Below are 42,959 nucleotides of genomic sequence, written 5' to 3'. Positions count from 1 at the left end.
CGGTTCCGACCGGCGAGCGATCAGCTACGACCGCTTGGTCTTCACGATCGGGTGACCTGCGAAGTACGGGTCTAGGACGAGTGGAGCCCCAGTCACGACGTGGTCACGATCGCCTACTTGACAGCGCAGGCGCTCTTGCCGACCTTCGGGACCCGGCGTAGACCAAACCACAACAAGACAGCGCTCGAACGTTCGACGAGGCACGAAGAACGGGGCAGTGATGCGCAGCACGAAACGCACCATCCGGATCGCCATCGCGACGGTGGGCGCCCTCACTCTGGCGCTCACCGGCTGTGGCGGAGACGACGACAACGGCGGCGGAGGCGGCGGCACGGAAACCGGTGCCGGCTCCACCGTCCAACTTCCCAAGCTCGACGGACAGACACTTGAGGTCGCGGCCGTCTGGACCGGCCCCGAGCAGGACAACTTCACCAAGGTGCTGGACGAGTTCGAGAAGCGCACTGGCGCCAAGGTGAACTTCGTGCCCACCGGCAACAACACCTCCACCTTCCTCGGTACCAAGATCCAGGGCGGCCAGCCGCCGGACGTGGCGTTCCTGCCGCAGGTCGGCGTGCTCCACCAGTTCGCCCAGAAGGGCTGGATCAAGCCCCTGAGCGCGGACACCCAGGCCCAGCTGGACAAGAACTTCTCCACGGGCTGGAAGGAACTCGGGGCGTACGAGGGCAAGCAGTACGGCGTCTATGTGAAGGCCGCCAACAAGTCCCTCGTCTGGTACAACACCGCCGCCTTCGAGGCCGCCGGCATCACCGAGGAGCCGAAGACCTGGAAGGACTTCCTGGCCACCGCCCAGACGCTGTCCGACGCCGGTTCCCCGGCCGTCTCCATCGGCGGCGCGGACGGCTGGACGCTCACCGACTGGTTCGAGAACATCTATCTCTCGCAGGCGGGCCCGGAGAAGTACGACCAGCTCGCCAAGCACGAGATCAAGTGGACCGACCCCTCGGTCAAGGACGCCCTGGCCACGCTCGCCGAGCTGTGGGGCAAGGACGAGCTGATCGCGGGCGGCCGCTCGGGCGCGCTGCAGACGGAGTTCCCGAAGTCGGTCACCCAGACCTTCTCCGGTGACACCCCGGCCGCGATGGTCTTCGAGGGCGACTTCGTCACCGCGAACATCAACGCCGACACGGATGCCAAGGTCGGCACGGACGCCAAGGTGTTCCCCTTCCCGGCGGTCGGCGACGAGCCGCCCGTGGTCAGCGGCGGCGACGTGGCCGTGGCGCTGAAGGACGGCGAGGGCGCCCAGGCGCTGATGACGTTCCTGTCCTCGACCGACGCGGCCGAGATCTGGGCGGCGCAGGGCGGCTTCATCTCGCCCAACAAGGAGATGGACCAGGGGACCTACAAGGACGACGTCACCCGGGGCATCGCCGAGGCGCTGATCGCGGCGGGCGACGACTTCCGCTTCGACATGTCCGACCAGGCGCCGGCGGCCTTCGGCGGCACACAGGGCATCGGCGAGTGGAAGCAGCTCCAGGACTTCCTGAAGAACCCGAGCGATGTGGCGGGCGCCCAGCAAAAGCTGGAGGCGGACGCCGCCAAGGCGTACAAGACCGGCTGACGGATGTCGGCCGTCACGAACGGAGGTGCCGGCGCTCCGCCGGCACCGCGCAAGAGCGTGACGGGCACCCGGCTGTGGGTGGCGGTGCTGTTTCTGCTGCCCGCGCTGGTGCTGCTCGGCGCGCTCGTGGTCTACCCGATCGGGTACTCGGTCTGGCGCAGCCTGTACGACGCGGGCGGCGACGGCTTCGTCGGCCTGGACAACTACGTCGATGTCTTCACCGACGACTCCACGCTGACCGCCGTGCGCAACACGGCGATCTGGGTGGCGGTCGCGCCCGCGGTGGTGACGGTGCTGGGCCTGATCTTCGCCGTGCTCACCGAACGGGTGCGCTGGGGCACGGCGTTCAAGCTGATCGTCTTCATGCCGATGGCGATCTCGATGCTCGCGGCCGGCATCATCTTCCGGCTGGTGTACCAGGCGGACCCGGACCAGGGTGTGGCGAACGCGATCGTGACGTCGGTGCACGACACCTTCGCCGACTCCTCCGTCTATCCGAAGGCCCGCCCGAACGCCCAGGTCAGCGATCTGAAGGCGTCCGGCGGCGGTTCGTTCACCACGACGGGCACGGTCGAGGCGGGCACTCCGGCGCTGCTCCCCCTCGTCGGTATCGCGCCCAACAAGGTGCCGGGCTCCCCCGAGGACGCCAGGGCGGCGACCGGCGAGGGCGTCACGGGCACGGTCTGGCTGGACTTCAAGCTCGGGGGCGGCGGTGAGAAGGGCCGGGTCGACGCGGGTGAGAAGGCGCTGGAGGGCGTCAAGGTCGAGGCGGTCAAGGACGGCAAGGTGGTCGCCTCGGCGACCAGCGGCGCGGACGGCACCTTCACCCTGCCCGACTCGGCCGACGGCGCCCAACTGCGCCTGCCGGGGTCGAACTTCGCGGCGCCCTACAACGGCATCGACTGGCTGGGCCCCACCCTGGTGACACCGTCGATCATCGGGGCGTACGTCTGGATGTGGGCGGGCTTCGCGATGGTGCTGATCGCGGCCGGGCTCGCGGGAGTCGACCGCAACCTGCTGGAGGCGGCGCGGGTCGACGGCGCCAACGAGTGGCAGGTGTTCCGCAGAATCACGGTGCCGATGCTGGCACCGGTCCTGATCGTCGTCCTCATCACGCTGATGATCAACGTGATGAAGATCTTCGACCTGGTGTACATCATCGCCCCGCAGCCCACCCAGGACGAGGCCAATGTGCTGGCGCTGCAGCTGTTCCTGTCGTCCTTCGGCGGCGGGGGCAACTACGGGCTGGGCAGCGCGATCGGCATCATCCTGCTGCTGCTCGTGATCCCGGTGATGATCGTCAACATCCGCCGGCTCAGGAAGGAGCGCGAGCGGTGACCGCACTCGACACCTCCGTACGCGGCAAGCGGTCCTGGGCCTCCCGGGTGGCGAGCGGAGCGGCGGGCGGGGCGCTGCGCACCTTCCTGCTGCTGGTGGCGCTGTTCTGGCTGGTGCCCACCTTCGGACTGCTGGTGTCCTCGTTCCGCGAGCCGACCGACATCGCCTCCTCGGGCTGGTGGAAGGTCTTCACGGCACCGGCCCAGCTCACCACCGAGAGTTACAGCACCCTGCTGGAGAACGACGACATCACCAACGCCCTGTTCAACACCGTGTGGATCACCGTCCCGGCGACCCTGCTCGTGGTGATCATCGGCGCGATGGCCGGATACGCCTTCGCGTGGATGGACTTCAAGGGCCGCGACTGGTGGTTCATGGTGGTGATCGCGCTGCTGGTGGTGCCGGTGCAGGTGGCGCTGATCCCGCTGTCCGAACTCTTCGGGGAACTGGGGATCTTCGGCTCCATCACCGGTGTCGTCCTGTTCCACGTGGCGTTCGGACTGCCGTTCGCGATCTTCCTGTTGCGCAACTTCTTCGCGGAGATCCCGAAGGAGCTGCTGGAGGCCGCGCGGCTCGACGGCGCGGGCGAGGCACGGCTGTTCATGACGGTCGTACTGCCGCTCGGCGCCCCGGCCATCGCGTCGCTGGGGATCTTCCAGTTCCTGTGGGTGTGGAACGACATGCTGGTGGCGCTGGTGTTCTCGGACTCCGGCTCCCAGCCGCTGACGGTCGCGCTCCAGCAGCAGGTGCGGCAGTTCGGCAGCAATATCGAGGTGCTGGCGCCCGGCGCCTTCATCTCCATGGTGATCCCGCTGGCCGTGTTCTTCGCGTTCCAGCGGCAGTTCGTGTCCGGGGTGATGGCGGGCGCCGTGAAGTAGCCCGTACGACAAGCGGATCGAGGGGCCGACCGGACGTCACCGGTCGGCCCCTCACCGTTCACCGGCCCATCCCCCGTATGCCGTAACGCAACGTAACCCACTCACTCCGCCGGCCGTTCCCGGGCAAGGCCCGACCCGTCCCGCTGCCCGCGCCGACCCATGGATGCCCGTTGCCCAGGTTCAGTGTCATCGTCCCCGCGTACAAGGTTCAGGCGTATCTCCACGCGTGCCTGGAATCGGTGCTCTCCCAGTCGTGTCCCGACCTGGAACTGATCCCCGTCGACGACGCCTCCCCGGACGCCTGTGGCGCGATCATCGACGAGTTCGCGGCCCGCGACGCGCGCGTACGGCCGGTGCGCCTGGCCCGCAACCAGGGCCCGGGCCCCGCCCGCAACGCGGGTATGGCCGAGGCGACCGGCGACTACCTGCTGTTCCTCGACGGCGACGACACCCTGGCCCCCGGCGCCCTTGAGGCCATCGCCGACCGCCTGAAGGAGACGGGCGAGCCGGACGTCCTGGTCCATGACTACGCCCGCACCTGCTGGACCGGCGAGGCGATCCGCGACCAGGCCTTCGTCCAGCTCACCGAACAGGGCCCGGCCCCGTTCCGCCTGGAGGACCGCCCGGGCCTGCTGCGCCTGCCGATGGTGGCCTGGAACAAGGCCTACCGGCGGGAGTTCGCAGCGGGCTTCGCCTTCCCGCCCGGCCACTACGAGGACGCCCCCTGGACTTACGAGGTCCTGCTGACGGCCGAGTCGATCGCCACCCTGGACCGGGTCTGCGTGCACCACCGGCAGCGCCGCACGGCGGGCACCCGCCGCCACTTCGAGGTCTTCGAGCAGTACGACCGAGTCTTCGCGTTTCTCACCGAGCGTCCCGAACTCGCCCCCTGGCGGCCGGTGTTGTTCCGCCGCATGCTCGACACCCTGACGGCCGTCCTCGCTCGCCTCCCGCGCGGCACCCGCGCCGAGTTCCTGCGCCTGGCCCGCGCCCACTGCCGCCGCCACCGCGCCCCGGGCGCCCCCGCCTCCCCGCGCGAACGCCTGCGGCACGCCCTGGTCCGCCTGGGCCTGCACCGCACCTACCGCACCCTGCGACTGGCCGCGGCCCTGCGCCGCAAGGCCGTCAAGCTCACCGTGAAACTCGCGGGCACCCTGCGCTCGGCCGCCCTGCGCCTGCACTACCGGATCCAGCTCCGGCTGCCCCTGCGCCAGGACCGGGCCGTCTTCTGCGCGTACGGCGGTCAGGGCCACGGCTGCAACCCGGGCGCCCTGGAGCAGGCGTTCCGCACCCACGCCCCGCACATCCGCACGGCATGGATCGCGCACCCAGGGCACCACCACACGATCCCGGTCGGCACCCGCCGTATCACCCCCGGCACGGCCGCCTACTGGACGGCGCTGGCCCGCTCCAGGTACCTGATCGACAACGAGGGCCTGCGTCTGATCAAACGCCCCGGCCAGATCGTCGTCCAGACCCAGCACGGCACCCCCCTCAAGCACATGGGCCTGGATCTGCGCGAACGCCCCGCGGCGGCCGCCGACATGGACTTCGACGCCCTCCTCGACACCGTCGACACCTGGGACTACGTCGTCTCCGCCAACCGCCACTCCACCCTGACCTGGGAGCGCGTCCACCCCGGCGCCTACCGGACACTGGAGTACGGCCAGCCTCGCAACGACGTGTTCCAGCAGGCCACTTCGGCGGACGTGACGCGGCTGCGCGAGTCGCTCGGCATCCCCGAGAACGCGGTGGCGATCCTGTACGCCCCGACCCACCGCGACTATCGCCGCACCCAGCGCACCACCCTGGACCTGGACCATGTGGTGAGCCGCCTCGGCCCGCGCTTTGTGATCCTGGCCCGCGCCCACCGCCGCTGCGGCGGCCCGCTCGCCCCCGACGCCACCTCGCGCCAGGTCATCGACGTCACCGCCCAGCCGAGCGTGGAGTCCCTCTGCCTCGCCTCGGACGCGCTGCTCACCGACTACTCGTCGATCATGTTCGACTACGCCAACCTGGACCGCCCGATCGTCCTCCACGCCGACGACCAGGAGGCCTACGAGGCCGCCCGCGGCACCTACTTCGACGTGCGCGCCTTCCCTCCGGGCGCGGTCGCCCGCAGCGAGGACGAGCTGATCGACATCTTCGCCACCGGCCACTGGCGCGGCTCCCGTTCCGCCCAGCTCCGCGCGGCGTTCCGGACGCGCTTTTGCCCGTACGACGACGGCCGCGCCGCCGAGCGGGTCGTACGGCATGTGGTGTTCGGGGAGAAGGGCCTGCCGCCGGTCGTGCCGCCGGCCGAGCGGCATCCGGTGCCGTCGGCGGCGTGCCGCGCGCGCACGCCGCTCACCGTCCCCCCGCAGCAGGCGGCACCTCTGTCCCTCACCGACCGTTTCTGAACGCCGTTCTCACCCAGGGGAGTTCCCATGCCCTCCAGCCCGTCGCGGCCGACCCCGAGCCGGCCCCACACCTGGCGTCCGGCCGGCCGGCCCGGCGGCCGGGGATCCTCGTGAGGCCGCGCACCTGGGTGCTGCTCCTGGCCGCCCTCTTCGCCGTCCTGCAACTGGCGAACGTCACCGGCCGGGACACCCCCGACACCCGGAACTACCTCTCGTACGCCCTCAGCCTGCGCGGGGACAGCAAACGGGAGGCCGCCACCGCGACCATCGAGCACTACTGCGCGGGCAAGGCGTCGATCGCGCACCGCAGGCAGAACGTGGACGTGATCCGCTTCCACCGCCCCGACCCCGCCCCCGAGGTCATGGCGGCGTGCCGGGCGAAGGAGTGGCCCGAGGTCGAGGCGCGGCTGCGGGCGGGGCGGACGGCCGGTCACACCGTCCCCTTCGCCTCGGAACGCTTCATGCGGATCTTCGAGGTGCGGCCCGGCTATCCGGTCTTCCTGGTGCCGTTCGTGACGGTGCTCGGCGTGACCTGGGGGCTGTGGGCGGCCGGGGTCACGGTGGCGGTGGCGGGCGGGGTGCTGGTCTTCCTGATCCTGCGCACCCTGTCGGTACCGCTCCCCCTCGCGCTGACCGGCCAGGCGCTCTACTACGTCCTGCCGTCCGGGGCGATCGCCATGCGGCCCATGACGGAGGGCCTGCTGATGGCCCTGACGCTGGCGGCGGTGTGGGGGTGTGCGCTGGTGCTGCACGGGCGGCGGGCGGGGCTGGCGCTGATCGCGGGTGCGCTGGCCGCACTGTTCACGGTGAAGCACTCGCAGGCGCTGTTCCTGGGGGTGTGCCTGGCAGGGGCGGGCGCGCTGACCGCCGTCACGCGTCTGCGCAAGGGGCGGGCGCCGGGGCGGGACATCGCGGCGATCGCGGGGCTCGGGCTGTGCGCCGCCCTGGGGACCGTCGTCCTGGCGAAGCTGCTCGGCTACCCGTCGGCGTCCGAGAGCGTCCAGGATCTGCTGGCCGACCACTTCACCCGGCCCGACCGGGCCGACCCCTGGCCCGAGTTCCTGCAGTTGTCGTCGAACTTCTGGACGGAGTGGCTGCGGCGGCAGTTCTGGGAGCCGCTGTTCCTGGCCGCGCTGGGCGCGGGGCTGTGGGGCGCGCTGCGCAGGCCGGCCTTCGGCGCCTTCCTGATCGCGGCGGCGGGCACCGGCATCCTCACCCAGGCGGGACACCCGGACATCACCATCTGGGGCGGCCGGCTGATCGCCCTGGCCTGGCTGCTCCCGGTGATCGGCGTACCGCTGCTCCTGGAGCACCTGCTGCGCGCCCAGGTCTCCCTGCCCGCGCAGGGGCACTCCGATCGGGCTCACTCCATGAGGTGAAGCGAGGTCAAGCCGTTGACCCCAGCGGGAACATACGACAAATGCCCGAAACGCTTCCGGCCCGGTGGACCGTGCAAGGTGCGACCGCCCTCCGCGGCGGCCGCACCTGGCGCCCCACCCCGTACCAGCTCTTCGGCTTCCTCTTCTGGCTGCTGATGTCCCTGGCCTACTGGAGCCTGCCCCTGTGCTGCGAAGCGGGCCGGCACGCGGCGGTGGTGGAGCGCCTGAAGACGGACCTCCTCGACCCCCAGCACCCGACGGCCGCCCTGCCGGGCCAGGGCAGCCCGTACTACTCGCCGTACGCGGTGGCGCAGGGGCTGTTCGCCCGGCTGACGGGACTGGGCGGCTGGGAGGCACTGAAGCTCGCGGGCCCACTGAACCTGCTGGTAGTGCTGACGGGCGTGGGCCGCCTGGCGAGAGCCCTGTACCCCGAGACCTGACGCCCCGGCAAACGGTCCCCGAGGAGGCCGTGGTCGTGGCGTGGAGCCGGCGGACGGGCGAGGTTCTGGCGCGGGTTACTCGATGACGAGGTCGACGTCGATGTTGCCGCGGGTGGCGTTGGAGTAGGGGCACACCTGGTGGGCCTGCTCGACGAGCTTGCGGCCGGTCGCCTCGTCCACGGTGTCGGGGAGTTCGACGCGCAGCGTGACCTTCAGACCGAAGCCCGCGCCCTGCTTGCCTATGCCGACCTCACCGGTGACGGCGGCTTCGGTGACGTCGACCTTGGCCTGGCGGCCGACGAGGCCGAGGGCGCTGGCGAAGCAGGCGGCGTAACCGGCGGCGAAGAGCTGCTCGGGGTTGGTGCCCTGGCCGTTGCCGCCGAGCTCCACCGGCGGGGCCAGCTGGAGGTCGAGCTTGCCGTCGGAGCTGATGGCACGGCCCTCGCGGCCGTGGGTGGCGGTGGCGACGGCGGTGTAGATCGCGTCCATGGATGAACCATCCCTGTTCGAAAAGTCGGGGCTCGTTGACGGACACAAGTAGAGCACACAATTAAATTGCACACAACTAAATGGCGAGCAAGAGCTACCCTGGAGGCATGAACCGGACCGAGACACCCACCCCGCCCCAGGAGGAATGGCTCCGCCTGGACCGCCAGATCTGCTTCTCCCTGCACGCGGCCGCACGCGCCTTCAACGGCGTCTACCGCGTGATCCTCAAGGACCTCGGTCTCACCTACCCCCAGTACCTGGTGATGCTGGTGCTGTGGGAGCACGGCGACCTGCCCGTCAAGAAGCTGGGCGAACACCTGCGGCTGGACTCCGGCACGCTCTCCCCGCTGCTGAAGCGGCTTGAGACGGCCGGTCTGGTCCGCCGGGAGCGCAGCGCGCGCGACGAGCGGTCGGTGGATGTGCGGCTGACCGAGGAGGGCTCGGCGCTGCGTGAGCAGGCGCTCCAGGTGCCGCGCCGGATCGCCGCGGCGACCGGCTTCGACGTCGAGGAGATCGGCGCCCTGCGCTCCCGCCTGGACGAGCTCACCACCGCCCTCGACGCGGCGGCCCTGTCAGCGGCAGCACCGTAGTCGGGCGGCGCTCGTAGAGGCGCAGGGTCACGCCCCCGCGCACGTACTGGGCGCGCGGGACGAAGTCCTCCCATACGACCGTGATCTTGGCGCGCTCAACGGGGTTGCGCGGCCGCCAGTCCGAGCGCAGCGTGTACGGCTCGGCCACCACCCACACCCGGTCCACCTCCGCGAGCCTGCGTCGCAACTCCCCGGCGCCGGTCTCCCGGCCGTACAGCGTCCCGGAGTCCGGCCCGGGCTCCCTGAGCGCGATGTCCCGGGCCTGCCGGAACCCCTCCGGGTACGCCACCGCCGCCCGCCGGCCGATGGAGGGCACGAACAGCACGGGGTCGCCGCGGCGGATCTGTCCGGCGGCGAGGGCGGAGACGGCGGCGAGGTTGTCCGGCCGCCGGTCGGGGGCGCGGTCCTGGCGGTGCAGGGGGAGGTGGTGGAGGAAGGCGACGAGGACCGCGAGGGCGCCGGCGAGCGGGACGTACGGCATCCGGCCCACGATCCAGTCGGCGAGCCGGTCGGCGCCGGCCGCGATCAGCAGCGGCGCCCCGGCCAGCGAGTACAGCACATAGCGGTCGTCGTACATCGGCCGTACCTGCGAGACCAGCATCAGCAGGCCCGGCGGAACCGTCATCAGCGGCAGCGCCACGGCGGCCACCCCGCGGGCCGCGAGGCCCGCCAGCATCAGCACCACGCCGGTCTCGAAGACCAGCCCTTTGGGCGCGATGACGAAGCCGCGCAGCAACCGCTCCACGCTCCCCAGCCCCGGCTCCGGCAGCCACTCCACCTGCCCCGCCTGCGCCCGGGACGCCAGCACCAGCGGCAGCAGCATCAGCCCGGTGCCGACCACCGCTCCGGCCCAGCGCGCCCACACCCGCCGCCCGGCCCGTGACGCCGCCAGCGTGACGGCGTGCGCGCAGAGCATCAGCACGGCGAGCTCGTGCAGCAGGCAGGTGAGGCCGACGACACCCGTGTACGCGAGCCAGGTGCGTCCGCCGTCCATCGCCCGTACGAGCAGCAGGGTGGCGCCCGCGACTCCCGCGCCGACGAGGGCGTACGACCGCCCCTCCTGCGCGTAGTGACCGGCCAGGGGGGTGACGGCGTACAGCAGGCCCGCCCACAGCCCGACCCGGGGCCCGGCCAGCCGCATCCCGAGGGCCGCGACCAGGCCGGCCGCGGCGGCGGCCCCGCCCACCGAGGGCAGCCGGAGGACGACCTCGCCGGGGCGGAGGGCGAGGACGGTGTGCATGAGCAGGTAGTACAGGCCGTGCACGGCGTCCACGCCGTGCAGCAGCCGCCAGATCTCCGGCACCGACCGGCGGGCGACCTGGAAGGTGACTGCCTCGTCGCGCCATATGCCGCCGCGGTCGATGCCCCAGAGCCCGAGGGCCAGCATGAGGGCGGTGGGCAGGCCGACCGCCAAGGCCCGGAATCGGCCGTCCGCTTCCGTTTCCCGACTCACCACATCTCAGATCTTGTGCTATTAACCAACGATTACCGTTCATTGACGGCAAATCGGAGTGGTTATGCTCCACGCACGGGCCAACTGACGAGGGGACGGCCACACATGACCTGGCTGATCACCGGCGGTGCCGGATACATCGGGGCGCATGTCGTACGGGCGATGTCCGAGGCGGGCGAGCGGACCGTCGTCTACGACGATCTGTCCACCGGCATCTCCGAGCGTGTCCCCGATGACGTCCCGCTGGTCGTGGGCTCCACCCTGGACGCCGAGCATGTGAGCCGCGCCCTCGTGGACCACGAGATCACCGGAGTCGTGCACCTGGCGGCGAAGAAACAGGTCGGCGAGTCGGTGGAGCAGCCGCTGCGCTACTACCGGGAGAACGTGGAGGGCCTGCGCGTCCTGCTGGAGGCGGTGACCTCGGCCGGCGTTCCCTCCTTCGTGTTCTCCTCCTCGGCGGCGGTCTACGGCATGCCGGACGTGGAGCTGGTCACCGAGGAGACACCGTGCGCCCCGCTGTCCCCCTACGGCGAGACCAAGCTGGCGGGCGAGTGGCTGGTGAGGGCGACGGCGAGGGCGACGGGCCTGTCGACGGCATCGCTCCGCTACTTCAACGTGGCGGGCTCGGCGGCCCCGGAACTGGCCGACGTGGGCGTCTTCAACCTCATCCCGATGGTCTTCGAGAAGCTCACGGAGAACGAACCCCCACGCATCTTCGGCGACGACTACCCGACGCCGGACGGCACCTGCGTACGGGACTACATCCACGTGGTCGACCTGGCGGAGGCGCACGTGGCGGCGGCGCGGGCGCTTCAGTCGTCCCCGGGCAGGAACCTGACCCTGAACATCGGCCGGGGGGAAGGCGTATCGGTCCGCGAGATGATCGACCGGATCAACGCCATCACCGGCTACGACCGCCCCCCGACGACCACCCCGCGCCGCCCCGGTGACCCGGCCCGTGTGGTCGCCTCCTCCGACCGAGCGGCCACCGAGCTCGGCTGGAAGGCCAAGCACGACGTCCAGGACATGATCACGTCGGCCTGGGACGGCTGGGTGCGCCTGTATCCGGCAGCGGCGCGCGACTAGCCTGCGGGGATACTCGCTCTGCGACCGGCGCGGTCATCGGCTCAGCGGTGGGTGACGCCTTGGGGGCGCCCTTCGAGTTCGGCCCATGGAGACAGGGCGGCGTGGGAGCGGACGGCGATCTTCCATGAGCTGATCCGGGTGGCGTCAACGGGTTGTCGCCGCCGGCGCCCGTACCGCTGCCGGGGCCGGCGGGAGCGGTGTACGGCATCAGCGCCGTACCGAAACGCTGGACGGAACTGCTGCACGTACCGCTGCCGGGGTTCGGCGAACGGATGCTGGACGCGGAGGAGTTGGCGAGGCTGACCCGCGCACTGCTCACAACGCCCTCAGCGCCCCCGCCGTAGCCCGGGCCAGCGACGCCAGATACCCCTTCGGCGGCTTCGGGCTCCGGATCACCACCGCGCGCCAGTACAGCGGCCCGGAGATCAGGTCCAGCGCGAGATCGTGGTCGACCCCCTCCCGGACCTCCCCCCGCCGCTCCGCAGCCGCCACGATCCCGCTGGCGACCCCGTCCTGCCCCTCCCGCAACGCCTTCTGCATGGCCTCGGCGATCTCGGGATTACGCGCGGCCTCCGCCTGAAGGTCCGGGATGATCTGCGAAGCGACGGGGTGCCGCAGCGCCCGCGAGGTCACCTCGTACAGCAGCCGCAGATCCCCCTCCAACGACCCGGTGTCCGGCATCGGCAGCCCCTGCACGGCCAGCGCGGACACCACGTCCAGCACCAGGTGCAGCTTCGACCGCCACCGCCGGTACACCGCCGTCTTCCCGACACCCGCCCGCCGCGCGATCCCCTCGATGGACATCCGCGCGTATCCGACGGCGGCGAGCTCCTCGAACACGGCCGCCCGGATCGCTTCCGTCACGTCCGCCCGCAGCACGGCCGCCCCCGCAGGGGCCCGGCGGCGCGGACGCGGCTGGGGTCCGTCGGCGTTCGTCGTCATGCCGACCAGCATAGGGCGTTACGACGAAACGGTTGCGTTCCGACGTCAAATCGGCCTAGGCTCGCGTTGCGACGATACGGTCCCGTCCCGACGTAAGCGAACATCAGGAGTCCGGTGAGCGAACGCCGGGCGCCGGGACCGCGCACCCCCACCCCCCGAGCGAAAGCAGCGGATGTGAGCCAGGTCCTCGACACACCGCCCCCGACGACGACGGCCCCACCCGACACCGACGTCGACCCCGCGGCCCTCGCCGCCCGCCACGGCCTCTCGGTCAGTGGTGCCCGCCCCTCCCTGCCCGAGTACGTCCGCCGGCTGTGGGACCGGCGCCACTTCATCGCCGCGTTCTCCACGGCCAAGCTGACCGCCCAGTACAGCCAGGCGAAGCTCGGCCAGCTCTGGCAGGTGATGAACCCGCTGCTGAACGCGGCCGTCTACTTCCTGATCTTCGGCGTGCTGCTGGGCACCAAGGACGGTGTGCCGGACTACGTCCCGTTCCTGGTCACGGGCGTGTTCATCTGGACCTTCACCCAGAGCTCGATCCTCTCGGGCACCCGCGCGATCTCCGGCAACCTCGGCCTCGTCCGCGCCCTGCACTTCCCCCGGGCCGCGCTGCCGATCTCGTTCTGCCTCCAGCAGCTCCAGCAGCTGCTGTTCTCGATGCTCGCCCTGGTCGTCATCCTGCTCGCCTTCGGCGTGCCCGTCGCCGCCTCCTGGCTGCTCGCCGTTCCGGCCCTGGTGCTCCAGTTCACCTTCAACGCCGGCGTCTCGCTGATCATGGCCCGGGTGGGCGCGAAGACCCCCGACATCGCCCAGCTGATGCCGTTCGTGCTGCGCACCTGGATGTACACCTCGGGTGTGATGTGGAGCATCGACCGCCTGCTGGCCAAGCACGGCGACTGGCCGGCCTGGGTGGGCCCGGTGCTCCAGGCCAATCCGCCCGCCGTCTACATCGACCTGATGCGCTTCGCCCTGATCGACAGCTTCCACGGGAGCCAGCTGCCCCCGCACGTGTGGGCGCTCGCCACCGGCTGGGCGCTGCTCGCCGGGGTCGGCGGTTTCATCTACTTCTGGAAGGCTGAGGAGACGTACGGCCGTGGCTGAGCACCTGAACGACCAGACCCCCACCGTCATCGCGGACCGCGTCGACATCGTCTACCGCGTCAACGGCACCGGCGCGGGCCGCGGCTCCGCCACCGCCGCCCTCAACCGCATCCTGCGGCGCAAGCAGACCGAGAAGGCGTCCGGCGTGCGCAAGGTGCACGCCGTGAAGAAGGTGTCCTTCGTCGCCTACAAGGGCGAGGCCATCGGGCTCATCGGCACCAACGGCTCGGGCAAGTCGACCCTGCTCAAGGCGGTCGCGGGCCTGCTGCCGGTGGAGAGCGGCGCCATCTACACCGACGGCCAGCCCTCCCTGCTCGGCGTGAACGCGGCCCTGATGGGCGACCTGACCGGCGAGCGCAACGTCTACCTCGGCGGCCTCGCCATGGGCATGTCCCGCGAGCAGATCAAGGAGCGGTACCAGGAGATCGTCGACTTCTCCGGCATCAACGAGAAGGGCGACTTCATCACCCTGCCCATGCGCACCTACTCCTCCGGCATGGGCGCCCGGCTCCGCTTCTCCATCGCCGCCGCCAAGGACCATGACGTCCTGCTCATCGACGAGGCCCTCGCCACCGGCGACCGCGCCTTCCAGAGGCGCTCCGAGCAGCGCATCCGCGAACTGCGCAAGCACGCGGGCACGGTGTTCCTGGTCAGCCACAACAACAAGTCGATCCGCGACACCTGCGACCGCGTGCTGTGGCTGGAGCGCGGCGAACTGCGCATGGACGGCCCGACCGAGGACGTCCTGAAGGAGTACGAGGCCTTCACCGGCGACAAGAGGCCCAAGGCCAAGCCCAAGCCGAAGGTGACCCAGCCCGCCTAGCTCCTACGAGAGCTCCTAAGAGAACGAAGGGCACCCCGGGCCGTGCCGGCTCGGGGCGCCCTTCGCCGTCGTACCGCCTACGAATGCGTCCGCAGGAGCGTGCGCATCGTCCGCATCGCCACCGACAGGTTGGCGAGGTCGAACGTCTCCGAGCCCTGGATCTCCTCCAGGGTGGTGCGCGCCCGGCCGAGGATCGCCGCGTTCTTCTCCTCCCACGCCTTGAAGCGCTGCTCGGGGGTGGAGGAGCCGTTGCCGACCGCGAGGACGTCCGAGGTCAGCGCCGCGTGGGCGGCGTAGAGGTCCTCGCGGATGGAGGCGCGGGCCATGGACTGCCAGCGGTCGTTGCGGGGCAGCTCGATGATGCGGTCCATGAGCTGGGTGATCCGCAGCCGGTCGGCGAGGTCGTAGTAGACCTCGGCGACATCCAGCGGCTCCCTGCCCATGCGGTCGGCCACCGAGACGATGTCGAGCGCCGGGAAGGCGGAGGAGAACCCTGCCACCCGGGTGGCGAGTTCGTCCGTGACACCGGCCGCGGACAGCTCGTCGTAGATCTGCTGGTACCACTCCAGGTCCGCGCCGCGCAGCAGCTTCGGCAGCTGCTGCCAGACCTGCTCGACCCGCTCGCCGTAGAAGTCGACGGTCTCGGTGAGCTGGAGCGGCTGGGGCCGGTTGTTGAGCAGCCAGCGCGTGCCGCGCTCCACGAGCCGGCGCGAGTGCAGCCGGATCCTGGTCAGTACGGCGGCCTCGACCTGGTTGTCCAGGGCCTCGACCGCGTCCCACACGGGCGCCGAGCGGAAGATCGCGCGGGCCGCGGTCTGCGCCCGGACGATCTCCTCGAGCGAGGCCCCGGTCTCCTCGCGCAGCCGGTGCAGATACGTCGTACCACCGGTGTTGACCGTGTCGTTGACCAGCACGGTCGTGGTGATCTCACGGCGCAGCGGGTGGCTGTCGATGTGTTCGGGGAACTGCTCGCGCAGCGCGGAGGGGAAGTACGCCTCCAGCAGCCCGCGCAGATAGGGGTCGTCGGGGAGCGAGGTGTGCAGCAGCTCCTCGGCGACCGTGATCTTCGTGTACGCCAGCAGGACGGCCGTCTCCGGGCCGGTCAGACCGTCTCCCGTGCCGAGCCGTTCGCGGATCTGGCGGTCGGTGGGCAGGAACTCCAGGGCTCGGTCGAGCAGACCTGCGCGCACCAGGTGGCGCATGTAGCGCTGCTGGGCGTGGAGCATGTCCTTGGACTGGGCGAGCGCGTTGGCGATGGCCGTGTTCTGCGCGTAGTTGTTGCGCAGGACCAGCCGGCCGACCTCGTCGGTCATCTCCGCGAGCAGCTTGTTGCGCTGCTTGACGGTCATGTCGCCGTCGGTGACCAGGCTGTTGAGCAGGATCTTGATGTTCACCTCGTGGTCGGAGGTGTCCACGCCCGCGCTGTTGTCGATGGCATCGGTGTTGATCTTGCCGCCGTGCCTGGCGAACTCGATCCGGCCGAGCTGGGTCAGCCCCAGGTTGCCGCCCTCGCCGACGACCTTGACCCGCAGGTCGGCGCCGTCGACGCGGATGGCGTCATTGGCCTTGTCGCCGACGTCCGCGTTCGACTCGGTGGACGCCTTGACGTACGTACCGATGCCGCCGTTCCACAGCAGGTCCACCGGCGCCTTCAGAATCGCCTTCATCAGCTCGGCGGGCGTCATCTTGGACACCTTGCCCTCGATGCCGAGGGCCTCGCGGATGTGGGCGTTGACCGGGATCGCCTTGGCGGTACGCGGGAAGACACCGCCGCCGGCCGAGATCAGGTCGGTGTCGTACTCGGCCCAGCTGGAGCGCGGCAGCTCGAACATACGGCGGCGCTCGGCGTACGAGGTGGCCGCGTCCGGGTTCGGGTCGATGAAGATGTGCCGGTGGTCGAAGGCCGCGACCAGCCGGATGTGCTCGCTGAGCAGCATGCCGTTGCCGAACACGTCACCGGACATGTCGCCGATGCCGACGACCGTGAAGTCCTCGGTCTGGGTGTCCACGTCCAGCTCGCGGAAGTGCCGCTTGACGGACTCCCAGGCGCCGCGGGCGGTGATGCCCATGCCCTTGTGGTCGTAACCGGCCGAGCCGCCGGAGGCGAAGGCGTCACCGAGCCAGAAGTTGTACTGCTCGGCGACCTGGTTGGCGATGTCGGAGAAGGTCGCGGTGCCCTTGTCGGCGGCGACCACCAGGTAGGTGTCGTCCTCGTCGTGCCGGACGACGTCGGCGGGCGGCACGACCTCGCCGGCGACCATGTTGTCGGTGATGTCGAGCAGCGCCGAGATGAACGTCTTGTAGCTGGCGATGCCCTCGGCGAGCCACGCGTCCCGGTCCACGGACGGATCCGGCAGCTGCTTGGCGACGAATCCGCCCTTCGCGCCGACCGGCACGATGACGGTGTTCTTCACCATCTGCGCCTTCACCAGACCGAGGATCTCGGTCCGGAAGTCCTCACGCCGGTCGGACCAGCGCAGACCACCACGCGCGACCTTGCCGAACCTGAGGTGCACACCCTCGACCCGCGGCGAGTACACCCAGATCTCGTACGCCGGACGCGGCGCCGGCAGGTCCGGGATGGCCTGCGGGTCGAACTTCATGGAGACGTACTCGTGCGGGGCGCCGCCCGCGGCCTCCTGGAAGAAGTTGGTGCGCAGGGTCGCCTTGATGACGGTCAGGAAGGAGCGCAGGATGCGGTCCTCGTCGAGACTCGCCACCTGGTCCAGGGCCGCGTCGACCTCTTCGAGCAGGGCGTCCACGATCTCGTGCCCGGCGCGCTGGCGGTCCGGGGACATCCGCGCCTCGAACAGGGAGACCAGCAGCCGGGTGGTGTGGACGTTGTTGCGGAGGGTGTCCTCCATGTAGTCCTGCGAGAAGGTGGACCCGGCCTGCCGCAGGTACTTCGCGTAGGCCCTCAGGACCATGGCCTGCCGCCAGGTAAGACCGGCGCTCAGCACCAGGGCGTTGAAGCCGTCGTTCTCGGCCTGGCCGGTCCAGGTGGCCGCGAAGGCCTCCTGGACGCGCTCGCGGGCGTCGTCGCCGAGGTAGTCGACACCGCCGGTGCCGAACTGCGGCATGCGCAGGCCGAAGTCGTAGATCCAGGCGACGGAACGGTCCGAGCAGCGCAGCTCGTAGGGCCGCTCGTCGACGACCTCCACGCCGAGCCGGCTGAGCACCGGCAGGACGGCGGACAGGGAGATGGCCGCGCCCTTGCGGTAGATCTTGAAGCGGCGCTCCTCGGGGGCGGCGCCGACCGGCTCGTACAGGCTGAGCGCGAAGTTCTTCTCCTCGCCGAGCGCTTCGAGGTGGACGAGGTCGGCGACCGCGGCGCGCGGGGTGTGGTCGGCCTTGTAGCCCTCGGGGAAGGCGTTGCTGTAGCGGCGCAGCAGCTCCGCGGCCCGCTCCTCGCCGAGCTCGGCGTTCATCGCCTCGGCGAAGCCGTCGGCCCAGGAGCGCGCGGCCTCGACCAGGCGGGCCTCGATGCGCTCCTTGTCCAGGTCGCTGAGCTGCGGCAGCTCGGTGCCCGGCGGGACACGGACCACGAAGTGCAGCCGGGACAGGATCGACTCGGTGTTCCAGGCGGTGAAGTCGACGCTGATACCGCCGAGCTCCTCCTTGAGGATGTCGATGATCCGCAGCCGGACGCCGGTGGTGTAGCGGTCCCGGGGCAGGTAGACGAGGGCGGAGTAGTAGCGGCCGTACTCGTCCTGGCGCAGGTAGAGGCGCAGGCGCCGGCGCTCCTGGAGGTACAGCACGCTGGTGACGATCGACTGGAGCTCGTCGACGGGCGTCTGGAAGAGCTCGTCGCGCGGGTAGGTCTCCAGGATCTGGAGCAGGTCGCGCCCGTCGTGGCTGTTGGGCGAGAACCCGGCGCGCTTGAGGACGTCGGCGACCTTGCGGCGGATGACGGGGACGCGGCGGACGGACTCGGTGTACGCGGCGGAGGAGAAGAGGCCGAGGAAGCGTCGCTCACCGACGACATTGCCCTCGGCGTCGAACTTCTTGACGCCGATGTAGTCCAGATACGACGGCCGGTGGACGGTGGCGCGGCTGTTGGCCTTGGTGAGCACCAGCAGCTTGTGCTCGCGGGCCTTGGCGCGGGCGTCGGCGGGCAGCCGCTCGAAGGAGGGGCTGACGGGGTGGGCGTCCTCACCGGCGTGGTGCGGGTCGGAGCGCAGGATGCCGAGCCCGGTGCCGGGGACGGCGGCGAGCGAGTCGTCGTCGCGCAGCTCGTACTCGCGGTAGCCGAGGAAGGTGAAGTGGTCGGCGGCCAGCCACTGGAGCAGTTCGCGGGCCTCCTCGACCTCCGGTCCCGGCAGATCGCCGGGGACATGCTCCTCGCCGAGGCTCTCGGAGAGCCGGATCGAGGCGTCGCGCATCTTCTCCCAGTCCTCGACGGCCTCGCGGACGTCGGACAGGACGCGCAGCAGATCGGCGGTGATCTGCTTCAGGTCGGCGCGGTCGGTCTCGCGGTCGATCTCTACGTGGATCCAGGACTCGGTGTGCGCGTCGTGCGGGCGCTCACCGGCGGCCGGAGGGGTGGCGAGCACCTCGACGAGCTTGCCGGTGACATCGCGGCGGACGACGACCTGGGGGTGGATGACGACATGGATGCCGCGTCCCTGACGGGTCAGCTCGTTGGTGACCGAGTCGACCAGGAAGGGCATGTCGTCGGTGACGACCTCGACGACGGAGTGGCTGCAGGTCCAGCCGTTCTCTTCGACGGTGGGTGTGTGGACCCGCACATTGGCCGTGCCCTGCGGACGGGTCTCGGCCAGCCGGTAGTGCGAGAAGGCGGCTCCGAAGACATCGACCGGGTCGCGGTCGGTGAGGTCCTCCGGGGCGGTGTGCAGGTAGTAGCGCTGGAGGAACGAGAGCACGGTGTCCCGGTCCGGGGTGCTCTCGCCCGTGATCCCAGTCGGTAGGTGCCCCCCGACCGGGCTGTTCTCAGCTACCCGGGCGGCCCGTTCGAGCAGCTCGGCCTTTGCTTCGTCCAGCTTGGTCTGCATTGTCCTCTGGCTCCTGTCGCGCGCCGTTGCGTGACGTAGAAGGAAGTACGGTCTCGTCTCCTCCGACGTAACGTCGCGACGCGGGGTGTCCGGTCTGCTTCGACGCTATGCCGCGAGGTGAGATGAGCGGGGGGATATCAGCCAAAATCGGCGCGACCGCCGGGTGTGACACTGCTCTCCGCAGCGCCGTCACCGAGGGGTTGGGCGCCGCCGTGGGAACTCTCTCGTCCCCACCCCGCCCGCGAAGACCAGCGACCACCACCCGGCCACGGATGTCATCCGTGCTCACCGGGCGCAGGGCAGGGGCGGCAGTGCCCCCGCGAGCTATCGCGCTGATCACGCCACAAGGCTATCGCTGATTACCGGGGGCCCGTCATGAGCCGTATGTGTACAAAACCGGGGGTGGAAGTTTGACGTTCTGCACAGGGGCGGAGGTGTGGGGGGTGGCGTATTCGCGCGGTGCGGGCCCTCTTGGCAAGCCCGACCAACCGAGGCACGTTGCCAGAGAGCCCGACGAAGTCGCGGTCCACGGCCGAAAAAGGTCGCGTCCCGCGAGGTGGTGTAAGCGATCATGCGCTTCGCCTTCCGGTACCTGGCTCGCGATGATCTCTCCGTTGGCGCGGCACGCGAAGTGGCCCGGTCAGGCGCGGGGAGTGCCTCAGCCGGTCGAAGTACCCGGCGTGACCTGCGAGTTCCGGTCCGTTGATCGGCTACACCACCCGGCGGGACGCCATCCCGAAAAAGGGGAGCGCACCGACATGACAGCGAAAATCCTCATCGTCACCGGCGACGCAGCGGAGTCACTGGAGGTCCTGTACCCCTACCAGCGCCTGCGCGAGGAGGGCTACGACGTCCACATCGCCGCCCCCGCCCGCAAGAAGCTGCAGTTCGTCGTCCATGACTTCGAACCCGGTTTCGACACGTACACGGAGAAGCCCGGCTACAGCTGGCCCGCCGACCTGGCCTTCTCCGAGGTGGACCCCGGCGAGTACGCCGCCGTGGTCATCCCCGGCGGCCGGGCCCCCGAGTACCTCCGCAACGACCCGGAACTCCGCAAGATCCTGAAGTCCTTCATCGACGCCGACAAACCGATCGCCCAGATCTGCCACGGCCCCCTGCTCACGGCCGCCATCGACGGCCTACGGGGCCGCCGGGTCACGGCGTACCCCGCCCTCGAACTCGACATGCAGTCAGCCGGCGCGATCTTCCAGGACGCCGAAGCGGTGGTCGACGGCACCCTCGTCAGCTCCCGAGCCTGGCCGGACCACAGCGGCTGGATGCGGGAATTCCTGACGGTGCTGCGAGCGAAGGCTCCGGTGACGTAACGAGTCCACCGCACACCGCCGCTGCGGACAGTCGCGTCGCAGCGGCGGCCGGCCGCCTACGCCGCCAACCGCTCCGCCTCCGCGACCGCCTCGTCCAGGGTGTCCACCACCGGAACCCCCACCCCCTCCAGACTGGCCCGGCTGTGCGACCCCCCGGTGTACAACACGGCCCGCGCCCCCACATGCAGCGCCGCCACCGCGTCATCGGCCGCGTCTCCGATCACCACGGTCCGCCACGGATCCACCCCGCCCAGCGCCCCGAGATGCCGCACCATGTGCTCGGCCTTGCTCCCCCCGGAGGGCCCGGTCCGGCCGTCCACCCGTATGAAGTGCGCCTCGATCCCGAACCCCCGCACCAACGGCACCAGTTCGTCATGCCCGTACATGCTCAGGATCGACTGACTGCGCCCGGCCGCCCCCCAGTCGGCGAGCAGCTCGGTCACCCCCTCGGTCAGCCCGCACCGCACCCGGTGCTCGGTGTAGTACCGATGAAAGGTCGCGTCCATGACCTCCCACTCGGCATCGGTGGGCAACCGTCCCAGCAGCCGCTCATAGAACTTCGGCACCGGCACGCAGTACAGCGCCCGGTACTGCTCCATCGTGATCGGCTCAAGCCCCAGCTCGGCGAACGCCGCGTTCGTGGCCCCGATGATCGCGTCGTTGTCGTGGAACAGCGTCCCGTTCCAGTCCCAGACGATGTGCGCCCCTACTCGCTTCCCCATGCCAAAAACGTACCCGCCGCCACTGACAATCAAGAGAGACGCAGGTCAAGGCGGGGAAACCGCGAGCAGCGCGCCACCCTCATCCCCCGAGCCCCACCAGATTCGGGATCTCCTGGGTCGCGTACCACAGCAGCTCATGGTCCTCGGCCCCGTCCACGACGAACTGCGCGTCGTCGTCCCCGCCGTCCGCCGCCTCCAGCGCCTCCACCGCGGCGGCCACATCCGCCTCCGCGTCGCCACCGTCGACATGCACGGACGCCGCCTTCCCGAGCGGCACCGCCCCAGCGACCCGCACCTCACCGAGCGCCGCGGGATCCAGCCCCCGGTCGGGATCGGCCGCCGCCGCCCCGTCGGGCACGTCGACCGCGACGACCACCCGCCGTCGCACGGCCCCGGAATCCGCCGCCAGCAACCGCAGCGACGCCACCGCCGCCCGGTTCAGCGCCGCGTACTCCAGCTCCTCGATGTCGTCCGAGAGATACCACTCGCGCAACGCGGGCGTGACGGCGTAGGCGAGCAGCGGCCCGCTCCCCAGTTCGCCCGTCTTGTACGCCTCGGCGAGACCAGGAAGGGTCAGGGGGACGTAGACGCGCATGGCTGGCCGCTTTCGTGGTCGGAGGCTCCGCAACAGTCCCGGAGAGGGCGGTCCCGCACCTCCCGAAGGGCCTTCAGGATACGTGCGGCCGTCCCCTTTCGAGGCCCCACCCGCGCTCCTGCGGCCGTCCACTCACGTCCGGAAACTCACCCGGCACACCCCCGCCGTCCCGGCGCCGGGGACCCCCCAGGTCATCCGGATAGGTGAAGATTCCGGGCCCCCGACCCGCCCCCGCCCGCACTTGATGCTCGCCGCCCGCGCCCCGTACAAGATCCCCAACCACAAAGTTACCGCCCGGTATAGATCCCGGGCCGACCCACCGGGGGCACCCATGAACAAGGTCATGACGAGGGCGAAGAACCACCCCGGCGCCCGCCCGCCGGGCCGCCGCGACCCCCGCCGCCCGGGCGGCACGCCACCCCGCACCCCGGCCGGGGGCAGGCCCCGCGACAACCGCCCACCGGCGGCAACGAGCCCCACGAACACGAGAAGCACCGAGGCCGCGCCCGCCGTACCGCCCCAGACGCCCCGCCGCCCGATCGCGCCCGCCGTCCCCCAGCCCCGCCCCACCGACGTCTTCGCGGACCGCCTCCTCGCCGTCCTCAGCGGACAACGCCCCGTCCACTGCATGCTCCGCCACACCGCCGGCCGCGCCTACGACGACCTGGCCTGGCTCGCCGAACGCGGCCCCCTGCGCACCACCCGCGGCACCCGCCCGGTGGTCCGCGACATCGGCTACTACGTCCCCTCCCCCGGCGCCATCGAGGCCTTCGCCCGCATCGGCGCCGGCGACCGCCTGCGCGCCATGGCCTTCCGCCTGGAACAGGGCCCGGATCTGCGCTGGCGCTGCACGGCGGTGGAACTGGGCGGCCCGGCCCGCCCACGCGCCCTCGACGACTGAGGCGCGCTGAGGCGGCCGTAGGGCCTCATGCCGAAGGGCCGGGCACCCCATGGAGGTGCCCGGCCCTCACAGCCGCTACAACGCCCTTCCAGGCGCTGCGGAACTACTTCTTACGACGCCGTCCGCCACGCGCCTGCTTGCGGCGCTCCGCGCGCGTGAGGCCGTCCGACTCCGAGCGCACAGGCTCCCCGTCGTCGGACCAGTCGCTCTCGACGGTGCCGCCCGCGCCGTCCACGGTCGGCGCGGAGAGGTGCAGGTTCCGCCGCTGCGGAGCGTCCAGACCCTTCGCGCGGATCTCCGGACGCGCGCCCGCCTGCGCCGGAACCGCGTCCTGCACGCCCTTCTCCGGCGTCGGCTTGTCCTCGACCGGGACCTCCTCGACCTGCTGCTCGACCTGGACCTCCAGGTTGAACAGGTAGCCGACGGACTCCTCCTTGATGCCCTCCATCATGGCGGTGAACATGTCGAAGCCCTCGCGCTGGTACTCGACCAGCGGGTCCTTCTGGGCCATCGCACGCAGGCCGATGCCCTCCTGGAGGTAGTCCATCTCGTAGAGGTGCTCGCGCCACTTGCGGTCCAGCACCGACAGCACGACCCGGCGCTCCAGCTCACGCATGATCTCGGAGCCGAGCTGCGCCTCACGCGCCGCGTACTGCTCGTGGATGTCGTCCTTGATGGACTCCGAGATGAAGTCGGCGGTGAGCCCGGCACGGTCGCCGGCCGCCTCCTCCAGCTCCTCGATGGTGACCTTCACCGGGTAGAGCTGCTTGAAGGCGCCCCACAGCCGGTCCAGGTCCCACTCCTCGGCGAAGCCCTCGGCGGTCTCCGCGGTGATGTAGGCGTCGATGGTGTCGTCCATGAAGTGCTGGACCTGCTCGTGCAGGTCCTCGCCCTCCAGGACGCGGCGCCGCTCGCCGTAGATGACCTCACGCTGGCGGTTGAGGACCTCGTCGTACTTCAGGACGTTCTTACGGGTCTCGAAGTTCTGCTGCTCGACCTGCGACTGGGCGGACGCGATCGCGCGCGTGACCATCTTGTTCTCGATCGGCACCTCGTCCGGGACGTTCGCCATAGACATCACGCGCTCGACCATCTGGGCCTTGAACAGGCGCATCAGGTCGTCGCCGAGGGAGAGGTAGAAGCGGGACTCGCCCGGGTCGCCCTGACGGCCGGAACGACCGCGCAGCTGGTTGTCGATACGCCGCGACTCGTGCCGCTCGGTGCCGAGGACGTAGAGCCCGCCGAGCTCCTTGACCTCCTCGAACTCGGACTGCACCGCCTTCTCGGCCCGCTCCAGGGCGGCGGGCAGCGCCGCGGCCCACTCCTCGATGTGCTCCTCGGGGTCGAGGCCGCGCTGGCGCAGCTCGGCCTCGGCGAGGTCCTCGGGGTTGCCGCCGAGCTTGATGTCCGTACCACGGCCGGCCATGTTGGTGGCCACGGTCACGGCGCCCTTGCGGCCGGCCTGGGCGACGATGATCGCCTCACGGTCGTGCTGCTTGGCGTTCAGCACCTCGTGCTGGACGCCGCGCTTGCTGAGCTGCTGCGAGAGGTACTCGGACTTCTCGACCGACGTCGTGCCGACGAGGATCGGCTGGCCCTTCTCGTGCTTCTCGACGATGTCGTCGACGACCGCCTCGAACTTCGCGACCTCGGTGCGGTAGATCAGGTCCGACTGGTCCTTGCGGATCATCGGCCGGTTGGTCGGGATCGGGACCACGCCGAGCTTGTAGATCTGGTGGAACTCGGCGGCCTCGGTCATCGCCGTACCGGTCATGCCGCACAGACCGGGCTGTTCCTTGCCGTCGTGGTCGTGGCGCTTGTAGAGGCGGAAGAAGTTCTGCAGGGTGATCGTGGCGAGCGTCTGGTTCTCGTCCTTGATGTCCACCCCTTCCTTCGCCTCGATCGCCTGGTGCATGCCCTCGTTGTAGCGGCGGCCGGCGAGGATACGGCCGGTGTGCTCGTCGACGATCATGACCTCGCCGTCCATGACGACGTAGTCCTTGTCCCTCTTGAAGAGCTCCTTCGCCTTGATGGCGTTGTTGAGGTAGCCCACCAGAGGCGTGTTGACCGACTCGTAGAGGTTGTCGATGCCCAGCCAGTCCTCGACCTTGGAGACACCGGACTCGTGGATGGCGACGGTGCGCTTCTTCTCGTCGACCTCGTAGTCGCCGGTCTCCTCGATGCCCTTGAGCTGGTTGCCGGGCTCGCCCCGCTTCAGGCGGGTGACCAGCTTGGCGAAGTCGCCGTACCACTTGGTGGCCTGGTCGGCCGGGCCGGAGATGATCAGCGGCGTACGGGCCTCGTCGACGAGGATGGAGTCGACCTCGTCGACGATGGCGAAGTTGTGGCCGCGCTGGACGAGCTCGTCCTTGGACCACGCCATGTTGTCGCGCAGGTAGTCGAAGCCGAACTCGTTGTTCGTGCCGTACGTGATGTCGCACGCGTACTGCTCGCGGCGCTGGGCCGGCGTCATGTTGGCGAGGATGCAACCGACGCTCAGGCCCAGGAACTTGTGGACGCGGCCCATCATCTCGGAGTCGCGCTCGGCCAGGTAGTCGTTGACCGTGATGAGGTGGACGCCCTTGCCGGACAGCGCGTTCAGATACGCGGGCAGCGTGCCGACGAGGGTCTTGCCCTCACCGGTCTTCATCTCGGCCACATAACCGAGGTGGAGGGCGGCGCCACCCATGATCTGCACGTCGTAGTGCCGCTGGCCGAGAGCGCGCTTGGCGGCCTCGCGGACGGTGGCGAACGCCTCGGGGAGCAGGTCGTCGAGGGTCTCACCATCGGCGTAGCGCTGCTTGTACTCCTCGGTGAGCGCCCGCAGCTCGGCGTCGGAGAGGTCGACGAAGTCCTCTTCGATGGAGTTGACCTGGTCCGCGATGCGGTGCAGCTTGCGCAGGATCTTGCCTTCGCCTGCACGCATGATCTTCGAGAGGACGGACACGGGGGTTGGTCTCCTTGCCGGTCGGGCCTGGGACGGTCGGTTTCATTTGACTTGACTGAGCAACGGCCATCGTATGCGAGGACCCCGCCACGCCGGGAGGCCTGCCGATGCCGCGACCGTCCACTGCTTCACATCTCTTCGAAGGGACAACGGACGGGCGCCGCGGATGGTGCCGCACGGCGCCGACGAATTACGCGAATTGTGATCACCCGATCACGCACGGCAAATGCCTGGCGTCTACGACCGCCCCGAAGCAGAATCGGCCGATGGACCCCGTGACGCTGAGAACCGACCGCCTCCTGCTGCGCACGGTCGGCCCGCACGACACCGACGCCGTGTATCGCGCCGTCCAGGACCCCGACATCCTGCGCTGGACCACGATGCCCTCGCCCTACCTCCCCGAACACGCCGGAAGCTTCACCGAACAACTGGTCCCCGACGGCTGGGCGGACGGCACCATGTTCACCTTCGGCGTCTTCCTCCCCGAAGGGGAGGACCTGATCGGCATGCTCGGCCTGACCATGCGCGCTCCGGGCGTGGCAGAGATCGGGTTCTGGACGGCAAAGGAACACCGCGGCAAGGGCTACACGTCCGAGGCAGTCCTGACCGCCGTCCGCTGGTCCTTCACCGCGGCCTGCATCGACCGAGTCGAATGGCGAGCCGAGGTCGGCAACACAGCATCCCGCGCGGTAGCGGAACGAACCGGCTTCACCATCGAAGGCACGATGCGCTCCGCGATCAACAACAAGGGCGTACGCCGGGATTGCTGGGTGGGCTCCCTGCTCCCCTCGGACCTGGGCCTGCCGTCGACGGCACCGTATGTGCCGGCAAGAACCCAGCCGGCGTAGTCGGCTGCGTCTCCGCCGCAGCGCACAAACCCCCAGCTCACCCCCCACTGTCAGTCCCACCCCCTATCGTGCGAGCCATGACGACCCCGCGCCCCACCACCGATCTCTCGGCAGACGAGGCACGCCGCATCGCCCTCCGCGCCCAGGGCCTCCTCGGCACCCCCGACCGCAGGTCCGGCGTCCGCGGCATCCTCCGTCATCTCGGCGCGGTCCAACTCGACACCATCTCGGTCCTGGCCCGCTCCCACGAACTCATCCCCTACGCCCGCCTGGGCGCGGTAGGCCGCAAGACAGTCGAGCACGCCTACTGGAAGGACACGCACGCCTTCGAGTACTGGTCACACGCCGCCTGCATCCTCCCGGTGGAGGAATGGCCCCACTTCGCCTTCCGCCGCCGCGCGTACCGCAACCGCCCCCACTGGGGCCATGACCTCCCCGACGGCGTCTACGACCAGGTGATCAAGCAGCTCACCACCGAAGGCCCCCTCACCGCCACGGAGTTGGGCGGCGCGAAGAAGACCGGCGACTGGTGGGACTGGTCCGGCTCCAAGGTCGCCGTGGAGCGCGCACTGATGTACGGCGAGGTCGTCTGCGTGGAGCGCCGCGGCTGGAAGCGCGTCTACGACCTCGCGGAGCGCGCCATCCCGGACGCCCTGCTGCGCGACGAGCTCGACGACACCGAGTGCCTGCGCCGCCTGGTCCGCCTCGCCGGCCAGTCCCTCGGCGTCGGCACCCGCGCGGACATCGCCGACTACCACCGCCTCAAGGGCGAGCAGGTCGACGCGGTGATCACCGACTCCGGCCTCGTCCCGGTCACGGTGGAGGGCTGGGCCAAACCAGCCTGGGCGGACCCCGCAGCCCTGGCCACCCCGGCGCGCGGCCGCCACCGTACGACTCTCCTGTCCCCCTTCGACTCCCTGATCTGGGAACGGGCACGCACGGAGCGGATCTTCGGCTTCACCCACCGCCTGGAGGCCTACGTCCCCCGGCAGAAGCGCATACACGGCTACTTCGCGATGCCGGTCCTGGCCGGCGGCCGTCTCGTCGGCCGCGTGGACCCGGCCCGCGAGGGACGCACGCTGGTGGCCAAGCAGGTCACTCTGGACGGCCCGAAGGCGGTCCCGGCGGGGGCCCAGGCCCTGGTGGAGGCGGCGAGCTGGGTGGACTGCACCGACGTACGCGTGGAGCGGGTCGACGCCCCGGAGCTGCGCGAGCCCCTCACCCGCGCGCTCACCGGCCTGCTGGGCTGACCCCGACTACCGGATTTCGAGGATCTTCTCCCGCATCGCGTACACCACGGCCTCCATCCTGGAGTGCAGCTGCAGCTTCTCCAGGATGTTGCGCACATGGTTCTTCACGGTGTTCTCGGAGATGAACAACTCCTTCGCGATATCGCGGTTGTTCATACCCGTGGCGACCAGCTTGAGCACCTCAAGCTCACGGTCGGTCAGCCGCGGCGCCGGAACCAGCCGGCGCTCGTCCGTCCGCTGGATCATCGACTTGAACTCGGTGAGCAGCTTCGACGCCATGGACGGGCTGATCTGCGACTGCCCGTCGGCCACCGCGCGAATGGCGGTGGCCACCTCGTCGGTGGAGATCTCCTTGAGGAGATAGCCGGTCGCGCCCGCCTTGATCGCGTCGTAGAGGTCGGCCTCCTCGTCGCTGATCGTCAGCATGATGATCTTCGCGCTGGGAGCCACCTCCTTGATGGAGGTGCAGGCCTCGATCCCGCCCCGCTTCGGCATCCGTACGTCCATCAGGACGATGTCCGGCAGCAGATCAGCGGCCTTGTCGACGGCCTCCGCGCCGTCTCCCGCCTCCCCGACGACCTGGATGTCCTCCTCGGCCGCGAGCACGATCTCCAGGCCACGACGGAAGAGGGCATGGTCGTCCACGACGAGGACTCTGATCGGCTCCTTGCGTGGAGAGCCCGTGTCCGGGCCCATGCCGACGACGTCGCCGTCGGCATCCTCGTCCCGCATCGGTCCGAAGGTGTCCGCCATCGTTCCTCCCCCTGAAGGCTGTGGCTGGTCAGGTGCCATCGCCAACCCAAGGCAGCGGCCCACCGGTTGGGCCGGTGCGGCCCATGATTTCATGCCCGGACGGCACCAGGGTTACAGAGCGGGGCGCGAAGTGGTCGCACACCGGTGCCCCTGGGGGCGCACACGCGCTCCAGGGGCACCCGCTCCCTCGTCAGCCGGGTGGCTCAGCCGCCCAGCATGCCACCGGCCGCCTGGGTCTCCGCCTCGGCGACCATCGGGTCGGTGTTGAGGTGGATGACGCCGTAGTCGTAGGCGTGCCGTCGGTAGACGACACTCGGTTCCTTGGTCTCGGAGTCAACGAACAGATAGAAGTCGTGCCCGACCAGCTCCATCTCGTAGAGAGCCTGGTCGAGGGTCATCGGGGAGGCGACATGCGTCTTCTCGCGAACGACGAGGGGTCCCTCGCCCTTCACTTCCAGCGAGCCGATCTTCTTGGTGGGAACGCCGGCCGGCTCTTCCTCCTGGAAGGTGCCGTTCCCGTTGAGCGTCGCCGCGCCCGGGACGTGGTCGGGGACCTCGGCCGCCGTGAGCCGGCGCGCGCCTCGGCGCGAGAAACGCTTGTCGTGCTGCTTGCGCAGCCTCGCGTCCAGCTTTTCCGCCGCCAGGTCCAGCGCCGCGTACGGATCGCTGGCCGCTGCCTCCGCCCGGATCACCGGACCGCGGGAGCGGAGCGTGATCTCCACTCGGTCACTGCGGTCGGCCTGTCGGGGGTTGGGCTCCTTGGACACCTCGACGTCGAGGCTGATCACCTTGCCATCGAGCTTCTGGATCTTCTCCAGCTTCAGCTTCTCGGCCACGTGCTTGCGGAACCGCTCGGGCACCTCGGTCTTGCGGCCCTTGACGACGATGTCCACGCAGAACTCCGTTCCCGGATCGCTCCGCTCCAGCGGCGGAGCATCTCCCTTTTGCACCAGGCTCCGGCGATCCCCGGAACCTCGGACTCGGTGACTTCCACCTCCTCCTCCCCCATGGGCAAGATCTCCACCCCGCCGGCTCGGGTGAATACGGAAAACCCGCAGCACGGCATTCAGATATGAGAGGGATGGCCTGCGCCTTTCTCTCACAACCGAACATATCTCGCCCGGACGGATGTCGTCACCCTCTACAGCGGCGTACCTCCGTTCAGGTGAATTGGCCCTCTCAATACCTGCAACGATGCAAGTTCGCGGTCAGTTCCGGATTATTGCGAAGGCATCCGGCGAAGCCGCCACGACGGCCGCGCACAGCACGTCACCTGCGCGGTTACCGCCCGCCGTTCCCGGCACCCCGGGCATCCGCACCGCCTCCGCCGTCACTCCCGTACTCCGTTCCCCTCTGTCTTCCCGAGTTGCCGCCGTGCACACCGCGGTTGACCCATCACCGCCGCCAATCGGCCGTACCGCCCCGCCCGCACCCGCGCGCACACCGCGCGCCGCCCCTTCCCGCACCGCACGCGCCGCCTCCGCGAGGGAGGCGCCGGTCGTCATCAGGTCGTCGACCAGCACCACCGAGCCACCGCCCAGCAGCCGCTCTCCACCCGGTGCGACCATCAGCGCGCCCGCCAGATTGTCCAGCCGCTGCCGGGAGTTGAGCCCCGACTGATCGGCCACGGCACGCCGCTGCCGCAGGACGGCGAGCACCCGCGCCGGGGTCCCGGACCGCCGCAGCTCGGCCGCCGCCGCGAACGCGATCCGCCGCGCCGGGTCATGCCCCCGCGCCCGCACGGCCCGCCGCGCCGACGGCACCGGCACCAGCAGCACCGGCGTGGCACTGCGGGCCAGGCCGGACGGTGCCCGAAGCCCCGCCCGCACGGCCCCCGCCAGCGCCACTCCGAGTGGTGCCGCCAGAGCCAGCGCGCCGCGCTCCTTGTGGGCGAGCAGGGCGGCACGTACCTCGTCCGCGTACCGAGCCGCCGCGTGCACCACCGGCAGCCCGGGCGGCTCCGGCACCGGTCGCACCCGGCGCGGTGCGGCCCCGCTCAGGGCCGTACGGCACTCCGGGCAGAGCACCGTACGAGGCCTCCCGCAGCCTCCGCACTCGGCCGGCAGCACCAGATCGGTGAGGTCCTGCCACCACCCCCGCATGTCCACCACTGTGCCAACACGAGCGTCTACCGGCCACCCCTGTGGACAACTGCCTGTGGATAACTCCGGACGGCGAAGTCGCACGGCTGCGAAAGCTCTCTCGAAGGCCGCCGAGAGCCCTCTCGAAGCCTGCAAGAGCCCTTTCCGGAAAAGGGAAACGGCCGCCTCCGTCAGAAGCGGCCGTCAAACACCCTCAGCAACCGGCACTCACCCCGGATAAACCGGCGCCGTCCCCTCCGTCACGACCTTCTGCCACTGCGCCCCGGACTGCAGCCGCACGATGCCGTCCTCCGAGTAGGCCACCAGCGGCAACCGGTCGTCCTCCGCCGCCGCGATCTCCTTCACCCCGGTCAGCGCGGCCGGCGCCGGCCCCTCCGGAGTGGACCCGTCGACCTGGACGTACCGCACCGTCTGCACACCGTCCTGCTCGCGCCCGACCACCACGAGCCGGCTGTCACCCGCCCACGACACGGTGGTGACCTCCTCCAACTCCGGCGTCGCGGTACGCAGTTCCTGCACCGTCACGGTCGGCCGGTCCTCGCCCGGCTTGGTCTCTCGCTCGATCCGCCCGATGAGCAGGGACGACGTGTCGCCCTTCGCCACGACGAGCGCGATCCGCACACCGTCCGCGGCCACCCGTACCGACTCGATGCGCCCGTCGAGGCCCGGCGTCTGCACCTGGAGCGGCTCGCCCGCGCCGTTCTCCAGCAGGAGCAGCCGCGGCTCGTCGGGGTTACGGTCGGCCACCCAGAGGTCGTGCCGGGCGTCCCAGCTGGGCGTCGTCAGCCGGTCCCCGGCCGTCCTGCCCGCACTGCGCAGCACGGGCTCCCCGAGCGACCCTCCCGACACCAGCGAGCCGACGTACAGCTCCTTGCCGTCCACGCCGACCCCGGCCGCCATCTCCTCGTCCCGCGAGACCGCGGCGGACCGCAGCTGCGTCTGCCCCTCGCCCAGCGCACCCGGCACCGCCTCCGGTGTCCCGGCGCCCTCCGCGGTCGGCATCCGCACGAGCCGCTGCTTGTCGTCTACGTAGTACACGTACTCGATGGGTTCCGTGGACCCGCGCGCGGCCGCGGCGTCGGCCCGGTCCTCCCTGAGCGAGCACAGCTGCCTGTCGCCCGACTCCAGTTCGACCTCTTCCACCGAGGGGGTGAGGCTGCGCAGCGTGAACAGGAGCTGGGCGGCCATCTCGTTGCACTTGCTCAGCCCGACCCGGGCGGCCTTGTCGTTGAGCGGCACGGTCAGCTTGTTCTGCTCGTCGGGCGTCAGCGTGGTGACGCCCTTCTTCAGCGCGGTGCCCGTGGGGAAGCTCGTCCTGACCACCGGGCTGAGCCAGGTGGTCGGCCCCTTCAGCAGGGAACGCACCATCTGCGTCATGGGGTCGACGCGCTCACGGACGTAGACCGGATCGGCGACCGCCGCCGTCCGGCCGCTCCCGCCGTCCGCGGTGTTCGAGGCGAAGTAGTACTTGTTGACCGACGTGTAGTTCCGCTCGAAGTCGCCCTGGCCCATGACGACGCCCGGCGGCAGCTCGTCGATACGCCACTGCTTGGTCCTCGGATCCTGCGTGAGATGCAGCAGCGCCTCGTAGAGCCCGTCCACAGGCGCGTACGACTGCTGCTCGTCCACCGTGGCGACCTTGTTGCCGCTCAGCGTGAACGAGGTCTCCCCGGTGTCCTCCCGGCCCCGCGCGCGGGGCAGCTCGAAGGCGTCCGGACCGTCCGCGAGGACCGTCGTGCCCGTCTTGGGCCGCCATGCCTTCGCCGCGTCCTCGGTCAGGTACTGGCTGGCGATCTCGTAGTTGGGGTCGTCGCTGGTCAGCGCCTCCAGAAAGCCCTGGACCAGCTGTGTGGGCGTGGCGTCCGCCGAGGGCGGCATCGCGAAGACCCGCACCTGGGTGTCCTGCCGGGGAGTGGAGTCGACCCCGCTCAGATCCCCGCTGTCGGGCATCGAGGCGCACCCGGCCAGCAGTACGGCGCCACAGGCGACGTACGCCACCGCGCGCCCCGGCCTGCGCCGGGCGCCCCCCTCGCGGTCAGCGCCCACGAAATGCCTCCCCTTGCCTGCTCGGGTCCTCCGCCGGCCCGGCGTCCTCACCGCGCGCGCTCCCATCGGAGGGCGCGTCGTCCTGTCGCCGCGGTCCCGAGGCGGGCCGGGGCACGACGCGCGCTCCATTGCCCGGCAGAGCCGTGGGATCGGCCGTAGGAGCCGCTCCGGTCAGCCGCTGGGTCATCGGGTCGCGGGATGCCATCGCGGACGCCTGGTCGCCCGTATGCTGCGCCGGCACGGTCGCGCTCTTCTCCCCGCGCGGGAGACCGGCGTCGTCCAGGCCACGATTACGGCGCGAGTCCTTCGGCTCCAGCGGTATCGGCGAGCCCCGCAGCGGCTCGTCCGCGGTCCGCGGCAGCGTCAGCCGGAACTGTGAGCCGCCGCCCGGCTCGCCCCAGGCCTGCAGCCAGCCGCCGTGCAGCCGGGCGTCCTCCAGGGCGATGGACAGCCCCAGACCCGTTCCGCCGGTGGTACGCGCGCGTGCCGGGTCGGCCCGCCAGAAACGGCTGAACACGCGCGTGGCCTCGCCGGGCTTGAGCCCGACGCCGTAGTCGCGCACCGCGACCGCGACCGCCCCGCCCGCCGTGGCGAGCTTGACGACGACGTCCCTGCCCTCGCCGTGCTCCACGGCGTTGACGACGAGATTGCGCAGCACCCGCTCCACCCGCCGGGTGTCCGCCTCGGCGACGACGGGCTGCTGGTCGCCCACGACCCGAATCGTCGTGCCCTTGCGCTCGGCGAGCGGCTCGGCCCCGCTGACGACCCGGCGAACGACCTCACGCAGATCGATCGGCTCGGCCTCCAGCGCCGCCGCACCCGCGTCGAACCGGCTGATCTCCAGCAGATCCGCGAGCAGCGACTCGAACCGGTCCAGCTGGTCGGCGAGCAGCTCCGCCGACCGCGCGGTCACCGGGTCGAAGTCCTCCCGCGCCTCATGGATGACATCAGCGGCCATCCGTACGGTCGTCAGCGGCGTCCGCAGCTCGTGTGACACGTCGGAGACGAACCGCCGCTGCATCCGCGACAGGTCCTCCAGCTGCTGGATCTTCAGCTGAAGGTTCTGCGCCATCTTGTTGAAGGCCTCGCCGAGCCGCGCGATGTCGTCCTCGCCGGTGACCTTCATCCGCTCCTGAAGCCGCCCCGCGGACAGCCGCTCGGCGATCCCGGCCGCCATCCGCACCGGTGTGACCACCTGACGCACCACAAGCCAGGCGATGGCCCCGAGGAGGACGACGACGAAGAGCCCGGCGGTCGCCAGCGTGCCCTTGACCAGGCTCAGCGACTTCTCCTCCTGCGTCAGCGGGAAGAGGTAGTAGAGCTGGTAGGGGTCGCCGTTCGGGTCGTTGACCTGCTTGCCGATGACCAGGGCCGGCTGGGACTCCTTGTCGGCGTTGTAGATGATCCGCGTGTAGCTCTGGGCCGCCGCGGTGCTGCCGTCGATCCGCTCCCGCAGGTTCTCGGGCACGCTCGCGGTGGGGTCGACGTAGTTGGAGGCGCGCGGACCACGTCCGCCGCCGCTGTCCCCGCCCGCGGGGAGCGTCACCACTTCGAAGGCACCCTGGCCACCGCTGGAGAGCTGCGCCACCAGGTCGCTCATCCACTGGATGACGTTCTGCTCGGAGCGGCCGTCCGTCGCGGAGCCGTCGTCGCCGGTCCCGGCAGCCCCCGCCTCGTCGGACTTCTGCTTGGCCGCGGCGAAACCGCCGGTGGCCTGGCTCTGCGAGGCCTTCACCTTGGCGTCCAGCAGGCCGTTGCGCACCTGCCCGATCACGACGAAGCCCAGCAGCAGGACCACGCCCAGCGACATCAGCAGGGTCGTGACAACGACCTTGAGCTGGATGTTGCGCCGCCACAGCCGCATGACGGGCAGCAGCGGCCGACGCACCCAGCGCATGAACAACCGAAGGACCGGGCTGCCCTGGACCCCGCCCTGGAGCAGCCCGCCCTCCAGGAACCGTCCCCAGCGGGAGCCTGCCGTCCCCCGGCCGACAGGCCGCCCCCCGCGGGACCCGGACCGGCCGGGCGCCGAAGCGGCACTGTCACCGGACATGTCAGCTCGGCCCCGCCTTGTACCCGACACCACGGACGGTCACCACGATCTCCGGCCGCTCCGGGTCCTTCTCGACCTTGGACCGCAGCCGCTGCACATGGACATTGACCAGACGGGTGTCGGCGGCGTGCCGATAACCCCACACCTGCTCCAGCAGGACCTCTCGGGTGAACACCTGCCACGGCTTGCGCGCCAGCGCGACCAGCAGGTCGAACTCCAGCGGCGTCAGCGCGATCGACTGCCCGTCCCGCTTCACGGAGTGACCGGCCACATCGATGACCAGATCGCCGATGGCCAGCTGCTCCGGCGCCGGCTCCTCCGACCTCCGCAGCCGCGCCCGGATCCGGGCGACCAGCTCCTTCGGCTTGAACGGCTTCACGATGTAGTCGTCCGCGCCGGATTCCAGGCCCACGACGACATCGACGGTGTCGCTCTTGGCCGTGAGCATCACGATCGGCACACCCGACTCCGCCCGGATCAGACGGCACACCTCGATGCCGTCCCGTCCGGGCAGCATCAGGTCGAGCAGCACCAGATCGGGCTTGGTCTCACGGAAAGCGGCCAGCGCCTTGTCGCCGTCGGCTACGAAAGACGGCTCGAAACCTTCACCACGCAGCACGATGCCGAGCATCTCGGCCAGTGCGGTGTCGTCGTCGACGACAAGGACTCGTCCCTTCATAAACGACATCATCCCATTCTCGTAACAGTGACCGGGGCGCTGGTGAGCGAGGTCACTGGCCTGTGACGATAGTCGTATGGGGTCGCTATTGTCTGCCCTCGCCCATCGATCTTGATGGGGGTGGCGTACGTCAGCGCCCCGCCCGGGCGCCGGCCGCTGACGTACGAGAGCCGCCCGGCCTCAGCCGATCGTCACCTCCGGCGACCTGGCACACACCTCGGCCAGCGCCTCAGCCGTCACCGGCGACACCACACCCTCTTCCGTCACGATCGCCGTCACCAGCTCCGGCGGCGTCACATCGAAGGCCGGGTTGTACGCCTGTGTCCCCAGCGGCGCCACCGGTATCCCGCCGCCCGGCCCCGTCACCGGCACCTGCGGCGCGGTCACCTCGGTCACCTCGAACCCGGCCCGCTGCTCCACCTCGATGGACGCCCCGTCGGGCGTGTCCGGATCCACCGTCGTCACCGGCGCCACCACGATGAACGGCACATGGTGGTACCGCGCGAGCACCGCGAGCGGATAACTCCCCACCTTGTTCGCCACCGACCCGTCGGCGGCGATCCGGTCCGCCCCGATCAGCACGGCGTCCACCTCACCCGCCGCGAACAGCGAACCCGCCGCGTTGTCCGTCAGCAGGGTGTACGCCATCCCGCTGCGCGCCGCCTCGTACGCCGTCAGCCGCGCCCCCTGCAGCAGCGGACGCGTCTCGTCCACCCACAGCCGCCGCAACTGCCCCACCCGATGCGCCGCCAGCGCCACCGCGAACGCGGTGCCCTCCCCGCCGGACACCAGCGAGCCGGTGTTGCAGTGGGTGAGGATCCGGTGCCCGCCGCCGGGCAGCAGCTCGTCCAGCAGCGCCAGCCCTCGCTCGGCCATCCGCGCACTGGCCTCGGCGTCGTCGCGGTGCAGCTTTCTCGCCGCGGCCAGCGCCGCCTCGGCCGCCTTGCCCACGTCGCCGCTCCTCGCCAACTCGGCCCGGTGCGCGGCCTGTGCCCTGCGCGCACCGACGGCGAGGTTCACCGCGGTGGGACGGGCACCCGCGAGCGCGTCCGCTGCGTCGTCCACGTCGAAGCCCCGCGCGGCGGCGAGCGCGACACCGTACGCCCCCGCGATCCCGAGCAGCGGCGCCCCGCGCACGGCGAGCGACCGGATCGCCTCCACCAGCACCGGCGCATCCGTACAGACCAGTTCGACCTCCTCTGCGGGCAGCCTCGTCTGGTCGAGAAGGACCAGTACGGGGCCTTCGGGTGGCTCTTCCCATCGGATCACCGGTATCCCGGTCGGCCGCTTGTCCTCGCCGGATTGCGCGTGCTGATCAGCCATGCGGTCAGTCTGCCCGTTATCCGGCGGACAATTGAAGGTGTGCAGCCCATACCGGGGCCGGTCCCTGGATGACCACCCCATGGCACGATGGCTGACAACCTGCCGCCGCGACCCGCGGACGGGCACCGTGAAGGAGCGACGATGAACGACACTCCGGGCTGGGCCTCGCCCGGATCCGCCCCGTCCGACGGGCAGGAGCACGGCACGTCCGGCCCTGCCCGGCCCGCCGACCGCCCGGAGCCCGAGCAGCCCGCGGACCAGCCAGGACCGCAGCCGCAGGGCACCGGCCCGAAATGGTCCAAGGAGCAGCCGCCGCCGGCCCAGTGGTCCGCGCCCACCGGCCCCGCGGCCCCGGAGCAGACGCCACCGCCCCCACCGCCAGGACCGGGCTGGGGCAGCCGCCCCCCGGCGGGCCCCGGCGGCGGCCACGGAGGCTACGGCGGACCCGGCGGCTACGGCGCCCGGGGCGGCGGTTGGGGCGGGCCCCCGCCCGCGGCCAAGCCCGGCGTCATCCCGCTTCGCCCGCTCGGCGTCGGTGAGATCCTCGACGGCGCCGTCTCCACCATGCGCGCCTACTGGCGCACGGTGCTCGGCATCGCCCTCACCGTCGCGGTCCTCACCGAGATCGTGGTCGTCCTGCTCCAGGGCTTCTTCCTCAACGACCGCATCGACACCGACGCCCTCAACGACCCCAGCGCCACGTTCAGCGAACTCAGCCGCGCCATGGGCGACGCCATGCTCAGCCTCGGTGTCATCTCGCTGATCTCCCTGATCGGCACGATCGTGGCCACCGCCCTGCTCACCACCGTCACCAGCCGCGCGGTCCTCGGCAAGTCGGTGACCATCAGCGAGGCCTGGAAGGACGCCCGCCCGCAGGTCCCCCGGCTGTTCGGCCTGATCTTCCTGCTGATGCTCATCGCCTTCGGCATCGTCGCCGTGGGTGTCCTGCCGGGCATCCTGGTGGCCGCCGCGGGCGCCGGCGAAGCGGGCGCCGCCCTCACCGTCCTGGGCAGCCTGTGCTCCGTCGTCGTCGCGATCTGGCTGATGATCCGCTTCTCCCTCGCCTCGCCGGCGCTGATGCTGGAGAAGCAGGGCATCGTGAAGTCGATGAGCCGCTCCATCAAGCTGGTCCGCGGCTCCTGGTGGCGGATCTTCGGCATCCAGCTGCTGGCCATGCTGATCGCGAGCATCCTCGCGTCGATCATCGCCATCCCGTTCGCCTTCCTGGCCGACGCCTTCAGCGGCGACAGCGTGGGCGGCCTCCTCGAAAGTGGCGGCGGCGACCTCGGCTGGACCTACCTCATCGTCAGCGGCGTCGGCTCGGTGATCGGCTCCATGATCACCTTCCCGATCTCGGCCGGCGTCACCGTGCTCCTCTACATCGACCAGCGCATCCGCCGCGAGGCCCTCGACCTCGAACTGGCCCGCGCCGCCGGCGTCCAGGGCTACGGATCCGACACCCGGGGGAGCTGAATCGGTGAGCCTGGCGGGGGGAGTTCTCACCGCGGCGCCGGCCCTGCCGCGCGCCGCCGTACGGATGTCGCTGCACGTCAACGACGCGCTGTCGCTCGCCCGCTCCGACGACGAACCACCGGTGACCATCCCACGCGACCCCGCGCAGGAGGCCGCCCGGCGGGAACTGTCCAAGCGGATGTACCACGAGAACGACCCCGGCCTGTTCCAACGCGCCCTGGACGCCTTCTGGAGCTGGGTCGACGACCTGTTCAGCAGCGCGTCCTCGGTGACTCCCGGAGGGCCGCTCGGCCTGGTCGTCGTCATCCTGGCCGTACTCGCCGTCCTGGGCGCGCTGTGGTGGCGCCTGGGCACACCGCGCCGCGAACCCACCTCCTCCGCCGCTCTCTTCGACGACCGCCCCCGCAGCGCCGCCGAACACCGCGCCGCCGCCGAGGCACACGCCGCCCAGGGCCACTGGAACCAGGCCGTCCAGGAACGCATGCGGGCCATCGTCCGCTCCCTGGAAGAACGCGCCCTCCTCGACGCCCGCCCCGGCCGCACCGCCGACGAGGCCGCCGCCGAAGCGGGCCGCCCCCTGCCCGCCCACACCGACCGACTGCGCACCGCCGCACGGGACTTCGACGACGTGACATACGGCGGCCGCGCCGCGACCGAGCCGACGTACCGGCGCATCGCCGCACTCGACCACGACCTGGAGAGCACCAAGCCCCAGCTCACCAGCACCAGCGCCCACAGTGCGGCCCCCAACACCCGCAAGGGAGCCGCCGAATGACCACCGAGGCCACGCTCCCGTCCACCTCGGTCTCGCCCACGACCCGCCAGGTGTGGACCCGCGCGCGGGGCATCGCCCTTGCCCTCGTCATCCTCCTCGCGGGTGCCGTCGCCATCGCCGTGATCCGCTCCGACGCCCGGCACGGCACCCTCGACCCACGCTCCTCCGACGCCCAGGGAAGCCGCGCGGTCGCCGAACTCCTCGCCGACCGAGGGGTGTCCACGCGCGTCGTCACCACCCTTGACGAGGCGCGCGCCGCCGCTGGCCCGGACACCACTCTCCTGGTCGCCGTCCCCGACCAGTTGACGGAACGTCAACAAACGTCGCTGCACTCCACGACCTCCGAATCCGGCGGCCGCACCCTCCTCGTCGCACCCGGCAGCTGGTCCGTCGAACGACTCGCCCCCGGCGTCGTCGCCGACCCCGCCAAGAGCCTGGACTCCGCACTCCAGCCCGACTGCGACCTGCCCGAGGCCCGGCGCGCCGGCACCGTCGACACGGGCGGCATCCGCTACACCACCACCCACCTCCGGGCCGACTCCTGCTACCCGAGCGAGCGCCTGGCCACCCTCCTGCGCATCCCCAGCACCTCCGGGGACGGCGACACCGTCGTCCTCGGTGCGCCCGACATCCTCTACAACGACCGCCTCGACGAGCAGGGCAACGCCTCGCTCGCCCTCCAACTCCTCGGCTCCCGCCCCCATCTGGTCTGGTACCTCCCCTCGCTCTCCGACTCCACCGCCGCCGACTCCGAGGGCGAGCGCGACTTCTTCGATCTGCTCCCCTCGGGCTGGCTCTGGGGCACACTCCAGCTCTTCATCGCGGCAGCCCTGGCCGCCCTCTGGCGGGCACGCCGACTGGGTCCCCTCGTACCCGAAAAACTCCCCGTGGCGATCCGCGCCTCCGAAACCGCCGAAGGCCGCGCCCGCCTCTACCGCAAAGCGAACGCCCGTGACCGCGCGGCCGCTGCTCTTCGCTCCACCACCCTCACCCGCCTCGCCCCCCTCGTAGGCGTCCCCGTCACCCAGGCGCACACGCCCGAAGTCCTGCTCCCCGCCCTGTCCGCACACCTCCGCGGCGACGGACAGGTCCTGCATGCCCTCCTCTTCGGCCCGCCGCCCGGCGACGACGCAGCCCTCATCTCCCTCGCCGACCAACTCGACGCCCTCGAAAGTGAGGTACGCCGTCCATGATGGACCCGACCACTGACAACGCCGGGCAGAGCGGGGACCGGCCCGATTCCCGGGCATCCCTGGAAGCCCTGCGCGCCGAGATCGCCAAAGCCGTGGTCGGCCAGGACCCCGCCGTGACCGGCCTTGTCGTCGCCCTCCTCTGCCGCGGACACGTTCTGCTAGAAGGAGTCCCCGGGGTCGCCAAAACGTTGCTCGTCCGCACCCTCGCATCCGCACTCGAACTCGACACCAAGCGCATCCAGTTCACTCCCGACCTCATGCCGAGCGACGTGACCGGCTCCTTGGTCTACGACACCCGCACCGCGGAGTTCTCCTTCCAGCCCGGCCCGGTCTTCACCAACCTCCTCCTCGCGGACGAGATCAACCGCACGCCCCCGAAGACCCAGTCGTCCCTCCTCGAAGCCATGGAGGAACGCCAGGTCACCGTCGACGGCACGCCCCGCCCGCTCCCCGAGCCCTTCCTGGTCGCCGCCACTCAGAACCCGGTCGAGTACGAGGGCACCTACCCCCTCCCCGAGGCCCAGCTGGACCGCTTCCTCCTCAAGCTGACGATCCCCTTGCCCTCACGCCAGGACGAGATCGCTGTCCTCACCCGCCACGCCGAGGGCTTCAACCCACGCGACCTGCGCGCCGCCGGCGTACGCCCCGTAGCCGGCCCGGCCGACCTCGAAGCCGCCCGCGCCGCCGTAGCCAAGACCACGATCTCCCCCGAGATCACGGCCTACGTCGTCGACATCTGCCGCGCCACCCGCGAATCGCCGTCTCTCACCCTCGGCGTCTCCCCGCGCGGCGCGACGGCCCTCCTCGCCACCGCCCGCGCGTGGGCCTGGCTGACCGGCCGCGACTACGTCATCCCCGACGACGTGAAGGCGCTGGCCCTGCCGACCCTCCGCCACCGTCTGCAACTCCGCCCGGAAGCGGAAATGGAAGGCGTGACGGCCGACTCCGTCATCAACGCGATCCTCGCCCACGTCCCCGTCCCCCGCTGATGGCACTCACCGGACGCGCCGCGCTCCTCGCAGCCCTGGGCTCCCTCCCCGTAGGCATCTGGGAACCCAGCTGGACCGGCATCCTGGCCGTCAACGGCTCCTTGGTCGTGGCCTGCGCCTGCGACTTCGCCCTGGCCGCCCCCATACGCCGCCTTGGCCTGACCCGCTCCGGCGACACCTCCGCACGCCTCGGCGAGACCGCCGATGTCACGCTCACCGTCACCAACCCCTCCAGCCGCCCCCTGCGCGCCAACCTCCGCGACGCATGGCCACCGAGCAGCTGGCAGCCCGGCACGGAGATCGAGGCCTCCCGCCACCGCCTGACGGTCCCGCCCGGCGAACGCCGCCGCGTCACCACGCGCCTACGCCCCACCCGCCGCGGCGACCGCCAGGCCGACCGCGTGACCATCCGCTCCTACGGCCCACTCGGCCTCTTCACACGTCAGGGAACACACAAGGTCCCGTGGACGGTACGTGTGCTGCCACCATTCACCAGCCGCAAGCACCTCCCGTCCAAGCTCGCCCGCCTCCGCGAACTCGACGGCCGCACCAGCGTCCTCACCCGAGGCGAAGGCACGGAATTCGACAGCCTTCGCGAGTACGTCCCCGGCGACGACACCCGCTCCATCGACTGGCGCGCAACGGCCAGACAGTCCGCGGTCGCCGTACGCACCTGGCGCCCGGAACGCGACCGCCACATCCTCCTGGCCCTCGACACCGGCCGCACCTCGGCAGGCCGCGTGGGCGACGCTCCACGCCTGGACGCCTCCATGGACGCGGCACTCCTCCTGGCTGCCCTGGCCTCCCGCGCCGGCGACCGCGTCGACCTCCTCGCCTACGACCGCCGGGTCCGCGCCCTCGTGCAGGGCCGGACCGCCGGCGACGTACTGCCGTCCCTGGTCAACGCCATGGCCACACTGGAGCCGGAACTCGTCGAAACGAACGCCCGTGGCCTGACCGCCACAGCACTTCGTACGGCGCCCCGCCATGCCCTCATCGTCCTCTTCACGAGCCTCGACGCGGCCCCGATAGAGGAGGGCCTGCTCCCGGTTCTCCCTCAGTTGACTCAGCGCCACACCGTCCTAGTGGCATCGGTGGCGGACCCGTATGTCGCCCGCATGACCAAAGCCCGCGGCACCACCGATTCCGTCTACGAGGCCGCAGCCGCGGCCCAGGCCCAGAGCGAACGCCACCACACGGCAGACCAACTCCGCCGCCACGGCGTCACAGTCGTCGACGCGACGCCGGAGGAACTGGCACCTGCACTGGCAGACGCATATCTGGCGCTGAAGACTGCAGGTCGTCTGTGAGTTGGACGTTGCTCTGAAAGGGGCCCTGGAAACGCAAAAAGGCCCACACCATAAGGTGTGGGCCTTTTTCAAAATTTGTTCGGCGGCGACCTACTCTCCCACAGGGTCCCCCCTGCAGTACCATCGGCGCTGTAAGGCTTAGCTTCCGGGTTCGGAATGTAACCGG

The 42,959-nt window shown here is 70.6% G+C and carries 33 protein-coding genes, 1 rRNA gene and 1 pseudogene; 20 read left to right on the top strand and 15 right to left on the bottom strand.

Features of this window, described 5'->3' with window-relative positions; genetic code table 11:
* The first annotated feature begins 220 nt into the window (after nt 1–220).
* From RMT89_RS33230 to RMT89_RS33205, 6 genes and pseudogenes are all read left to right on the top strand, one after another.
* A complete protein-coding gene (locus RMT89_RS33230; RefSeq protein ID WP_315887454.1) occupies nt 221–1,579 on the top strand; it encodes an ABC transporter substrate-binding protein in 1,359 nt (452 codons plus the stop codon).
* 3 nt (nt 1,580–1,582) lie between these two features.
* Complete coding sequence (locus tag RMT89_RS33225; protein WP_315887453.1) at nt 1,583–2,917, top strand: sugar ABC transporter permease; 1,335 nt, start codon at nt 1,583–1,585, stop codon at nt 2,915–2,917.
* Nucleotides 2,914–3,795, top strand: coding sequence for a carbohydrate ABC transporter permease (locus RMT89_RS33220; RefSeq protein WP_315887452.1), 882 nt, complete (start codon nt 2,914–2,916; stop codon nt 3,793–3,795). The genes RMT89_RS33225 and RMT89_RS33220 overlap by 4 nt, the downstream gene beginning before the upstream one ends.
* A gap of 170 nt (nt 3,796–3,965) precedes the next feature.
* Nucleotides 3,966–6,194 carry a bifunctional glycosyltransferase family 2 protein/CDP-glycerol:glycerophosphate glycerophosphotransferase gene (locus RMT89_RS33215; protein WP_315887451.1) on the top strand — a complete coding sequence of 743 codons (2,229 nt, stop codon included), beginning with the start codon at nt 3,966–3,968 and terminating at the stop codon, nt 6,192–6,194.
* 110 nt (nt 6,195–6,304) lie between these two features.
* Nucleotides 6,305–7,573: a hypothetical protein gene (locus RMT89_RS33210; protein WP_315887450.1), complete on the top strand. Its 1,269-nt coding sequence runs from the start codon at nt 6,305–6,307 to the stop codon at nt 7,571–7,573.
* Between the two features lie 41 nt (nt 7,574–7,614).
* Nucleotides 7,615–8,020: pseudogene (locus tag RMT89_RS33205) on the top strand (hypothetical protein); the annotation flags it as partial.
* A gap of 68 nt (nt 8,021–8,088) precedes the next feature.
* Here the strand turns inward: RMT89_RS33205 and RMT89_RS33200 are convergent.
* Nucleotides 8,089–8,502 (bottom strand): organic hydroperoxide resistance protein, encoded by a 414-nt coding sequence (locus tag RMT89_RS33200; protein ID WP_315887449.1) that lies wholly within the window; start codon nt 8,500–8,502, stop codon nt 8,089–8,091.
* 80 nt (nt 8,503–8,582) lie between these two features.
* On the opposite strand from RMT89_RS33200, the gene RMT89_RS33195 reads away from it, so the two are divergent.
* Nucleotides 8,583–9,092, top strand: a complete 510-nt coding sequence (locus RMT89_RS33195) for a MarR family winged helix-turn-helix transcriptional regulator (RefSeq protein WP_399498509.1) — start codon at nt 8,583–8,585, stop codon at nt 9,090–9,092.
* Here RMT89_RS33195 and RMT89_RS33190 read toward each other — a convergent pair.
* On the bottom strand, nt 9,046–10,548 hold the full coding sequence (locus RMT89_RS33190; protein WP_315887447.1) for a glycosyltransferase family 39 protein: 1,503 nt from the start codon (nt 10,546–10,548) through the stop codon (nt 9,046–9,048). The genes RMT89_RS33195 and RMT89_RS33190 overlap by 47 nt on opposite strands.
* 102 nt (nt 10,549–10,650) lie before the next feature.
* Between RMT89_RS33190 and galE the strand changes: the two genes are divergently transcribed.
* Complete coding sequence (gene galE / locus RMT89_RS33185; protein WP_315887446.1) at nt 10,651–11,631, top strand: UDP-glucose 4-epimerase GalE; 981 nt, start codon at nt 10,651–10,653, stop codon at nt 11,629–11,631.
* 152 nt (nt 11,632–11,783) lie between these two features.
* Nucleotides 11,784–11,975: a hypothetical protein gene (locus RMT89_RS33180; protein ID WP_399498508.1), complete on the top strand. Its 192-nt coding sequence runs from the start codon at nt 11,784–11,786 to the stop codon at nt 11,973–11,975.
* Here RMT89_RS33180 and RMT89_RS33175 read toward each other — a convergent pair.
* A complete protein-coding gene (locus RMT89_RS33175) occupies nt 11,947–12,573 on the bottom strand; it encodes a TetR/AcrR family transcriptional regulator (RefSeq protein ID WP_315887445.1) in 627 nt (208 codons plus the stop codon). The genes RMT89_RS33180 and RMT89_RS33175 overlap by 29 nt on opposite strands.
* A gap of 174 nt (nt 12,574–12,747) precedes the next feature.
* On the opposite strand from RMT89_RS33175, the gene RMT89_RS33170 reads away from it, so the two are divergent.
* Together RMT89_RS33170 and RMT89_RS33165 are read left to right on the top strand one after the other, a co-directional pair.
* A complete protein-coding gene (locus tag RMT89_RS33170) occupies nt 12,748–13,674 on the top strand; it encodes an ABC transporter permease (protein ID WP_315887457.1) in 927 nt (308 codons plus the stop codon).
* Nucleotides 13,667–14,497 (top strand): ABC transporter ATP-binding protein, encoded by an 831-nt coding sequence (locus RMT89_RS33165; RefSeq protein ID WP_315887444.1) that lies wholly within the window; start codon nt 13,667–13,669, stop codon nt 14,495–14,497. The genes RMT89_RS33170 and RMT89_RS33165 overlap by 8 nt, the downstream gene beginning before the upstream one ends.
* Nucleotides 14,498–14,574: 77 nt before the next feature.
* Here the strand turns inward: RMT89_RS33165 and RMT89_RS33160 are convergent, their stop codons facing one another.
* The gene (locus RMT89_RS33160) at nt 14,575–19,509 is read right to left on the bottom strand and encodes an NAD-glutamate dehydrogenase (RefSeq protein ID WP_315887443.1); all 4,935 of its coding nucleotides are present in this window, start codon (nt 19,507–19,509) and stop codon (nt 14,575–14,577) included.
* 758 nt (nt 19,510–20,267) lie between these two features.
* Here RMT89_RS33160 and RMT89_RS33155 point away from each other — a divergent pair.
* Nucleotides 20,268–20,834, top strand: a complete 567-nt coding sequence (locus RMT89_RS33155; protein ID WP_315887442.1) for a DJ-1/PfpI family protein — start codon at nt 20,268–20,270, stop codon at nt 20,832–20,834.
* A 56-nt stretch (nt 20,835–20,890) separates the two neighbouring features.
* Here the strand turns inward: RMT89_RS33155 and RMT89_RS33150 are convergent, their stop codons facing one another.
* Nucleotides 20,891–21,556: an HAD hydrolase-like protein gene (locus RMT89_RS33150; RefSeq protein ID WP_315887441.1), complete on the bottom strand. Its 666-nt coding sequence runs from the start codon at nt 21,554–21,556 to the stop codon at nt 20,891–20,893.
* Between the two features lie 79 nt (nt 21,557–21,635).
* Complete coding sequence (locus tag RMT89_RS33145; RefSeq protein WP_315887440.1) at nt 21,636–22,151, bottom strand: DUF6912 family protein; 516 nt, start codon at nt 22,149–22,151, stop codon at nt 21,636–21,638.
* A 331-nt stretch (nt 22,152–22,482) separates the two neighbouring features.
* Here RMT89_RS33145 and RMT89_RS33140 point away from each other — a divergent pair, with 331 nt between their 5' ends.
* Nucleotides 22,483–23,052, top strand: coding sequence for an Rv3235 family protein (locus RMT89_RS33140; RefSeq protein WP_315887439.1), 570 nt, complete (start codon nt 22,483–22,485; stop codon nt 23,050–23,052).
* Between the two features lie 103 nt (nt 23,053–23,155).
* Here the strand turns inward: RMT89_RS33140 and secA are convergent, their stop codons facing one another.
* Nucleotides 23,156–25,999, bottom strand: coding sequence for a preprotein translocase subunit SecA (secA, locus tag RMT89_RS33135; RefSeq protein WP_315887438.1), 2,844 nt, complete (start codon nt 25,997–25,999; stop codon nt 23,156–23,158).
* 266 nt (nt 26,000–26,265) lie between these two features.
* Here secA and RMT89_RS33130 point away from each other — a divergent pair, with 266 nt between their 5' ends.
* Nucleotides 26,266–26,847: a GNAT family N-acetyltransferase gene (locus RMT89_RS33130; RefSeq protein WP_315887437.1), complete on the top strand. Its 582-nt coding sequence runs from the start codon at nt 26,266–26,268 to the stop codon at nt 26,845–26,847.
* A 77-nt stretch (nt 26,848–26,924) separates the two neighbouring features.
* On the top strand, nt 26,925–28,097 hold the full coding sequence (locus RMT89_RS33125; protein WP_315887436.1) for a DNA glycosylase AlkZ-like family protein: 1,173 nt from the start codon (nt 26,925–26,927) through the stop codon (nt 28,095–28,097).
* Between the two features lie 6 nt (nt 28,098–28,103).
* On the opposite strand, the gene RMT89_RS33120 is transcribed toward RMT89_RS33125, so the two are convergent.
* The 7 genes from RMT89_RS33120 to mtnA form a co-directional block, all read right to left on the bottom strand.
* Nucleotides 28,104–28,850 (bottom strand): response regulator transcription factor, encoded by a 747-nt coding sequence (locus RMT89_RS33120; protein ID WP_315887435.1) that lies wholly within the window; start codon nt 28,848–28,850, stop codon nt 28,104–28,106.
* Between the two features lie 203 nt (nt 28,851–29,053).
* A complete protein-coding gene (gene hpf / locus RMT89_RS33115) occupies nt 29,054–29,743 on the bottom strand; it encodes a ribosome hibernation-promoting factor, HPF/YfiA family (RefSeq protein ID WP_399498507.1) in 690 nt (229 codons plus the stop codon).
* Between the two features lie 315 nt (nt 29,744–30,058).
* Nucleotides 30,059–30,952, bottom strand: a complete 894-nt coding sequence (locus RMT89_RS33110; RefSeq protein ID WP_315887434.1) for a ComF family protein — start codon at nt 30,950–30,952, stop codon at nt 30,059–30,061.
* 207 nt (nt 30,953–31,159) lie between these two features.
* Entirely contained in the window at nt 31,160–32,998 is a 1,839-nt protein-coding gene (locus tag RMT89_RS33105; RefSeq protein WP_315887433.1) for an LpqB family beta-propeller domain-containing protein, read from the bottom strand.
* A complete protein-coding gene (gene mtrB, locus RMT89_RS33100; RefSeq protein WP_315887432.1) occupies nt 32,988–35,051 on the bottom strand; it encodes an MtrAB system histidine kinase MtrB in 2,064 nt (687 codons plus the stop codon). Before mtrB ends, RMT89_RS33105 begins: the two co-directional genes overlap by 11 nt.
* A 1-nt stretch (nt 35,052) precedes the next feature.
* Nucleotides 35,053–35,742, bottom strand: coding sequence for a two-component system response regulator MtrA (gene mtrA / locus RMT89_RS33095; protein WP_015659998.1), 690 nt, complete (start codon nt 35,740–35,742; stop codon nt 35,053–35,055).
* A 168-nt stretch (nt 35,743–35,910) separates the two neighbouring features.
* Nucleotides 35,911–37,053, bottom strand: a complete 1,143-nt coding sequence (mtnA, locus tag RMT89_RS33090) for an S-methyl-5-thioribose-1-phosphate isomerase (protein WP_315887431.1) — start codon at nt 37,051–37,053, stop codon at nt 35,911–35,913.
* A gap of 141 nt (nt 37,054–37,194) precedes the next feature.
* On the opposite strand from mtnA, the gene RMT89_RS33085 reads away from it, so the two are divergent.
* The 5 genes from RMT89_RS33085 to RMT89_RS33065 are packed head-to-tail and all read left to right on the top strand — an operon-like array spanning nt 37,195 to nt 42,793.
* The gene (locus tag RMT89_RS33085) at nt 37,195–38,526 is read left to right on the top strand and encodes a hypothetical protein (RefSeq protein ID WP_315887430.1); all 1,332 of its coding nucleotides are present in this window, start codon (nt 37,195–37,197) and stop codon (nt 38,524–38,526) included.
* Nucleotides 38,527–38,530: 4 nt separating this feature from the next.
* The gene (locus RMT89_RS33080; protein ID WP_315887429.1) at nt 38,531–39,301 is read left to right on the top strand and encodes a DUF4129 domain-containing protein; all 771 of its coding nucleotides are present in this window, start codon (nt 38,531–38,533) and stop codon (nt 39,299–39,301) included.
* Complete coding sequence (locus tag RMT89_RS33075) at nt 39,298–40,494, top strand: DUF4350 domain-containing protein (protein ID WP_315887428.1); 1,197 nt, start codon at nt 39,298–39,300, stop codon at nt 40,492–40,494. Before RMT89_RS33080 ends, RMT89_RS33075 begins: the two co-directional genes overlap by 4 nt.
* Nucleotides 40,494–41,483: a MoxR family ATPase gene (locus RMT89_RS33070; RefSeq protein ID WP_315887455.1), complete on the top strand. Its 990-nt coding sequence runs from the start codon at nt 40,494–40,496 to the stop codon at nt 41,481–41,483. The genes RMT89_RS33075 and RMT89_RS33070 overlap by 1 nt, the downstream gene beginning before the upstream one ends.
* Nucleotides 41,483–42,793: a DUF58 domain-containing protein gene (locus RMT89_RS33065; RefSeq protein WP_315887427.1), complete on the top strand. Its 1,311-nt coding sequence runs from the start codon at nt 41,483–41,485 to the stop codon at nt 42,791–42,793. Before RMT89_RS33070 ends, RMT89_RS33065 begins: the two co-directional genes overlap by 1 nt.
* A 77-nt stretch (nt 42,794–42,870) precedes the next feature.
* On the opposite strand, the gene rrf is transcribed toward RMT89_RS33065, so the two are convergent.
* Nucleotides 42,871–42,959, bottom strand: a 5S ribosomal RNA gene (gene rrf / locus RMT89_RS33060); the annotation flags it as partial.

It is taken from the genome of Streptomyces sp. P17 (genome assembly GCF_032436805.1).
In the GTDB taxonomy this organism is placed as follows: Bacteria; Actinomycetota; Actinomycetes; order Streptomycetales; family Streptomycetaceae; genus Streptomyces.
This window is presented reverse-complemented; position numbering and strand designations above follow the sequence as displayed.

Coding starts and splice junctions, on each gene's coding strand:
- RMT89_RS33230 (WP_315887454.1), top strand. CDS start 221: ATGCGCAGCACGAAACGCACCATCCGGATCGCCATCGCGACGGTGGGC.
- RMT89_RS33225 (WP_315887453.1), top strand. CDS start 1,583: ATGTCGGCCGTCACGAACGGAGGTGCCGGCGCTCCGCCGGCACCGCGC.
- RMT89_RS33200 (WP_315887449.1), bottom strand. CDS start 8,502: ATGGACGCGATCTACACCGCCGTCGCCACCGCCACCCACGGCCGCGAG.
- RMT89_RS33195 (WP_399498509.1), top strand. CDS start 8,583: ATGGCGAGCAAGAGCTACCCTGGAGGCATGAACCGGACCGAGACACCC.
- galE (WP_315887446.1), top strand. CDS start 10,651: ATGACCTGGCTGATCACCGGCGGTGCCGGATACATCGGGGCGCATGTC.
- RMT89_RS33175 (WP_315887445.1), bottom strand. CDS start 12,573: ATGACGACGAACGCCGACGGACCCCAGCCGCGTCCGCGCCGCCGGGCC.
- RMT89_RS33160 (WP_315887443.1), bottom strand. CDS start 19,509: ATGCAGACCAAGCTGGACGAAGCAAAGGCCGAGCTGCTCGAACGGGCC.
- RMT89_RS33155 (WP_315887442.1), top strand. CDS start 20,268: ATGACAGCGAAAATCCTCATCGTCACCGGCGACGCAGCGGAGTCACTG.
- RMT89_RS33150 (WP_315887441.1), bottom strand. CDS start 21,556: ATGGGGAAGCGAGTAGGGGCGCACATCGTCTGGGACTGGAACGGGACG.
- RMT89_RS33145 (WP_315887440.1), bottom strand. CDS start 22,151: ATGCGCGTCTACGTCCCCCTGACCCTTCCTGGTCTCGCCGAGGCGTAC.
- RMT89_RS33140 (WP_315887439.1), top strand. CDS start 22,483: ATGAACAAGGTCATGACGAGGGCGAAGAACCACCCCGGCGCCCGCCCG.
- RMT89_RS33130 (WP_315887437.1), top strand. CDS start 26,266: ATGGACCCCGTGACGCTGAGAACCGACCGCCTCCTGCTGCGCACGGTC.
- RMT89_RS33125 (WP_315887436.1), top strand. CDS start 26,925: ATGACGACCCCGCGCCCCACCACCGATCTCTCGGCAGACGAGGCACGC.
- RMT89_RS33120 (WP_315887435.1), bottom strand. CDS start 28,850: ATGGCGGACACCTTCGGACCGATGCGGGACGAGGATGCCGACGGCGAC.
- RMT89_RS33110 (WP_315887434.1), bottom strand. CDS start 30,952: ATGCGGGGGTGGTGGCAGGACCTCACCGATCTGGTGCTGCCGGCCGAG.
- mtrB (WP_315887432.1), bottom strand. CDS start 35,051: ATGTCCGGTGACAGTGCCGCTTCGGCGCCCGGCCGGTCCGGGTCCCGC.
- mtrA (WP_015659998.1), bottom strand. CDS start 35,742: ATGATGTCGTTTATGAAGGGACGAGTCCTTGTCGTCGACGACGACACC.
- mtnA (WP_315887431.1), bottom strand. CDS start 37,053: ATGGCTGATCAGCACGCGCAATCCGGCGAGGACAAGCGGCCGACCGGG.
- RMT89_RS33085 (WP_315887430.1), top strand. CDS start 37,195: ATGAACGACACTCCGGGCTGGGCCTCGCCCGGATCCGCCCCGTCCGAC.
- RMT89_RS33075 (WP_315887428.1), top strand. CDS start 39,298: ATGACCACCGAGGCCACGCTCCCGTCCACCTCGGTCTCGCCCACGACC.
- RMT89_RS33070 (WP_315887455.1), top strand. CDS start 40,494: ATGGACCCGACCACTGACAACGCCGGGCAGAGCGGGGACCGGCCCGAT.
- RMT89_RS33065 (WP_315887427.1), top strand. CDS start 41,483: ATGGCACTCACCGGACGCGCCGCGCTCCTCGCAGCCCTGGGCTCCCTC.